At 48.6% G+C, this 57671-nt stretch carries 52 protein-coding genes and 1 tRNA gene; 31 read left to right on the plus strand and 22 right to left on the minus strand.

What is annotated here, in order from left to right; translation table 11 throughout:
* Positions 1–13: 13 nt before the first annotated feature.
* Both PIL01S_RS20045 and PIL01S_RS20050 read left to right on the plus strand, forming a co-directional pair.
* A tRNA-Gly gene (locus PIL01S_RS20045) sits at positions 14–84 on the plus strand.
* 183 nt (positions 85–267) lie between these two features.
* Entirely contained in the window at positions 268–873 is a 606-nt protein-coding gene (locus tag PIL01S_RS20050; RefSeq protein WP_127539058.1) for a short chain dehydrogenase, read from the plus strand.
* Positions 874–1078: 205 nt separating this feature from the next.
* Here PIL01S_RS20050 and PIL01S_RS20055 read toward each other — a convergent pair whose 3' ends face one another.
* Together PIL01S_RS20055 and PIL01S_RS20060 are read right to left on the minus strand one after the other, a co-directional pair.
* Positions 1079–1936, minus strand: a complete 858-nt coding sequence (locus tag PIL01S_RS20055) for a CYTH domain-containing protein (RefSeq protein ID WP_127539059.1) — start codon at positions 1934–1936, stop codon at positions 1079–1081.
* Positions 1937–2064: 128 nt separating this feature from the next.
* A complete protein-coding gene (locus tag PIL01S_RS20060) occupies positions 2065–2982 on the minus strand; it encodes a LysR family transcriptional regulator (RefSeq protein WP_127539060.1) in 918 nt (305 codons plus the stop codon).
* A 404-nt stretch (positions 2983–3386) separates the two neighbouring features.
* Here PIL01S_RS20060 and PIL01S_RS20065 point away from each other — a divergent pair, with 404 nt between their 5' ends.
* The 4 genes from PIL01S_RS20065 to PIL01S_RS20080 all read left to right on the plus strand — a co-directional run bounded on the left by PIL01S_RS20065 (position 3387) and on the right by PIL01S_RS20080 (position 8804).
* Positions 3387–4400 (plus strand): ABC transporter ATP-binding protein, encoded by a 1014-nt coding sequence (locus tag PIL01S_RS20065; protein ID WP_127539061.1) that lies wholly within the window; start codon positions 3387–3389, stop codon positions 4398–4400.
* Between the two features lie 73 nt (positions 4401–4473).
* Positions 4474–5541, plus strand: coding sequence for an ABC transporter substrate-binding protein (locus PIL01S_RS20070; RefSeq protein ID WP_127539062.1), 1068 nt, complete (start codon positions 4474–4476; stop codon positions 5539–5541).
* A gap of 78 nt (positions 5542–5619) precedes the next feature.
* On the plus strand, positions 5620–7305 hold the full coding sequence (locus PIL01S_RS20075; RefSeq protein WP_127539239.1) for an ABC transporter permease: 1686 nt from the start codon (positions 5620–5622) through the stop codon (positions 7303–7305).
* Positions 7302–8804: an MBL fold metallo-hydrolase gene (locus tag PIL01S_RS20080; protein WP_127539063.1), complete on the plus strand. Its 1503-nt coding sequence runs from the start codon at positions 7302–7304 to the stop codon at positions 8802–8804. The genes PIL01S_RS20075 and PIL01S_RS20080 overlap by 4 nt, the downstream gene beginning before the upstream one ends.
* Positions 8805–8899: 95 nt before the next feature.
* Here the strand turns inward: PIL01S_RS20080 and PIL01S_RS20085 are convergent, their stop codons facing one another.
* Both PIL01S_RS20085 and PIL01S_RS20090 read right to left on the minus strand, forming a co-directional pair.
* Positions 8900–9457, minus strand: coding sequence for a GerMN domain-containing protein (locus tag PIL01S_RS20085; RefSeq protein WP_127539064.1), 558 nt, complete (start codon positions 9455–9457; stop codon positions 8900–8902).
* Between the two features lie 35 nt (positions 9458–9492).
* Entirely contained in the window at positions 9493–10905 is a 1413-nt protein-coding gene (locus PIL01S_RS20090) for an N-acetylmuramoyl-L-alanine amidase family protein (protein WP_127539065.1), read from the minus strand.
* Positions 10906–11229: 324 nt separating this feature from the next.
* Between PIL01S_RS20090 and PIL01S_RS20095 the strand changes: the two genes are divergently transcribed.
* Together PIL01S_RS20095 and PIL01S_RS20100 are read left to right on the plus strand one after the other, a co-directional pair.
* The gene (locus tag PIL01S_RS20095) at positions 11230–12456 is read left to right on the plus strand and encodes an anhydro-N-acetylmuramic acid kinase (protein ID WP_127539066.1); all 1227 of its coding nucleotides are present in this window, start codon (positions 11230–11232) and stop codon (positions 12454–12456) included.
* 123 nt (positions 12457–12579) lie between these two features.
* Positions 12580–13419: a MurR/RpiR family transcriptional regulator gene (locus PIL01S_RS20100; protein WP_127539240.1), complete on the plus strand. Its 840-nt coding sequence runs from the start codon at positions 12580–12582 to the stop codon at positions 13417–13419.
* 158 nt (positions 13420–13577) lie between these two features.
* Here PIL01S_RS20100 and murQ read toward each other — a convergent pair whose 3' ends face one another.
* Both murQ and PIL01S_RS20110 read right to left on the minus strand, forming a co-directional pair.
* Entirely contained in the window at positions 13578–14483 is a 906-nt protein-coding gene (gene murQ / locus PIL01S_RS20105; RefSeq protein WP_127539067.1) for an N-acetylmuramic acid 6-phosphate etherase, read from the minus strand.
* Positions 14484–14505: 22 nt separating this feature from the next.
* Positions 14506–15471 carry an N-acetylglucosamine kinase gene (locus tag PIL01S_RS20110; protein ID WP_127539068.1) on the minus strand — a complete coding sequence of 322 codons (966 nt, stop codon included), beginning with the start codon at positions 15469–15471 and terminating at the stop codon, positions 14506–14508.
* A gap of 350 nt (positions 15472–15821) precedes the next feature.
* Here PIL01S_RS20110 and PIL01S_RS20115 point away from each other — a divergent pair, with 350 nt between their 5' ends.
* The 7 genes from PIL01S_RS20115 to nagZ are packed head-to-tail and all read left to right on the plus strand — an operon-like array spanning position 15822 to position 23874.
* Positions 15822–17174, plus strand: coding sequence for an ABC transporter substrate-binding protein (locus tag PIL01S_RS20115; RefSeq protein WP_127539069.1), 1353 nt, complete (start codon positions 15822–15824; stop codon positions 17172–17174).
* A gap of 56 nt (positions 17175–17230) precedes the next feature.
* Positions 17231–18154, plus strand: coding sequence for a carbohydrate ABC transporter permease (locus PIL01S_RS20120; protein WP_127539070.1), 924 nt, complete (start codon positions 17231–17233; stop codon positions 18152–18154).
* 44 nt (positions 18155–18198) lie between these two features.
* The gene (locus PIL01S_RS20125) at positions 18199–19032 is read left to right on the plus strand and encodes a carbohydrate ABC transporter permease (protein ID WP_127539071.1); all 834 of its coding nucleotides are present in this window, start codon (positions 18199–18201) and stop codon (positions 19030–19032) included.
* A 50-nt stretch (positions 19033–19082) separates the two neighbouring features.
* On the plus strand, positions 19083–20192 hold the full coding sequence (locus tag PIL01S_RS20130; RefSeq protein ID WP_127539072.1) for an ABC transporter ATP-binding protein: 1110 nt from the start codon (positions 19083–19085) through the stop codon (positions 20190–20192).
* Between the two features lie 47 nt (positions 20193–20239).
* Complete coding sequence (locus PIL01S_RS20135; protein ID WP_127539073.1) at positions 20240–20953, plus strand: hypothetical protein; 714 nt, start codon at positions 20240–20242, stop codon at positions 20951–20953.
* On the plus strand, positions 20950–22131 hold the full coding sequence (locus PIL01S_RS20140; RefSeq protein WP_127539074.1) for an exo-beta-N-acetylmuramidase NamZ family protein: 1182 nt from the start codon (positions 20950–20952) through the stop codon (positions 22129–22131). The genes PIL01S_RS20135 and PIL01S_RS20140 overlap by 4 nt, the downstream gene beginning before the upstream one ends.
* 57 nt (positions 22132–22188) lie before the next feature.
* On the plus strand, positions 22189–23874 hold the full coding sequence (gene nagZ / locus PIL01S_RS20145; RefSeq protein WP_127539075.1) for a beta-N-acetylhexosaminidase: 1686 nt from the start codon (positions 22189–22191) through the stop codon (positions 23872–23874).
* Positions 23875–24002: 128 nt separating this feature from the next.
* On the opposite strand, the gene PIL01S_RS20150 is transcribed toward nagZ, so the two are convergent.
* Entirely contained in the window at positions 24003–25361 is a 1359-nt protein-coding gene (locus PIL01S_RS20150; RefSeq protein ID WP_127539076.1) for a serine hydrolase, read from the minus strand.
* 309 nt (positions 25362–25670) lie between these two features.
* On the opposite strand from PIL01S_RS20150, the gene PIL01S_RS20155 reads away from it, so the two are divergent.
* From PIL01S_RS20155 to PIL01S_RS20185, 7 genes are all read left to right on the plus strand, one after another.
* Positions 25671–27644 carry a methyl-accepting chemotaxis protein gene (locus PIL01S_RS20155; protein WP_127539077.1) on the plus strand — a complete coding sequence of 658 codons (1974 nt, stop codon included), beginning with the start codon at positions 25671–25673 and terminating at the stop codon, positions 27642–27644.
* A gap of 313 nt (positions 27645–27957) precedes the next feature.
* Complete coding sequence (locus PIL01S_RS20160) at positions 27958–29157, plus strand: DUF2087 domain-containing protein (protein ID WP_127539078.1); 1200 nt, start codon at positions 27958–27960, stop codon at positions 29155–29157.
* 220 nt (positions 29158–29377) lie between these two features.
* A complete protein-coding gene (locus PIL01S_RS20165) occupies positions 29378–30103 on the plus strand; it encodes an AzlC family ABC transporter permease (RefSeq protein WP_246058504.1) in 726 nt (241 codons plus the stop codon).
* On the plus strand, positions 30094–30423 hold the full coding sequence (locus PIL01S_RS20170; RefSeq protein ID WP_127539079.1) for an AzlD domain-containing protein: 330 nt from the start codon (positions 30094–30096) through the stop codon (positions 30421–30423). Before PIL01S_RS20165 ends, PIL01S_RS20170 begins: the two co-directional genes overlap by 10 nt.
* 108 nt (positions 30424–30531) lie before the next feature.
* Positions 30532–31338 (plus strand): NAD-dependent epimerase/dehydratase family protein, encoded by an 807-nt coding sequence (locus tag PIL01S_RS20175; protein WP_127539080.1) that lies wholly within the window; start codon positions 30532–30534, stop codon positions 31336–31338.
* 105 nt (positions 31339–31443) lie between these two features.
* Positions 31444–32100: an SGNH/GDSL hydrolase family protein gene (locus tag PIL01S_RS20180; protein ID WP_127539081.1), complete on the plus strand. Its 657-nt coding sequence runs from the start codon at positions 31444–31446 to the stop codon at positions 32098–32100.
* Between the two features lie 174 nt (positions 32101–32274).
* Complete coding sequence (locus PIL01S_RS20185) at positions 32275–32502, plus strand: KGG domain-containing protein (protein ID WP_127539082.1); 228 nt, start codon at positions 32275–32277, stop codon at positions 32500–32502.
* 124 nt (positions 32503–32626) lie between these two features.
* Here PIL01S_RS20185 and PIL01S_RS20190 read toward each other — a convergent pair whose 3' ends face one another.
* On the minus strand, positions 32627–32959 hold the full coding sequence (locus tag PIL01S_RS20190) for a hypothetical protein (protein ID WP_246058498.1): 333 nt from the start codon (positions 32957–32959) through the stop codon (positions 32627–32629).
* Positions 32960–33277: 318 nt separating this feature from the next.
* Here PIL01S_RS20190 and PIL01S_RS20195 point away from each other — a divergent pair, with 318 nt between their 5' ends.
* Positions 33278–35206, plus strand: a complete 1929-nt coding sequence (locus PIL01S_RS20195; RefSeq protein WP_127539084.1) for a heparinase II/III family protein — start codon at positions 33278–33280, stop codon at positions 35204–35206.
* A gap of 119 nt (positions 35207–35325) precedes the next feature.
* Complete coding sequence (locus PIL01S_RS20200) at positions 35326–36486, plus strand: glycoside hydrolase family 88 protein (RefSeq protein ID WP_127539085.1); 1161 nt, start codon at positions 35326–35328, stop codon at positions 36484–36486.
* Between the two features lie 106 nt (positions 36487–36592).
* On the opposite strand, the gene PIL01S_RS20205 is transcribed toward PIL01S_RS20200, so the two are convergent.
* Positions 36593–37207, minus strand: coding sequence for a class I SAM-dependent methyltransferase (locus PIL01S_RS20205; protein WP_127539086.1), 615 nt, complete (start codon positions 37205–37207; stop codon positions 36593–36595).
* Between the two features lie 222 nt (positions 37208–37429).
* Between PIL01S_RS20205 and PIL01S_RS20210 the strand changes: the two genes are divergently transcribed.
* Positions 37430–39796 (plus strand): Ig-like domain-containing protein, encoded by a 2367-nt coding sequence (locus PIL01S_RS20210; RefSeq protein ID WP_127539087.1) that lies wholly within the window; start codon positions 37430–37432, stop codon positions 39794–39796.
* A 107-nt stretch (positions 39797–39903) separates the two neighbouring features.
* Here PIL01S_RS20210 and PIL01S_RS20215 read toward each other — a convergent pair whose 3' ends face one another.
* From PIL01S_RS20215 to PIL01S_RS20240, 6 genes are all read right to left on the minus strand, one after another.
* Positions 39904–40449, minus strand: coding sequence for a chromate transporter (locus PIL01S_RS20215; protein WP_095291571.1), 546 nt, complete (start codon positions 40447–40449; stop codon positions 39904–39906).
* A gap of 3 nt (positions 40450–40452) precedes the next feature.
* Positions 40453–41040 (minus strand): chromate transporter, encoded by a 588-nt coding sequence (locus PIL01S_RS20220; RefSeq protein ID WP_127539088.1) that lies wholly within the window; start codon positions 41038–41040, stop codon positions 40453–40455.
* A gap of 12 nt (positions 41041–41052) precedes the next feature.
* Positions 41053–41547 (minus strand): Lrp/AsnC family transcriptional regulator, encoded by a 495-nt coding sequence (locus PIL01S_RS20225; protein ID WP_095361639.1) that lies wholly within the window; start codon positions 41545–41547, stop codon positions 41053–41055.
* Between the two features lie 271 nt (positions 41548–41818).
* Complete coding sequence (locus PIL01S_RS20230) at positions 41819–42928, minus strand: PAS domain-containing sensor histidine kinase (RefSeq protein WP_127539089.1); 1110 nt, start codon at positions 42926–42928, stop codon at positions 41819–41821.
* Positions 42921–43571 (minus strand): response regulator, encoded by a 651-nt coding sequence (locus PIL01S_RS20235; protein WP_127539090.1) that lies wholly within the window; start codon positions 43569–43571, stop codon positions 42921–42923. The genes PIL01S_RS20230 and PIL01S_RS20235 overlap by 8 nt, the downstream gene beginning before the upstream one ends.
* Before the next feature lie 65 nt (positions 43572–43636).
* The gene (locus tag PIL01S_RS20240) at positions 43637–44113 is read right to left on the minus strand and encodes a GAF domain-containing protein (RefSeq protein ID WP_127539091.1); all 477 of its coding nucleotides are present in this window, start codon (positions 44111–44113) and stop codon (positions 43637–43639) included.
* A 375-nt stretch (positions 44114–44488) separates the two neighbouring features.
* On the opposite strand from PIL01S_RS20240, the gene PIL01S_RS20245 reads away from it, so the two are divergent.
* A complete protein-coding gene (locus tag PIL01S_RS20245) occupies positions 44489–45262 on the plus strand; it encodes a Crp/Fnr family transcriptional regulator (RefSeq protein ID WP_236146676.1) in 774 nt (257 codons plus the stop codon).
* Between the two features lie 81 nt (positions 45263–45343).
* Here the strand turns inward: PIL01S_RS20245 and PIL01S_RS20250 are convergent, their stop codons facing one another.
* The 3 genes from PIL01S_RS20250 to PIL01S_RS20255 all read right to left on the minus strand — a co-directional run bounded on the left by PIL01S_RS20250 (position 45344) and on the right by PIL01S_RS20255 (position 46614).
* The gene (locus PIL01S_RS20250; RefSeq protein ID WP_127539092.1) at positions 45344–45892 is read right to left on the minus strand and encodes a GNAT family N-acetyltransferase; all 549 of its coding nucleotides are present in this window, start codon (positions 45890–45892) and stop codon (positions 45344–45346) included.
* 122 nt (positions 45893–46014) lie between these two features.
* Positions 46015–46170: a hypothetical protein gene (locus tag PIL01S_RS29560; protein WP_164764295.1), complete on the minus strand. Its 156-nt coding sequence runs from the start codon at positions 46168–46170 to the stop codon at positions 46015–46017.
* Positions 46171–46317: 147 nt separating this feature from the next.
* Positions 46318–46614, minus strand: coding sequence for a hypothetical protein (locus PIL01S_RS20255; RefSeq protein WP_127539093.1), 297 nt, complete (start codon positions 46612–46614; stop codon positions 46318–46320).
* A 168-nt stretch (positions 46615–46782) separates the two neighbouring features.
* Here PIL01S_RS20255 and PIL01S_RS20260 point away from each other — a divergent pair, with 168 nt between their 5' ends.
* From PIL01S_RS20260 to PIL01S_RS20270, 3 genes are all read left to right on the plus strand, one after another.
* Positions 46783–48354 (plus strand): DUF6359 domain-containing protein, encoded by a 1572-nt coding sequence (locus tag PIL01S_RS20260; protein ID WP_127539094.1) that lies wholly within the window; start codon positions 46783–46785, stop codon positions 48352–48354.
* A gap of 179 nt (positions 48355–48533) precedes the next feature.
* The gene (gene cdaS / locus PIL01S_RS20265) at positions 48534–49160 is read left to right on the plus strand and encodes a sporulation-specific diadenylate cyclase CdaS (protein WP_127539095.1); all 627 of its coding nucleotides are present in this window, start codon (positions 48534–48536) and stop codon (positions 49158–49160) included.
* A 153-nt stretch (positions 49161–49313) separates the two neighbouring features.
* On the plus strand, positions 49314–50420 hold the full coding sequence (locus PIL01S_RS20270) for a Glu/Leu/Phe/Val family dehydrogenase (protein WP_127539096.1): 1107 nt from the start codon (positions 49314–49316) through the stop codon (positions 50418–50420).
* Between the two features lie 126 nt (positions 50421–50546).
* On the opposite strand, the gene PIL01S_RS20275 is transcribed toward PIL01S_RS20270, so the two are convergent.
* Together PIL01S_RS20275 and PIL01S_RS20280 are read right to left on the minus strand one after the other, a co-directional pair.
* Positions 50547–51968: an erythromycin esterase family protein gene (locus PIL01S_RS20275; protein ID WP_246058499.1), complete on the minus strand. Its 1422-nt coding sequence runs from the start codon at positions 51966–51968 to the stop codon at positions 50547–50549.
* An 84-nt stretch (positions 51969–52052) separates the two neighbouring features.
* Positions 52053–52916, minus strand: a complete 864-nt coding sequence (locus PIL01S_RS20280) for a LysR family transcriptional regulator (protein ID WP_127539097.1) — start codon at positions 52914–52916, stop codon at positions 52053–52055.
* A gap of 150 nt (positions 52917–53066) precedes the next feature.
* Between PIL01S_RS20280 and PIL01S_RS20285 the strand changes: the two genes are divergently transcribed.
* Positions 53067–54119 carry an oxidoreductase gene (locus PIL01S_RS20285; RefSeq protein ID WP_127539098.1) on the plus strand — a complete coding sequence of 351 codons (1053 nt, stop codon included), beginning with the start codon at positions 53067–53069 and terminating at the stop codon, positions 54117–54119.
* 64 nt (positions 54120–54183) lie between these two features.
* Here PIL01S_RS20285 and PIL01S_RS20290 read toward each other — a convergent pair whose 3' ends face one another.
* Complete coding sequence (locus PIL01S_RS20290; RefSeq protein WP_371859976.1) at positions 54184–55392, minus strand: MFS transporter; 1209 nt, start codon at positions 55390–55392, stop codon at positions 54184–54186.
* A 273-nt stretch (positions 55393–55665) separates the two neighbouring features.
* On the opposite strand from PIL01S_RS20290, the gene PIL01S_RS20295 reads away from it, so the two are divergent.
* Positions 55666–56244, plus strand: a complete 579-nt coding sequence (locus PIL01S_RS20295) for a TetR/AcrR family transcriptional regulator (RefSeq protein WP_127539099.1) — start codon at positions 55666–55668, stop codon at positions 56242–56244.
* A gap of 84 nt (positions 56245–56328) precedes the next feature.
* On the opposite strand, the gene PIL01S_RS20300 is transcribed toward PIL01S_RS20295, so the two are convergent.
* Positions 56329–57453: an LLM class flavin-dependent oxidoreductase gene (locus tag PIL01S_RS20300; RefSeq protein ID WP_127539100.1), complete on the minus strand. Its 1125-nt coding sequence runs from the start codon at positions 57451–57453 to the stop codon at positions 56329–56331.
* Between the last annotated feature and the right edge of the window lie 218 nt (positions 57454–57671).

Raw genomic sequence — 57671 nt, forward strand, 5'->3', positions numbered from 1 at the left:
TTTTTATGATTATGCGGGTGTAGTTCAATGGTAGAACTTTAGCCTTCCAAGCTAATAGCGTGGGTTCGATTCCCATCACCCGCTTACAGTAAGCCTCTTGCCTTGTGCGAGAGGTTTTTTTATTTATTTATAATCTCATGTGCACTTCATCTTATATGAACAGCTCAGACTTTAGTAACTTGCTCTTGCCGAATGATTTTGTTTAAATTAGGTAGAAACAGGATTATCTTGGTTAAAAATGGTTCGGATCTAAAGGGGAGGAATCGTGTGAAAAGAGCTCTTGTTATTGGAGGACATGGAACGTTAGGAAAGGCGATTGTTGCCAAGTTGAATGAGCTGTCTGTAGAAGTGGTTACAGCAGGTAGAAGCTCAGGTGATTATCAGGTCGATATGACTTCAACGGATAGCATTAAGGCTCTTTTTGAAACTGTGCAAAACATTGATTACGTCGTTGTCGCGGCTGGGCAGACACATTATGCCAAACTGGAAGAGCTGACCCCTGAGAACAACATGATCAGTGTACAGAGCAAATTGCTGGGACAGGTCAACATCGTGTTGATTGGACAACACTATGTTAATGACAATGGGAGTTTCACGCTGGTTAGTGGTATTATCAAGGATCATCCTATTGCACAAGGTGCTTCAAGTGCTATGGCCAACGGGGCAATCGATGCGTTTGCTAAAGCGGCAGCCTACGAAATGCCAAGAGGTATTCGTTTGAATTCGGTCAGCCCTAATTTGTTTGAAGAGTCGGCTGAGAAATATAGAGACTTTTTCATTGGTTTTAACCCGGTACCTGTGGAACGAGTGGCTAATACGTTTATTCAAAGTGCGCTGGGCATCGAAACGGCACAAACCTTTAAAGTATACTAAATATTCAGAATAGGATGATCAATTAATCATTGAATCGTCAGAAAGTTACTGCGGGCAGCATGTAGTTGATCTCCATAAAACTAAGCTTGCTAAAATAGGATGATATAACTTAGGATACGCCCAAATTAAAAATCACAAAGGACATTAACAGGATAAACCTGCTAATGTCCTTTTGGTTATATCTATGCTTTGTCATTCCAGACGATTAGTATCTTTCCAAAATCGTTTGAGTCTTTAAGCCATCGGCAGGTATAAGCCAGTTGTTGCTTTCCAACACTTGCAGCAGCTCGGTACGCAGGCCGGATACGGCTGCAGCATCTTCGGTTTTGAAAGAAACCTCTACAAGATTCTCGAAACCTGTACCATCTGCGTTACGAATAGGCCATACTTCAAACGACAGCTCTTGTCCATTCCATGTGCCTTCATAGCGTTGGAACGTTACAGGGCCATGAGCACGGGATTGTGAGAGCGTTTGTTTACCCCAGTTGGAAGAAGACCAGTTTTTCAGTTTGCCTGGCAGCTTGTCCAGCAGCATATCGAGCGCATCCTTCTCGGAAGGGAGCTGCACGCCTGTAGCTTTGGTATCCACCTTTTTGGTGTTGGAGAAGCTCAGCGTTTGTTTGCCATAACCCCAATCGATCTCAGCCTCATAGTTATCATCTGATGCATCAAATCCCTCTTGATTAGCCAAGGTCAGTGCAGCGTTAATGTCACCGTTAATTACGGGATAGCGCTTTTTGTAGGTCAATTCATAGTTGTTTTTGTCATCCTTCTTCCGGAAACGGACATCCCATCCCGCTTGGTTCAGATTCAGCGCATTGGTGTCAAAGTACTCAGCGCTGATGTTTCTCGGTTTTGAATCGAGGGACAACGTCTGAATAACTTCACTGCGAGGCGTTCCATCCGAGTTCAATACCAGCTCCGGTTTAGCCAGAAACTTCACTTCGTAGGCAGGTACGGCATTGGCCGCCGCTGATGTCTGAGGTGCCTGGAACGCCAGACTACTCCCTAATGTGACGATACTCAGCATCAATGAGGTTGTTACCTTTTTCCACTTTTTCAAAACCAATCACTCCCTAGGCTGGATTAATGTACAGACCCACTTTAGCGCCCGAGTATATGAAAGTGATTAACGTTGGACGAGCATTGCGTTAACCCTGCATAGATTTGATGAATGGCGAACGAGAGTTTTTATGGGATCAAGCCCAGAAATGGAGGGGAGTCAGGGACTCCTTCCTGAAGAACCTCCTTGAACCGATTCATCTGGACGGAAGGATGCCGATCCTTATTATGTACCGTATATATATGCCTTGGGGCCTGTTCCCCGGGAATGGGCAGGACTTGAATCAAACCATGCTGCTCCTCCCATTGTACGGCCATGCGCGACATGAATGAAATATGGCCTCCGAGCAGAACCAGCTGCTTGATTGCCTCGAGTGAGTCCATCTCTACCGTACTTCGGAGCCGCACGGCATGTTGTTCCAGCCATTGGTTGGTCAAACGGCGAGTGCTTGATTCGTTCCCATGCAGGGCGAAGGGAATCTGAGAAATGTGGTCAGGCTCCAGCACTTCTCTATTAGCCAGAGCATGCTGAGGAGCACAGATTAATACCAGATCATCTGCGCATAGCGGATCGGCTTGAAGGATCGGACCGACAAATGGCTCGGAAGAGATCACCCCTAGATCAATCTGGTGCCGCATTAACATCTCGCGGATGACAGGGGACGGCTTGACCGATAACACAATGCGAATGCCGGGAAATTCCTTCGAAAAGGTATTCAGCATCGGAGGTAGCAGATAGGTTGCAGGTACATAACTTGCCCCAATGTGAAGCGTGCCCCGGTAGAGGCTGTCGTATTCTTTGACTACCCGGCGGGCCTCCTGGGTCAGGGCATTGATCTTAACGGAATAATGAAGCAGGGCCTGTCCAGCCTCCGTTAGGAACGTCTTTCCGCTGCGCGATTCGAATAATCGCACTCCCATCTCTTCCTCCAGTGATTTCATATGAAACGTAACCGTGGGCTGCTTGATGCCCAGAATCTCTGCGACGCTGGTCATGTGATGATGCTTGTCAATCAGCTCTACAATTTGCAGTTTAATGAGGTTCAACGAACTCACACTCCTCTCCCTTATACAGGGTCTCCATAATAGAAGATGATTTAATGCTTGTTTTCATAAACACGGAGAGTACAGGACCAATCTAAAAAGCGAAGCTAAAAGCTTTCTGAAAGAAAGCTATTCGGAAGCATACGCTTCGCCTTGATCCCCTGATGTCTCCCTTTGAAAAGGGAATCAAGGAAATCCGGAGATAACAGCAAACAGCGATCGGAAGATGGTGCTGTTATCGAAGTAACCAAATGAAAAATGGATTTGAATCACCTTATATAGATTTAATCTATGAACATCAACAGAATTCATCTAAAAAGTTAATTTCATTTTTACATTCCTAACATACAACTCGCGAGAGCGGGAGTTAGACTGAGTACAGTACAAGAAGACAGGCAGGGATGCTTATGAAAATGGAGATTTCAGGAGTTCAAAAATCATTCAATCGCACGCCTGCACTATTGCCCACGGATCTAACGCTTCAGCATGGTCAGTTTACAACGCTGCTTGGTCCATCAGGCTGCGGCAAAACCACATTGCTGCGGATGCTTGCTGGACTGGAACAGCCGGATGCAGGAGAGATTGTTGCGGGTGATCAGTGCATCTTCTCAGCTGCCAAGCGGATTGATGTACCCACCCATAAGCGTAATCTGGGCATGGTGTTTCAGGATTTTGCATTATGGCCGCATATGACGGTATATGAAAATGTGGCATTTGGCTTGAGGGCCGGAAAGCAGAAAGCAAATTTACGGCAAAAAGTAACCGAAGCACTTGGCATGGTTCGCCTGCAAGGCATGGAAGATCGTTATCCTCATCAGCTGTCAGGTGGACAGCAGCAGCGGGTTGCTTTTGCCAGAGCGGTAGCCGTAAGACCTGGCGTAATTCTGTTCGATGAACCGCTTAGTGCACTCGATGCAGTACTGCGGGAAGAAATGCGGATTGAGATGATGTCCCTCGTTCGGGATATGGGGCTAACCGCACTATATGTCACTCACGATCAGGTTGAGGCGATGTCGATGTCGGATGAGATTGTGGTCATGGAGAAGGGGCGGATATTGCAAAAAGGTAGTCCCGAGACGATCTACTCATCGCCAAGCGATCCGTTTGTTGCTTCGTTTATCGGCAAATCCAACTGGTTGACACCGAATCAGTCCATGGTACGACCGGAGCATGTGACCTGGAATAGGACAAGTCATGACGATCTGCGTTACCAGGCCACGGTACTGAGTGTCAGCTATGTAGGGGAGCGTTATGAAATCCGGGTTCAAATGGAAGGGCTAGGCATATGGACCGCTTACCTGGATCGAAGGGTCCGCGTAGGCGAGCAGGTTCAGCTATATATCTCGCCGGAGCGTATCTGCCGTATGAACGGGCAGGATAGCATGGATGCGAAGCGGGAAGTTATAGCTGCAGCGAACTAGATGCTTGAATTAGGAAATGAGAAGAAGTTTAAGTTTACTCGAAAAAACATATAACCAAGGGAGATGGAATGTGATGTTGGGAATGAAAACACGGAAAAAAAGTGCATTGCTGCTGTTAACAGCGGTGATGAGCATTAGCTTATTCGGATGCAGTACGAACTCAACCGCTGGAAACGCAGGACAATCTGCGGGAGAAGGAAGCGCTGCAGCAGCACAACCAACCGAAACAGCAGGCGGCAAACTGGTGCTCTATAGTGCAGGGCCGCAAAAGCTGGCAGATAATATTGTGAGCGGGTTTACAGCCAAAACAGGGATTGAAGTAGAGATGTTCCAGGGAACAACCGGTAAAATCCTCGCCCGTATGGAGGCAGAGAAATCCAATCCTGTAGCCGATGTAGTGATACTTGCCTCTTTGCCTTCAGCACAGGCGCTCAAGGCTGACGGTTTGACGCTCCCATACCCTGAAGCAGCCAATGCCGACAAGCTGAACAAGGACTGGTCAGATGCAGAAGGCAACTATTTCAGTTCAAGTGCTTCAGCACTCGGAATTGTGTACAACACCAAGCTGGTGTCTACGCCACCGACAAGTTGGGCTGAACTCGCAACACCAGCATGGAAAGACGCTGTAAATATCCCCGATCCAACATTGTCTGGCTCTGCACTGGACTTCATTACAGGGTACCTGAGTGTGAACGGTGACCAAGGGTGGGATCTGCTGGACAGCTACAAAGCGAACGGTGTGGCCATGGCGGGTGCGAACCAGGAAGCTCTTGATCCGGTAATTACGGGAGCCAAAAGCATCGTAGCGGCAGGTGTTGATTACATGGCCTATTCCTCCAAGGATAAAGGCGAACCACTGGATATCGTATATCCAGCAGAAGGGACTGTAATCAGCCCACGACCGGCTGCCATCCTGAAATCAAGCCCGAATGTAGAAAACGCCAAGGCGTTTATCGACTATCTGTTGTCCGATGAAGCGCAGAAGCTGGTTGCCGATGCGTACCTGATTCCGGGCCGTGAAGATATTGAAGCGACCAACCGGGCCAATCTGAAAGATATCCCGCAGCTGAAAGTGGACTGGAACTGGATGAGTGAACACGGTGATGAAACAGCGGCTCGTTTCTCCGAGATTTTCAAATAAGACGGCTGAAACAAACTGAAGAACATTCGGCAACACGTGTAACGAGTGTCTTGGTGGAAGTCATGTGAGGTGAAATCAGTGAAACCTGTTGTACTGGACAACAACCGTATTTTTCGGAGAGTGGGCGTGATTCTGGCCCTCTTTCTGCTGACTATAAGTATTGGCGTACCCTTGCTGCTGATTTTCTGGCAGAGCGTGTATCCGGATGGACAATGGGACTGGATGGCTCCGATCCGGACGATTACTGGTCATCATTTGTCGGGTGTGCTGCTCAATTCTGTCTGGCTCGGCATCTGTGTTGTTGCCGTCACCACCTTTCTGGCTCTGCCGCTGGCCTGGATGATGGCCAAGACCCGAATGGGACAGCACCGCTGGGTGGACGTGATCCTGATGATTCCGTTCATGACACCACCGTATATCGGCTCCATGGGCTGGATATTGTTTATGCAAAAAGGGGGATACCTGCAGCAGTGGGTGCCATCAGCTGAGAGATGGAGTGAGCTTTTCTTCAGTTTCTGGGGCATGGTGCTGATTATGAGCCTGCATCTATTCCCGTTTCTGTACTTGCTGCTGCGGGATGCGTTGATTCGCATCGGCGGCAATCTGGAAGAGGCAGGATCGGTGCACGGGGCACCGGCAGGATACCGTTTCAGACGCATTATATTACCCTTACTGCTATCTTCCTATGGGATGGGGATCATGCTTGTTTTTGTCAAAACGATAGCGGAATTCGGAACTCCGGCCACCTTCGGCCGCCGTATCGGATACTATGTCATGACCTCGGAGATCCACAAATATATCTCCAGTTGGCCGATTGACTTCGGTAAGGCCACCTCGCTAGCATCGGTGCTGTTGTCCGTATGTCTCGTGATGTGGTACATGCAGTCTGCCATGAGTCGTAAATTCACGTACCGTCTAGTGGGGGGCAAAGGACAGCGGTCCAAACGCTATTCCCTTCGCGGAGGAGCTGGCTGGCTATGCGGTCTGTATCTTGCGGTACTTCTCATTCTCTCCGTGGGGATTCCGTACTTCTCCATTATTGCGGCGTCGACGATGAAGCTGCGGGGGGTCGGATTGTCTCTGGACAATGTAACACTGGATCACTATCGGGATCTGCTCTCCTGGGGCTCGGTTAGCATGAAAGCCATCGGAAATAGCCTGGGATTATCCCTCGCCGCTTCCACCGTTGCGGTTGTGATTGGTACAGGTTTTGCGCTGGCGATTGGGAAATCATCCTCATTTATGCAGCGTGTCATCGACCTGTTCAGTCTCCTGCCGAATACCGTACCGGGCATTGTTATGGTCGTGGGTCTAATCCTGTTCTGGAATTCGCCATGGATGCCTGTCACCCTGTACAACACGTACGGGATGGTGGTCCTGACGTATGTCGTACTTTTCCTGCCATATACGGTGCAGTATGTGAAATCAAGCTTTACCCAGATCGATGGTACTTTGTTTCAGGCAGGGCAGGTGTTTGGCGGAAAGCCGCTGTATATCCTTCGGCGCATTCTTGTGCCGCTCATCATTCCCGGCATGCTGGCCGGTTGGATGATGACATTCACCATTGCTACACGCGAGCTCGTAGGCTCATTGTTGATTCTCCCGCCTTCCATGCAGACATCGGCAACGTATATTTTTGCGCAGTTTGAACAAGGCCAGGTGTCGCTCGGAATGGCCATGGCGGTTGTAACGGTCGGCATGACCGTACTGATGCTGCTCGGCATTGAACTACTGAATTCAAAGAGAAAGTGGAATGCATCATGATCAAACTGAACGTATGGGGCGGGGCAGGCGAGCATGGCCGCTCTGCCTATCTCTTGAGCGGAGACAGGACTCACATTTTAATGGATTGTGGCGTGAAAAAAGAAGGAGCGGGAGCATACCCGCTTATCCAGCCTGAACTTGTATCAACGCTGGATGCTGTTCTGCTGTCCCACGCGCATGAGGATCATTCCGTTGCTATTCCCTTATTGTATAAAATGGGCTATCAGGGTGAAGTATGGACGACACGTGAGACAAGGGAGCAGCTGAACACCTATTTCAGGGCGTGGCGCAGCAATCTGGAGCGTGCAGGATATGAACTTCCGTATGAGGAAACAGACGTGGAGTCCATACGTTACAGGTATCTGGAGGATCAGGCGAAGCCTGGGATCTGGTTCGAGATGATTCCGGGTCTGCACGTGTTATGGGGACGCAGTGGTCACCTTGCAGGATCAGTATGGTTTGTCCTTGAGATGGAGGGTAAACGGATCTTCTATTCCGGAGATTACACGTCCGAGTCCATGCTTTTACAGGAAGATTGTGCGGCAGAGGCGCTGAGATTGGCAAGCCTGTTCAGGGGCAAGGAGAAAAGCAGCCGTATAAATAATTTGCGATTGTCTCAGGGCATGGCTGTTGGTGATGGCATACCATTTGCTGGAGAACCTCGGGTGGAACTAGCGATAGCAAATGAGAATTCTGGAATTTCCGAGGTATCCTTGACTCCTTCGTTAATAAAGAGCAGCTTGAATCAGCCGATGGATCTGGCGATTGTGGATGCTGCATATGGAACGGACCGGGATACGCAGGCAGACAAGCTGGAACAATTGGACCGTGCCATACGCCAGACGATTGCTCGGGGTGGTAAGGTGCTGCTCCCAATGCCTTCGGTAGGTCGTGGTCAAGAGATCATACTGTGGGCACATGAGCAGTTTCCTGGCGTTCCGATGATCGCCGAGCAGGGGCTACTAGATGGCATGAAGCAGCTGCTGCGTGCCCCATACTGGCTGAGAGAACAAGGAACACATCTCAAGGGTCCGTTAAGGGGTGCAATTGAACGATTTTTAAAGGGACAATCCTGGTATCTGCCCAAAAGTCAGGAGGATCGGGAGCGACTGCTGAATCAATATGGTGCTTCCCTATGGTTTATTCCCGACGGCATGATGCAATCTTCGCTTGCCCGTTGGTACTATAGCCAGCTGGCGGAGAGTGGTGAGAACCTGATCCTGCTCACCGGGCATGCGGCTGTTGGCACTTTTGCACAGAAGCTAGCACAGAATCCGGCGGAGCATGGGGTCTGTGAGGTGCAGAAGATCCGTTATAAAGTGCATCAAGGCTGGCTGGATGTCGAGAGAATGCTGCAGCGGCTGCCTGCTCGGCATACCTTGCTTGTGCATGCAGATAAGGCCGAGACGGACAGATTGAGAGAGGGCTTGCTCAAAAATAGCCCATCACCGGAAGCAGAGTTACATTCATTGTCTCCCGGGGATGAGCTATATGTCTAAACATGAAATTAGAATGAGATCCATGCATTATAATGCCATAAAGCATCAGTTGAGAGCGTCCTTGGGGACGTTCTTTGCATTTTATTATTTAAGGACTAGGGTTCACGTTGAATGGGGTGCTCAAGTTCCGAGTGACCCATCAGGCTATCCAGTGCTTCTCCATCTACAAGCACTTCCAATTGATTTATTTCATCAAACTGAAACATCGTTGTGGTTAAAGCTTCCAAGGCCAGCAATTCTCCACTGGTGCCAAGCTTGGCTTCATCGGGGATATGCACATCCAAAGTCAATGTATCCTCGGCAGATTGGACGGAGAGCAGTTCAACCTTTTCCCATAGAGAGACCAGCTCAGTATCGTCATTGTTTTGCAAGGCTTCAAATGTTTTTTTGTATTTTTCGTCGTCCTCGACAAACTCCAGCTCAACTTCTCTTTTTTCCAGTTCCAGCACCTGTGTATCGGCGAAGTATACTTCAACTGTCTGCTTCTCTTCCTTGTTCGGCTCAATCTGAGTCCCGCCATTGTTGGAAGGCTGTACGCTTCCGGAATGGTTGGGTTCATTCGTTCCGGATTCACTGACTGGCTTCTGGGCACACCCTGCGGCCATGATAAGAATGAACAAGAGTAGTAGTCCGTATCCCATCTTTCGTTTCAACAAATCACATCCTTCGTTTGGTATAACGTTATATTTTATATCCCTAGATATTCCTTGATTCCATCAACTATTGCTTGTGCAGCTTTCGCCTGAACTTCTTCGGATGACATGGCCTTCTCTTCAGCAGCATTGCTCAGGAAACCAATTTCCAGGAGCACAGCAGGCATGGTGGTTTCCCGTATCACCTGCAAGTTGCCATTCTTGACACGCCTATCCTTGAATCCCAGAGCCTTCACCAAGCGTTCATGAATGATATTGGCCAAGTCCTTGCTGCTGCTGCGCTGATAATAAAAGGTTTCTGTACCCGATGCCTGAGGTGAGGATGTTGCACTGTTGCCGTGTATAGAGACAAAGACATCCGCATTTAACTCATTCGCCAGTTGAACGCGCTCGGAACGTGTGGGATAGATATCGCTGTCACGTGTCATGACCAGCTCAATATCCGGCTCATTGAGCAGAAGAGCTTGTACTTTTAGACCCAATGCCAGAACGTATTCCTTCTCCGGTTTATTGGTGATACTTATGGTCCCTGGGTCACTGCCTCCGTGACCTGGATCAATCACGACGACTTTGCGTCCTGTATCGATGCCGGGAGTCACTGGCACGGGAGTTACGCTGTCCCCCGAAACGTTGAGATCGATAAGCAGCTTGTCGGCAATCACGTTTTGATCGAACTGCAAGTCCTTCACATTGTTCAATTCAACCACAATCCGAACTTGTCCGGGATCTCGTTTAAATAGGGAATATCTCACTTCCGATACATTGGGATATCCGGTTACATCCAGCTTTCCATTAAGCCCCTGATCAAGTGGCTGTGCCAGGTCACCAAAGACCGTTCCAGGCAAATCCACAACCAGTCGATCCGGGTTCTTCAAGGTGGATATGACAGGCTGCACTTGTTCCCCATCCATGGACACGACAAGCTGATTATCGGCAAAAACAATATCTGTTACATGGGTTAACGACGTGGTGTCGCTACCTGAATCATCTCCAGATGCTTCGGTGGGCTCATTATTGCTGCCAGTTAAGTATACGATCTTCTCCTGGTTGTTCCACTTTACGCTAAGCCCCATCTGTTCACTGACAAAACGAATGGGTACCACCAGCGTTTTGTTTAAAATTTGTGGAGCCGTATTCAGGGTAACCTGTTTGTCAGCAACCATGGCTTGCTTCTGATCAACGGTGAGAGATATCACTTTTTCATTTTGCTGTATCTTCACCTGACGGGCTTGTTGATTCCAGTCGACATCAAACTTCAAATTTTCCGCAACGACTCGGATCGGGATCATGACATTTTTATTGACGATGGTCACCTGAACGTCATTCGGAAGAGACAATTGCTCTCCATTCAAGAAGATTTTAGACGTGTTTGCAGCGGCATTTCCCTGAATAGGAAACAGAAAAAGGAAGAACAGGCTCAGAAACATAAGTACAATGATTTTCTTCATGATTACACCTCAACATTTTTAGAGCTTGTAACTCACCGACATGGAAATTCAGATTTCCCATCGGTAAAAAACAATTCATCTCCCATAATTTTACTACAATATATAAACAACAAAATTGTAAAAATGTTTCTTTTATTGATTTATTTAATTTATGTATAGAGAAATTGTACTGATTTACACTGTATTTAAAAGGAATTACGTATGTTAAATGGATGAGTGTAATTAAATTTCATGATATAATTGACTTGTGAAATTTTATATCATATACTGGGTGAAATTATGGCAGGATTCGTGGACATGAAGTTTGGCAGGAGGTAGGAGAACATGGATACAGGCAGCTATCCGATGTGGGAACAGTATCGCTTGAAGCAAGATCATTACGTCATAGGGCTGATGTCCGGAACATCCCTTGATGGGACAGATGCAGCTCTGGTACACATTCAGACGGATGCCAGCGGGGCATTAGCCAATATCCGCCTGATGGATTTCATCTGTGTTCCATATTCAAATGAGCTGAGGAACGTATTGATTCGATTGTGTTCTCCAGAAACAGCGAGGGTGGATGACCTGACGACGGCACACTTCGGCGTTTCAGAGTGGTACGCACACAGTGTCATGAAGCTGATTCATTCGGCAGGCCTCTCGCCTGGACAAGTGGATGCGATCAGTATGCACGGACAAACCGTGTGGCACTCGCCAGTCCCGTCAGCGTTTCCCGGACCGGAGGGGAGTCTTCAAGTGGCATCCACATTGCAGATCGGTGAAGGTGCCGTCGTGCGGGAACGGACCGGACTGCCGGTGATCAGTAACCTGCGTGCAAGAGATGTAGCTGCTGGCGGGGAGGGAGCACCGCTCACACCATATGCGGATGCTCTTATGTTTCGCAGCACGACAGAGGGGCGACTGGTACAGAATATCGGCGGTATTGGCAATGTGACCGTGCTTCCAGCTGTTTCATCTCTAGTAGGCATCTCTGCATTTGATACAGGACCGGGAAACATGGTGATAGATGCCATTGTGCGACAGGAAACGAACGGCAGACAGCATTATGACCCCAATGGAAGCATTGCCGCCAAGGGGACACCTGATCAGGACCTGGTGAAGCTGTGTCTGGACGACGATTATTTCAGAAGAATGCCTCCCAAAAGCACCGGGCGGGAGGTTTACGGTGCTGCTTATGCAGAGCGTTTGATGGACCTGTCAGCTGCACGTTCCTTATCCCTGGAAGATACTTTGGCTACGGCCACTTGTTTGACAGCAGAGACCATTGTGCGGGCTGTAGAGGACTTTGTGCTGCCGAATGTACCGATCTCGGCCATGCTGGCTTGCGGCGGGGGGACTTCGAATGCCACATTAATGAAAATGATTCAAGGGAGACTTCCGAAAGGTATTCGATTGGAGCAGACCACAGATTATGGCATACCAGACGATGCCCGCGAAGCTATTGGTTTTGCCCTCCTGGGTCATGAAGCATTAATGGGTAGAACAAATGCGCTTCCTGAGGTTACTGGGGCCAGGCATGCTGTCATCTCAGGTACACTTACACTGTAGATACGTGGTTACGGTCCGGCAGCAGAATGGCTGAAGAGAGTTTACTGATTAGACTCGAGTGAAATTATAGGATAAAATGCTTGTACATGAACACAGTACGGAAAGGTGGAACGAATGGAAGGCATGAAAGGTGGACTCGTACGTTTACGCGCATTAATGGATGACCTGACCCCGTCGGAACGGAAGATCGGGGCCTACATTCTCGATCATCCTCAAGAGACGGTCCAGTCTTCCGTGGCACAGCTGTCCGAACGGAGTGGTGGCAGCCCGGCTGCCATTATTCGTTTGTGCAAATCATTGGGGGTATCCGGATTTCAGGAGCTGAAGCTGAAGATTGCGGGCGATTTGCAAACGGGTGAGCAATATCACTATACGGAGATTCGTCCTCAGGACTCGATGGAGAGCATCATTCAGCATGTATCCGCAAACAATATCCAATCGGTGAAGGACACGGTCCATATATTGGACCCACGACTGGTTGAGCAGGCAGTTGATGCACTGCACCGGGCAAAGCGAATTTTTTTCTATGGCGTTGGGGCCTCGAACCTGATTGCGCTGGATGCACATTACAAGTTCATGCGAATCAATCGCACAAGCTTTTCGTTTGCGGATCCGCACATGCAAATTTCCTCTTCCACTACCCTTCGTGAAGATGATGCCGTTGTATGTATCTCCTACTCGGGGGAAACCTCAAATGTCATTTCGTGTCTGAAGCATGCTCTCGAAGGCGGAGCAGCAACAATCAGCATTACCAAATGGGGTAGTAACACGCTCAGTAGTCTGGCGGATGTACCCTTAAAGATTACGTCCACTGAAAGCGATATCCGAAGTGGAGCAACATCTTCGCGAATTGCGCAGCTGAATGTAATTGATATTCTCTACCTGGCAATTGCCAGCCGGGATTATAACCAGTCTGTTGAGTATCTGGAGAAGAGCCGTCAGGCTATTTTGGAACATAAATGATGAAGTGGAAAAATCCCTTACTGTATATAACAGAAGGGATTTTTTTCTTGGGACTAATGCTGATGCTGATTGGGTTTGAAAAATAAGTGAAAAGGAGCCAAGATCAGTATCAGGCTCCTGTAAAAAAATATGAGCTAACGCATACTCTTTGCATTCGATCAGGACGGCCCTGCAATAGCAGTGCGAACGAAGCCGTCAGCCTGATCCAGTCTGCGCCTTGCTTCGAGCACATTCACGTCTGCCATCAGCATGACGATTGCTGTTTTAACATGTCCGCCTGCGGCAGTGAAGGTCTGTTCAATATCGGATTCACTCGCACCGGTGGCAAGCTGTATCATTCGCTTGGCCCGATGGACAAGCTTCTCGTTGGAGGGGTTCAAATCGACCATGAAGTTCCGGTAAACTTTGCCCAGTCTGATCATTGCTGTAGTCGTCAGCATATTCAGGATCATTTTCTGTGCACTGCCTGCCTTCATCCGAGTCGACCCCATCACAACCTCGGGGCCCATGACCGCTTCAATACTCACATCAGCCAGGAGGGTCATTGGTGTCCCGGCATTATTGCTCAGGCTGATGACACCAGCTCCTTTTTCCCTTGCATACCTCATTGCTCCAATGACATAGGGAGTTCGCCCGCTGGCAGCAATGCCTACCACAACATCATTCTTATTCAAACCATGCTCGCTCAGATCAGAGGCGCCTTGGGATTCACTGTCCTCAGCTCCTTCCACAGGATCCTTCACGGCCCGAAAGCCCCCAGCGATAATGCCCTGTACCATGGAAGGTGGTGTTCCGTAAGTCGGTGGACATTCCGATGCGTCAAGTATCCCCAATCTGCCACTGGTTCCTGCACCGACATAGAACAGTCTTCCTCCCGACTGAAAGGCTTCCACAATTCGATCTGCCGCCCGTGCAATCACAGGGATGAGCGGTTGGATCAATTCGGCAATACGTTGATCTTCCCTATTTATCAATTCCATAATCTCTGCCGAGGGCAGCTCATCTATATGATCCGTCTGCGGATTAGGCTGTTCCGTTAGCAATGAGTTAAGCATATGGTTCATCAGTATGGCCTCCTTATCTCTTTCATAGTGATCCATGAAGGGAACATCGCATTTTGGCCAGCTGTGCCGCACCAACCGCCGGAGGCGGGGCATTATCCTGCTGGACAAAGCCGAGCTCACCGTAGGTTGCCGATAGTTTGTGTATAAATTCGCTTCGGAATAAGGCAGAGTGACGGAACAGAGACCCTGACAGGACGACCTGAGCAGATTTAAATGTGAAATGACGGGCAATCAGAGCCTTGGCTGTATTCGCCAGCTGCCCTGCTTCTTCAGTAATGAATGCCCTGGCAACGTCATCGCCATGTTCCCCAGCTTTAACGGCAAGACGGGCTAGAGATGCTGTATCGGACTTACCCCAATCGGATTGATATACCTTCATCTTCAGTTCAATGGGAGAATGCAGGCTCAGCTCTTGTAAAATGAGTGGGGTTAGTTTGGTTGGGGGGAGAATGCCATCATGGCTCTGCATAACAGCCTGAAGCGCCCGTTGCCCGATGCGATAGCCGCTGCCTTCATCCCCAAGCAGGTGGCCCCAACCCCCAGCACGGTATCGTTCACCTTCCGGTGTAAATCCGTAAACAATAGATCCTGTACCTGATATGCATAAGACTCCCTGAGTATGCCCAAGCACGGCCATAAGGGCGATCTCTCCCTCAGATACAATCCAAACGGGACAAGCCTTCACACGCTGATGAAGACTGTTCTTGGTATAGTCTGTTACGGCTTCAGCAATCATCTGTCTCTCCTGTATGCTGTCTACACCTGACATTCCAAGACATATACCTTCACAATTTGTCGACAAATCAGTTCTTAGATTAAACAGCCCATCCAGTACCCGCCGCAGTTCTGAAATGGCCTGATCGGGCGGTACGCTGTGAGGATTGGTAGGTCCGCCGCTGAACCGGGCAAGAAGTTTACCAGATTCAGAAATGATTGCTGCATCAGTATTGGTACCGCCTCCATCAATGCCTGCATATACTCGCAACATGGCTCACCTCGCTTGCATAGGTTTTCTTTTTACATAGTATAAGAGCATAAAACGAAAAAGTAAAATTAAATTTTATGTTTAAAAATAATATTGAATTTTTATTTCATAGCTCATATAATGAACTCAATCTACAATTTTGGAAGGAATTAATACTGTTTATGTCATGTAAGTTGACGTTAATATTGCATTTAGTTGAACTCTGCATACTAGCAGGTCAATGGACGGGGAGGTGCTGTTCCTTACTGCCACACTTACGGGGTGGTTCATCATTTTTATGTTCGAAGATTTCAAAGGGGCATCGAGTTTGGCAAAGGAATGATTGGGAAACGACTCGCGAAGGAGATGAAGGGATGAAGAAAAAGGGTCTGGTTTTGGCAATGGTACTTATGATGGTCTGGATTACAGCCTGCGGAAATAGCGGTGGGGCTGCTTCGGAAGACCCTAATGCAGACGATACAGTGACCGTATGGACCTATCCGGTGCATGGAACTTATGAAGACGAATTGAAAGAACTGATTGCCGACTTCAATAAAGAACACCCGAACATTACCGTGAAGACGGAGATGCTCTCCTGGGCGGAAGGACCCAAAAAGTTTGATGTGGCGCTAAATGCGGGAAATCCCCCGGATCTGTACTTTCACAGTGTGGATGGAACGTATGTAAATACGGGACTTGCGCTTGAACTGGATAGCTATCTGACTCCCGAGATCAAGGACGACTATCTGCCAGGTACGCTGGAGTTAGGGCAAATTCAAGGTAAACAGTACGGCCTGCCACTATATCAATTCCAGTGGGCTTGGGGCGGCAACAAACGTATTTTGGAGGAGGCCGGCATCGATTGGAAGTCCATTCAGCAAAATGGCTGGACCTGGTCGGAATTCAATGAAGCAGCCTCCAAGCTCACCAAAACGCTGGATAGCGGAGCTAAGCAGTATGCGCTCGTTACCGACGGTACTTCCCTTGATTTCATTGAAATGCTCTCCCGGAATAACGGCATGATCGACGTTCTGGACCAAGAGGGTGCGTTCCAATGGAATGATGGGCGGATTCTGGATACACTCTCTTTCATCCAAAATCTGATGGACCAAGGTTACATGCCGAAGGAGACAGCAGCAATTGCCCCGGCGAAACGGACGGATATGTTCTATGCAGGAGAGACGGCCATGATCTCCAAGGCCATTCCTTATTACGACGTGATGATCCAGAACCGCAACAAGGACATTGATGATGGCAAAGTGCAGGGAGAGAAAATCGATTTTGTCCTGCTGCCTGTGCCGCATAATGACAATCAGCAAGCGGCAACCACGATGGGCGGTGAAGGGTACGTAGCCTTCAAGCAGAAGAAGGACAAAGGTGAACAGCATGCCAAGAATACGTTCCTGGTTATGGAGGCGCTAAGCGGTGCAAAAGCCGGGAACTCTGCCAACGAACTCGCACTCCCTTTTGTGAGACAATCTCAAGTTGATCTGTTTGCAGGGAAAGAATTGGGGGAGCCGGATAATCTGGAGGCTGCCAAAGTGATGGCTGAGAACATTGCCATGCCTGTTGTGCTGGAGCTGGACATTGATAAGGCTTCACAGCAAAAGCAATTCAAGGAGCAGGTTGTAAAACCGAATATTCAGGCCCTTTTCTCGGGAGAGAAAACGCCGGAGCAGATTGCAGAAGACTTCAAGAGCAAAGGCCAGCAGATGTTTGGACAATAAAAAGAAAAACATAGCGCACATGTAAGACCACAATGATTAGGAGAGGAGGATTTGCCATGCAGACCGCCCTTGCGCCAAAGTCGTCCGTACCCCGGACTTCCCGGATTGCCCGGCTTTGGCGAGACTATGGGTGGGCGTATTTATTTATCCTGGCGCCTGTCCTGCTGTTTCTCATCTTCACCCTCTATCCGGTCCTGACCGCTCTTGTGATGAGCTTCCAGAAATATAACATTATGAATTCAACCTGGGTTGGATTGGATAATTACGAGCGTCTGGTGAAGGATGAGACATTCTGGAAGTCGATTAAAAATACAATCATCTTCACCGTGGGTACGGTACCCGTCAATATTCTTATTACCTTTGTGCTGTCCTATTTCATCTTCCAGATGAAAAGCAAGTGGCAGACCTTTTTCAAAGCTACCTTGTATCTGCCTGCGGTGGCATCCGGAGTAACGATTTCCATTGTATGGCTGGCCATCTTTGATCCGACCGACTCCGGGCTTTTGAATCGCTTCCTCGGCCTTTTCGGACTTGATCCGGTGATCTGGCTGGGCCAGTCGGGAACGGCACTCTTTTCACTCATCCTGATGAACTGGCTCGGATCGCATGGTGCAGGCATTATTCTGTATCTCGCAGCCATGGGAGGCATTCCGAAATCGCTGTATGAAGCAGCGGACATCGATCATGCCAGCGGATGGACCCAGTTTAGCAAAATAACCTGGCCGCTCCTTAAGCCAACCACGTTGTATCTGCTGGTTACGGGTGTGATTACATCGTTTCAGGTATTTATCTCCGTATACTTGATGACACAGGGCGGACCCAACTTCGCGACAACAACAATCGCCTATCTGATCTACGAAACGGCGTTTAAGTTCTATGAGTTCGGATTGGCATCGGCGCAGTCCTTCGTACTAGCGATTATTATTATTGTCATCTCCGTTATCCAGTTCAAGTATTTTTCAAGTGATATTGAATATTAGGGATTTTGATATTTTGGATCTAGCATCCGGGGGTGAACAAATCTATGAAATCAACTCAGAAAAGGACGCTGCTTGTCGTAGCCTCCATTCTGTTGGTCGGTTGGGCACTGGTGACCATTATTCCGATGTACTGGATGCTCGTCGGTTCGGTGCAGGACACCACGATGTCTGCCTCTTTCAAACCGCAGATGATTCCAGAGCAGCTGTCGCTGTCACCATATGAACGTTTTTTTGCAAAAACCGATGCGTGGCGCTGGCTGTACAACTCGCTGCTGATCTCGGTCATTCTGACCGTGACAAATGTGTTTTTTGCCTCCCTCGCGGGATACGCGTTTGCCAAACTGAAATTTCCGGGAAGTCAGGCCGTATTCTGGGTTTTGCTTGGCACGATGATGATTCCGGCTCAGGTGACGCTGATTCCTCTGTACATCCTGATGGTCAACGTTTTTGACCTGGGGGATACGTATACGGCAATCATTCTGCCTGCTGCTGTTAGCGTGGGCAACATCTTCTTAATGAAACAGTTCATGTCGACACTGCCGACATCGCTGATTCATGCAGCTCGCATTGACGCATGCAGCGAGTTCGGCATCTTCTGGAAGGTAATTCTGCCCATGGCGAAGCCGGGGATTGCCGTGCTTGCCATTTTCACCTTTGTGGCTTCATGGAATGAATTTTTTTGGCCGTTCCTGATTACCAACTCCAATGAAATGAGAACCATTCAGGTGGGGCTGGCTTCGTTTGTATTTGCCGAATCGACCGATTTTGGTGCCATGATGGCGGGGGCGACGATTGGAGCTCTGCCCATGATTATTCTGTTCTTCTCATTGCAGCGCTACTTCCTGCAGGGGATTACGATCGGTGCGGTTAAAGGCTAAGGTTAACTCGCATGTTGAGGACAAGCGACAACGTAAAGGGGGATCTACCTATGGCACGCGTGGAGTTTCGCCAAGTGCGCAAAGAATTCAAAGACGATCATAAAGGAACGTTCACGGCTGTGGCCGGCTCGGACTTTGTTATAGAAGATAAGGAATTCGTCGTGTTTGTTGGTCCTTCGGGCTGTGGAAAAACAACATCACTGCGAATGATCGCCGGTCTGGAGAAGCAAACGAGCGGGGATATTGTAATTGGTGATCGGGTCGTCAACGACCTGCATCCGAAGGACCGGGATATTGCAATGGTATTTCAGGATTATGCACTCTACCCGCACATGACCATTCGGGAAAATCTGTCCTTTGGCCTGAAAAATCTCAAAAAGCCAAAATCCTATATTGATGAGCAGGTGCAGAATGCTGCTTCCATTCTTGGGCTTGAGGCTATGCTGGAGCGCAAGCCGCGTGAACTGTCTGGTGGTCAACGCCAGCGGGTAGCGGTGGGACGGGCGATTGTCCGTGATCCGCAGGTATTCTTGTTCGATGAACCTCTGTCCAATCTGGATGCGAAGCTGCGTGTGCAAATGCGTGTAGAACTGGGTGAGCTTCACAAGCGGCTTGGTGCTACCATTGTTTATGTCACGCATGATCAGGTGGAAGCCATGACACTCGGAGAACGAATCGTGGTCATGAATCATGGCGACATTCAGCAGGTAGCCTCGCCGAAAGAGCTGTATGCGAGTCCTCGCAACATGTTTGTTGCCGGATTCATTGGTTCTCCTGCCATGAACTTCATTGATGCTCAAATTGAGGGAACGCAGGTTGTGGTGGACGGAGCATCCTTCACCTTACCGGAGGATATGCTTGTCCGACTGCAAAGCCATCAGGGTAGACGAGTGATTCTTGGTCTGCGCCCAGAGCATATCTTTGGAGATGATGTCGCACCTAATATTCCAACAGACCATATGCTGCAGGCTCGTGTTCAGGTTGTGGAGCATCTGGGCTCGGAAAATCTGGTGTACTTTCACCTTGGTGCTCGTACCGTAACGGCCAAAGTACATCCAGAGACGCATGCGTACGTCGGCATGGATAAAAACTTCGTGCTGGACTTGCGAAAAGCGCATTTTTTCGATCCGGAGACAGAGCTGGCCATCGGCCGGGAGTAGCCAAGTAAGAACGATTCGAAGGAACGGTAAGAAAGGGGAGATGCGGGATGCGCAAATTAAGTGAGGTGCTGGTCAGATCCGGGGTGGAGATCTACCGCGACATTATTCCTGTGGCCTTGTTCAGTGTAGCCAGCTCGTTGGTTCTGGTTCCCATTTTGATGCTTGCTCCGCTGCCGATCGCGATCATGCTGCTCGCTGTAATCTATATGCCCATTGTGTTCGGTGTTTGTTACACCGTACATCACAGGCTGGAACGGAAGGAACGTCGTAATGGACCTCGGGATTTGTGGGCAGGCACCTTGAAGGGGATTGTACCTGGTGGTGCAGTAGGTATCCTCATTGCTGTGCTGGGCTTCATCCTGTGGTCAACCTGGTGGTATTACGGCGAACAGGGCGGCATGCTGGGGACGGCTGTGAGTGTATTCCAAACGTTCTTCGTACTCATGGCCCTGATGTCACAGTTCTATACCTGGCAGCTTGTGCTGCAAAAGGACATGGGTATCATCCAGGCAATGGGGGAAAGCGTGAAGCTGTTCTTTCGCCATCCAGGGTATACGATGGGAGCTTGTTTTCAAGCTATATGTCTGACAGCATTACTCGGTCTAACTGTGGTTGGTTTCGGAGCGTTATTCGCAGGCATGTTCGCCATCTATCAGCATAAGGTTGCGCAAAATGTACTTGAGCCTCAAGAGGAACCCAACATGTCTGCTGGCAATGATCATCAACATGCGGGGTGGATGAGTCAGGAGAATGCGGGATGAGCAGAGGGGCTATTGTAAGAACAGGACTTGACCGATTGTTCGAGGGGGAGTCTCACCCGTGGTTGCTGGGGGGTTCCCGCATTGGTCTGATAACGAATCCAACCGGCATTACGTCTGATTTTGTCTCTTCAGTGGAGGTGTGTGCCGGATTGTCAGATGCGGAGCTGGCGGCATTGTATGCCTGTGAACATGGATTGGACGGTGAGCTTCAGGCAGGAGTCCGATTCGGGGATACGGTGCATCCGCGTCTGGGGATCCCTGTGTTCAGTCTCTATGGAGAACACAAGAAAGTGACCCCATCCATGCTCGCCGGAGTGGATACCGTGCTGTTCGACATTCAGGATATAGGCGTTCGCTACTACACATATGCCTCAACCTTATTTCAAATGATGGAAGCCTGTGCTGAAGCAGGCAAACGCATGTTGGTGCTGGATCGTCCCAATCCGCTTGGCGGGGAGGCAGTGGAAGGCGGGGTGCTGAGTGCGGGATACGAATCACTTGTCGGTGCCTGGCGTATTCCGATCCGCACTGGATTAACAGTCGGTGAGCTGGCCCTAATGGTGAACAGCCAGGCCGATGTTCCATGTGAACTTGACGTCATCACGATGGACGGATGGAAGAGAGAATTTCTTTTTACGGATACGGGACTGCCCTGGATGCTCCCCTCGCCAAATGTACCTACCTTAAATACGGTACAGGTATATCCGGGTACTTGCCTGTTTGAAGGTACCAATGTGTCGGAGGGGAGGGGAACGACCATCCCGTTCGAGTGGATTGGAGCACCGTGGATCGATGGGCATCAGCTGGCTGCACGATTTCGGAGTTATGGGTTGAAGGGGGTACATGTGCATCCTGTGTACATGTCTCCGACGTTCTCCAAGCATGCAGGTGAGTTATGCGGCGGCATTCGACTTTTTATTACGGATAGCAGCGAATTCCAGGCTGTGGAAACAGGACTCGTTCTACTGCATGAGCTTGCTTCGCTCTATTCCGAGGAATTCCACTGGTTGGAGCCGCCGCGGCCTGGTTCGAGGTATTTTATTGATTTGTTGACAGGAGGCAAGGAAGTCAGGGAAGGGATACATATCCAAGAGAAATTATTCGATTTGGTTGAAACATGGAATGCGCAGGCGAAGGAATGGGGAGAGCGGCGCAAGCCGTTTTTGTTGTATCCATGAGAGGTGCATTGATGCGATGCCTAATGAGGGATGATATTCGTCGTGAGGAGGCGCGGAATGACGGGGCTACTGGAGCAGTACCAACATAAGCTGGCAAGAATGACTTTGCGTGAAAAAATTGGACAGATGCTGCTGTGCGGTTTTCATGGTACCGAAGCAGCTGGAGATGTAGAATGCCTGCTTCGTACGTATCCGATTGGAGGCGTAATTTATTTTGCGCGTAACATCGAGTCGCCAGAGCAGGTAGAACGGTTATCTGCCGGGTTACAGGGGATTGCAGCTAAAAGCGGTCAACTCCCACTCTGGATATCCATCGATCAAGAGGGGGGCATGGTAGCGCGGATCACGAACGGGATTACTCTGATGCCGGGACAGATGGCCATTGCCGCGGCGGGTTCCAACGAAAAGGCGTATGAAGCAGCATATATTAGTGGGCTGGAGTTGAAATCGATGGGAATTAACATGAATTTTGCTCCGGTCCTCGATATCAACAATAATGCGGCAAATCCGGTTATAGGAGTCCGATCGTTTGGTGAATCACCTCAATCCGTCGCAGACTACGGTGTGAAGACCATCGCGGGGCTTCAGGGGGCAGGTATTGCCGCGACGGCGAAACACTTCCCCGGTCATGGAGATACAGATACGGACTCTCATCTGGATCTTCCCGTAATCATGCACGACAGAGAGCGGGTGGAACGGGTGGAGCTCGTTCCCTTCCAGGCTGCGATAGCAGAAGGAGTGGACGCCATAATGTCCGCCCATATTTATTTTCCGGCCCTGGAACCAGAGAGGCTTCCGGTGACGCTGTCGCATACCGTACTGAGCGGGCTGCTGCGGCAGGAGCTTGGATATGAGGGGATCATTGTAACAGATTGCATGGAGATGAATGCCATCGCTGTTCATTATGGTACGGTTGAAGCTGCGGTGATGGCTGTTGAAGCAGGAGCCGATCTTGTACTTATCAGCCACACAGCTAAGCTTCAGGCGGAAGCCTTCGAAGCATTGGAAGCAGGAGTGAAGAATGGACGGATCAGCGAAAAACGCATTGATGAATCGGTTGCCCGCCTGCTGATGTACAAGGAGAAGCATGGACTGTTGGAGATAAAAATGCACACAGATGATGAAGTGGCTAGTGGCGGGTCTGAACGTTCATTATCCAAGGTAGGGAATGATCAGACATCATCAAATGAGCAGCTGGAGCGCAACAGTCTGCAGCATCAAGAGGTTGCGAGGCACATTAGTGAGAGGAGCATCACGCTGGTGCAAGACCAGCTGGATATGCTTCCGCTGAAGCCGGAACGAACACTGGTGATTACTATTGCTGCATCGGTGACAACCATCGCCGACGAGCAGCTTAGCCAAGCTGATACGCTTGGTTCTGCTTTGGCGAGACATGGACTTGATGTTATCGACTTAACCGTAACCCCGGAGGACGTTGCGCTTTCATCTGCCCGCCTGCTTCAGGCTGCGGAAGAGGAGAGCATCAGGCAGATCGTGGTGGGTACCTATAATGCGAGCAGTCCTTCAGGTGACCCGCAATGCCGGCTAATCGGCTGGCTTCAGCAGTTGGGTAAACCGCTGGCTGTTGTAGCGCTGCGGAGCCCCTATGATCTGCAGGCTCTTCCGGACGTGAAAGTCTATGTAGCGGCTTACGAAAGCCGTCCGCTTGCCATGGATAGTGCCGCCAGAGCAATGATGGGGCATATCCCTTTTGCCGGAAAGCTTCCCGTAAATCTGATATAACATCTAATCAGTTGTTCATCAAATGCACTTCATACAGTAGAGGAGTTAATCTCCCAACGGTAACATGGCATTACCTAAACGAAAGAGACGACCCTAAGGGGCCGTCTCTTTTAATGCGTATAAACCAATTATTGCAATTTCAATGCTTTGGCTGTGCGCACTTCTACTTCATCCATCAAAGAGGTCATATCCATACCCGCATGATTACCAAGCAGAATAATTGTTACGTCGTCAGATAGATTACGAGAGAAGGCTGTGGCAAAACCGCCACCGCTGCCATTGTGGAAGACGGTACGATTATCGCCGTTCTCCTTGAGAATCCAGGCGTAGCCGTAATTTTTGTCCGAATAGGGCTTGTACATCTGTTCAATTGTCTCTTGACTCAGGATCTGATCGGTGTACAGTGCGCGGTCCCATTTGAGCATATCGTCAACCGTCGAATAGATCGTCCCTGATCCCGATTGTGACACGTAATAAGGAGCAGGCACCCACTTGTTATTTTCTGCGACGAAACCACTAATGGTTTTGACCTTACGTGATGCCTCACCCGAGTTTTTCATGCCGAGCGGCTTCAGAATCGTTTGTTGAACATAGTCGGCATAACTCATGCCGGATACCTGTTCAATGACATAGGCTAGCAGCACATAGCCGCTATTGCTGTAGAGATAGGCAGTGCCCGGTTCGAACTTCAGCGTTTTGTGCCGGATCTCCTCTACCGTTTCTTCCAGTGAGGTTCCCTCACCCCGGCCAAATGCAGACGGAAGCCCGGAAGTTTGAGATAACAGCATGTGCAGAGTCATCTCGTCACCTTTCGGAATACCAGAGATGTATTTGGAGATGGGATCTTCTACATTCAGCTTGCCATCTTCCGCGAGGCTGAGAATGGAAGCTGCTGTGAAGGATTTGCTCAGTGAAGCGATTCTTGTCTTCTGGTCCGGGCGGTTCAGCGTTTTCTCATCGGCCAGTCCATATCCTTGACGAAGCAATACTTCACCATTGCGGGCAATTAGGGCCATGCCAGGGAATTGGACCTCACGTAAATAAGCATCCACGCTGGTCACTTCCTTGTCCAGCAAACTGACTTTGTCCGTTTGGATGTTCACGCTCATCTGACCCGATGAGGTGCGGCCGACTTTAATATCGGCTTTCAGGGCATTCGCCATAGGACGGACAGGTACCCTAAGCGTTCCGTTAACCGTACGGGATTTCACGCCTGCATCCAGGCGAACATGGTTGACCTTAATCGAGTTGCTGCCGGCCTGGTGAACCAAAGTATCACTTCCGACGGTGATGGTAGCCGTTTTGGTACGATTATCCCATTTCAAGGAACCCTTCACCGACTGGACGACATCCCTAAGGGGTACGTATGTTGATCCGTTATAGATCTGAGGTGTATTCTTCCAGGATTGTGGTTCGCCATTCACTTCAATAAGAACTGCTTGCGTGTTCTGTGCAGCCGATATGGATGTGCTGAATTGTCCCAGCACCGGCCCTGCAACCAGAATGAACGCGAGCAGAATACGAAACAGGGATAAATAGGCCTTGGAAACCGATTGAGGCTCGTGAGGCGATCTGCGTGTGATTTGAATCCTCTCCTTCCAAACTTTTCATGAATAACCAGCTTAAAATATTGTAAACGATCTCGCGAAGAGGGTCAAAATGGATGGAGAACAAGAGAATAGAAGTGCCTAACAAAAATAATAGAATTTCGATGATATTTAGTATTCATACATAATGTTTTCATGATGTTCGTCCGATAAAAAGAAAGGTGAAGATGATGATGGGGGATAGTTAATATGAAGAAAAGGTTTCAACAATGGTTTGCGCCAACCGTAAAAAAACGTCTGGTCGCGGCGCTGCTTCTATTTTTGATTGTGCCAAGTATCACCGTTGGTTGGTTATCTTACGATAAAGCCGCAGAACGGGTCAGGGAGGAACTCCTGCATTCTGCACAAGCCAAAACAGAGATGCTCAGTTTACAGATTGATCAGATGCTCAACATGGAGAAGGATAACGCTGCACAGCTTGCTGCGGGTTTTACTTCCGAGGATGTTATTAATAAATCGCCTGCACTACAAAAACAAATGGACCATATGTCTGAAAATCATAAAGAACTTGGCGTTCTGACGATCGGTGCCGAGGATGGAAGCTGGATGAAGTCTCCTGATCCTGGACAACAAATCTATGATCCGCGGGAACGAAGCTGGTATACGATGGGTATGGCGGCGAATGAAGCTATTATTTCGGACACATTCCAGTCGGCAACAACGGGAGAGTGGGTTGTGACCGCTTCTGCCAAGCTGGCTGACGGTAAAGGTGTATTTGGAGCCAATGTAAGCCTTAACCATTTGAAAGAAAACGTGGATCAGATCCATATTGGTGAAAAAGGAAAGCTGTACATGCTGGACAATGGTGGGAAATTCCTGTTCCATTACAATATCGAATCGGGTGTGCAGTCAGACCAAGACTATATTAACAAAATGTACACCAGCGACACAGGGACCGTGAAGTATACGTATGAAGGGCAAGAAGTGGAAGCTGTATACTTCACCAACCCGGCGACGGGATGGAAAATTGTCGGTGAGATGCTGCCTTCTGAAGCCGATGAAGCGGTTAGACCGATTATGATTCGAACTTACACGCTTGTGGGAAGTTCACTCATCATCGGAATGATCCTGCTTATATTCATCATCCGGGGAATTATTCGTCCACTGCAGCAGCTCACCCAGGCCGCATCCAAGGTCAGCGCCGGGGACCTTACGGTTCGTGTAGGGCTGAAGCGGCGGGATGAATTTGGACAGCTTGGAGACAGCTTCGACTCCATGACTTCATCGCTGCGCAATGTTCTTGGAGAGGTGCATGATACGTCGAGCCAGCTCGCAGCATCTTCCGAGGAATTAATGGCCAGTTCGGAACAGACGTCCAAAGCCACAGAACAGGTGGCCGAGCTGATGCAGAATGCAGCAGAAGGAACGACCAAACAAAATGACAGTCTTGCGGCAACGGGTCAGCTTGTCGGAGAGATGTCCATTGGGGTCAAAGAAATATCTTCCAGCGCTGAAGAAACGGCCCGCATTGCAGGGGAAGCTTCGAACAAGTCCGAAGCCGGAATGGTAACCGTAGAAGAGGCAGTCGCTCATATTCAGCAGGTCAACGAAGAGAGTGAAGCCATGGCGGCAGTCATTGAGGATCTCCGGGCAAAAAATGAAGAGATTATTCAGATCGTTACCGAAATTACCTCCATTGCGAAACAGACCAATATTCTCGCGTTGAATGCGAGCATTGAGGCTGCCAGAGCTGGAGAGCAAGGACGCGGCTTTGCTGTAGTAGCAAATGAGGTCAAGGCTCTGGCTCACAATTCAGGCAGCTCGGCTGAGCGGATTAATGAGTTGATGCGTGAAATGCAGGAGAAAACATACGCGGTGCAGTCCACCTTTGCACGTACAGGTGAAGGTATGGTGAAAGGTTCTGAGCTGATTACCGAAGCGGGCGATGCGTTCCGTACCATTCGAGATGCGGTGCAGCTCGTTGCTGCTCAAGCCGGAGAAGTATCTGCGGCATCCCGTCAGATTGATGGAGGAATGAATCATGTAACCAAAGCGGTCAATGACACCATTGTCTTGTCTGATCAGATCGCATCCGGTACGGAAGATGGCTCTGCTGCAGCGCAGGAGCAGCTTGCCACGATGGAAGAAGTGGCAGCTTCCTCTGCCGCATTGTCTCGAATGGCTGAAGATCTGCAGAGCATGATTGAACGTTTCAAGCTATAACCGATTAAAATGAATAAAGCGGTGCCTCTGTGTTAGAAAGGGGATAAACCGTAGAGTGCCAGCGTCAGCATGACGATGATAACCAGACTGCAGGGTCAATTCCTGTAGTCTTTTTTTTATTGGAAAAAGTATGCCCTGGTAACTTCACTGAGGGTTTAACTCATTGAGAAGAGAGCATACAGGAGATGATTGTTGACTTTAAACAAACAAAATTATATTATATCTATAAATAAACAAACTTAAATTAAATTATTGAGTAATATCGATTGTCGATTGGGATATCTAAATAAAAGCATAAAAAGGAGTTTGTCCAATGAAATCATCGGAACCATTATTGCAGACGGCCACGCTCGAAGAGATCAAGCGGGGATATCTCGCGGAAGGGCCAACCTTTACATGTATCTGCTGTGGCTATAAAACGGAAGCGGGAATTGTCTATCCCGAGGAAGGTGTTCTCTATGAGGCAGAGAGATATATGCGTGTTCATATTGAGAAGGCCCATGGATCTGTTTTTGAATATTTGCTGGAGCTGGATAAAAGTGTAACAGGCCTGTCCGACGTGCAGCGGGGGTTACTTGGCCAGTTTTATGAAGGGAAGAAGGATACCGAAGTGCAGAAGGCACTTGGGATCGGTAGTGCGTCCACCATTCGGAATCATCGGTTTGTGCTGAAGGAGAAAGAACGGCAGGCCAAAATCTTTTTGGCATTGATGGAACTGCTAAAAAGCAAGGATGACTATGCTCCTGCCGAGCTCGTATTGCCTGTCACAAGACATGTGCATACGATCAACTATAAACAGTTTGATATTTCGGAACAGGACCGCGAAAAAGTACTGACCAAGTATTTTCCAGAAGGAACAGATGGTCCACTGTCGAGTTTTCACATGCAGCAGAAGCATAAATATATCGTTCTCACTGAAATTGCCAAACGGTTCGAGCCAAAACGCGACTATACCGAGAAACAGGTTAACGAAGTCTTAAAACAAATCTATGAGGACTACGTGGAACTGAGGAGATATCTGATCGACTACGGTTTCCTGAGTCGTGAAGAGGACGGCAGTCAGTACTGGCTGAACCTTCCGGCAGAGCATGAAGAGAAGAATAGGAAGCAAACCGAAACGGGACGTGCGAAAGGAGAAAATGAAGAGATGAATCGGCGCAAAGAGCTTCAGGAGCAGGCCAAGGAAGTCAAAACGGAGGCGGGTATATACCAGATCCGCAATGAGCGTAACGGCAAAGTTTTTGTGGACAGCACGTTGAATCTGAAGACGATCAATGGACAGAAATTCATGCTGCAAATGGGCAGCCATCTGAACAAGCAGCTGCAGGCGGAATGGAATGAATACGGTGATGATGCGTTTACGATTGAAGTGCTGGAAGTATTGAAAAAAGAGGATAACCCCTATTTTGACACCAAGGATGCACTCGCCAAATGTTTGAATCGTTGGATGGATCAGCTTGAGCCATACGGCGAACAAGGATATCACGGGGACAAAAAAGGTAGTAGTGAGTAATTCCGCAGCACATTCAATTCTGGCTTACCGAGTCCATGACCTTAACAGGTTATGGGCTTTTTGCATGAGAGATTTATTGCATCTGTTCTGTAAAGGAGAAATCTGTCTCTCCCTCATTAATTCAACTTGTGGTATATTTCTAGATTATTATAAAGGAAACGTATTTATATCTCTGAAGGGATGAGAAGGAGTTGCAGCAGAATTGGATAAATCAATGCCCATGGTCACAAAATCAGAAGACATCTTAGAGACTCGGGATCATGCCACGTTTATGCAGGGGGTAAAGGATTGCATTCCAACTCTGCTTGGCTATCTGAGTATTGGGTTTGCAGCAGGCGTCATCGAAATGACAGCAGGACTCAGTATGGCAGAAATCGCCCTGCTGAGTCTGATCTTATATGCAGGTTCGGCCCAGTTTATTGCCGCAGGCATGCTCGCATCGAACGGATCGGCAGCAGCAATCATATTCACCATTTTCTTTGTGAATCTGCGTCATCTGTTGCTCAGTGCTGCAGTTTCCCCGTATTTCAGACATCTGACCCCACTCAAAAACATGTGGATTGGCTCCCTGCTCACGGATGAATCGTTCGGAGTGGCGATGACTCGCGCAATTGGCCGCAAAACATTAAGTGAACGTTGGATGCATGGATTGAATATTACAGCTTATCTGAATTGGTTCGCAGCCAATATGGCAGGAGCCTATTTCGGGCGCTGGATCACGAATCCGGAGCAGTTTGGACTGGATTTTGCCCTCCCGGCCATGTTTATCGGCCTAATCGTGCTCCAGTTAATCCATCGGAAAAACAGAAAGCTGCACATCAATGTAGCCATTATCGCCGTGGTGTGTGTGGTACTCGCGAGTATGGCTTCCTTAGGCAGTATGAGCATTATAGTGGCTGCAGTCGTTGCAGCAACGATGGGAGTTGTCATGGAACGATGGAAGTAAGATGGGATGTATTTTGGATTATTATCGGGTCCGCCTTGTTGACCTTTATTCCCCGGGTGCTGCCCCTAATGCTGTTTAGCAAAATACAGATTCCGGTATGGCTGCTTCGCTGGCTGGAATATGTGCCTGTGGCCGTGATGGCATCACTAATTGGCCAGGAACTGTTGATGTCTGGCAACCAGCTGGTACCGCTCACCCAAAATGCTGCACTGTGGGCCGCCCTGCCTACCTTTGTGGTAGCGATCTGGACTCGAAGCCTTCTCGGTACGGTTCTTGTGGGCATTGTAGCCATGATGCTTTTGCGTTATGTGCTCGGGTAGAGGACGCAAGAGGTACAGGTAATTCCTTCAGACTAACGGTTAATAATGTTCTATAGACCTATATAGTAGAACTGAGGTATCCGTAAAGAATGAAGGGAGCGAAGGCAAATGGGTAATACGAGGAAAAAGGTACTGATCACAGGTGCTGCTGGCGTAATCGGTCGCAGTCTGCTGGATGGTCTGAGGGAAATGGACAAGTATGATATTGTTGCGGCTGATCTTCAGGAGGATTCTGGAGCAGGTATTGTCCCAATGGATGTTACGGACGCGGAAAGGCTGCAAGAGCTGATGCGAGGAGTGCATACCGTGCTGCACATTGCCTGGGCCAAGGATGGAGAGGACTTCTTGGGCAAAGTTCTCCCGATCAACGTAACGGGTGCTTACCATGTATATGAAGCAGCACGAATGAATGGTGTTCAGCGTGTCATTTTTGCAAGCTCTAACCATGCAACTGGCTTTTACCGTACAGGTGAAGAGATTGAGGTCGACGACCCCTATCGCCCTGACAGCTTCTATGGCCTCAGCAAATGTTATATTGAACTGCTTGGCCGTTATTATGTCGACAAGTATGACCTGTCTTCATTCAATATTCGGATCGGCAACTTCTCCGGGGATGATTATCCGCATTCCGAGCGCTCTGCTCATATCTGGATTTCCCCGAGGGATATGGTGCAGCTTGCTGTGTGCTGTATTGAAGCCGATTCCGGGATGAAGTATCTTAATCTATACGGAACCTCCGCGAATAGCGACAATTATTATGATATCGGTTATTTGGCTGAAAAAATTGGATACCGCCCGGAAGACGATGCTGCCGCGCTGTGGGAAGAAGCGAAGCGCAGAGGTGCGCCGGATAAGCAGGATGAGACGAAATATCAGGGCGGAGGATATGTAGCAAAAGACCAGAAGGGCGTTTAGTTGAACTTTTGAAAACGCTATTTTCTATTGAACCGGAAAGGGATAAAATGGAGACTGTAGAATCAAGGTTTCCATTTTGCATAAGAGGAAGGAACGGTTCAAATCATGAGTACAAGTCCATCCGTAATATTGTTTCAGGGAGACTCCATTACAGACGGAGGAAGATCGCGGAACGATGATCCGAATCACTTTTTGGGACATGGCTACGCTTATCTGATCTCAAGCAGATTGGGGGCGGAGCTGGCAGAGAAGCAGCTCACCTTTTACAACAGGGCGGTCAGTGGGGATCGCGCATCCGATCTGTATGCACGCTGGAATGAAGATACCTTTAGTTTGAAGCCGGATCTGATCAGCATTCTGATCGGTGTGAATGACGCCTGGCGTATAATCAATAATGAGCCCAGCGGGGTAAGGGATCGTCTCGGACGGGCATATCATCATCTGCTGGAAGAGACGCGGGAAGTGCTTCCGAATACAGGGCTCGTGTTGATGGAACCCTTCATTCTGAAAACCGGTGCTACGGTGGAAAAATGGGATGCATGGCAGGAGAAAATAGGCCAATATCAACGCCTTGTCCGGGAGCTCGCGGATGAGTTCGGTGCTGTGTTCGTTCCATTGCAGGATGTGCTCAATCAAGCGACTGAAAAGGCAGAGGCATCCTATTGGTTGTGGGATGGTGTGCATCCAACGGCAGCGGGTCACGAACTGATTGCACGTCAATGGTTGTCTGTTGTACAGGACAGTCAGCTTAAAATTCAATAAAAATCGAGCAGAGGATCTTTGCAGATTCTCTGCTCTTTTTACATAATGAAATATCACTAAAATAAAATAAAGAAAAATTACAAATTTAGAAATAACATGTTTTATTGACATTATAGAGGGTAAATAAAAAGCGTAGCACACTATACTCAATACCCGATAAGGAGTGAATTCAAAATGGCACAGAATAACCAAAACGGAAAAATGAGCCGTGAAGAAGCAGGACGTAAGGGTGGAGAAGCAACCTCGAAGAACCATGACAAGGATTTCTATCAGGAGATTGGACGTGAGGGCGGACAAGCCCGGGGCAACAGTGACGGAAATGATGATCAGGATGGAAAAATGAGCCGTGAAGAAGCAGGGCGCAAGGGCGGACAAGCCCGGTCGCGTAATCGGAAAAATTAATCATTGATATAGAAGCAAGCATGCATGAATAAAATGTATAAATGTAGTCCAAGCAAATAAGGCCAGATCTCACCTGTGGAAAAGGGTGAGTCTGGCCTTGTTTGCTACAGCTGTGCTAGAACATTCAGGCAATATGTGGTTCAATCGCTTGACGATAGCTAAGCAGGGATTCATCAATGATGGTACGCAGAAACACGGGATCCATATCCGATAGCAGGGATTCTGCATAACGCCAGGCATTTTCTTCAATGCGCAGCCGAATCTCCGCCTGCTCAAGAGCTGTAAGAGGACCATCAAGGCGGTTTGATAGTTCCACTAACTCTACATCCTCGGCATGACCCAGTTCATGGGCCAAAATAACATAAATATAGGCTTCTAATGGAGCCAGCGATCCGAACAACATCCGGCATTGCTCCATAATTTCTTTTTGATATAGATACACGGTGTGAGTTCCCATGTGATATTTGCCGCCAACGAGGCGGTTATCCGGAAAATGAGTCTCCACCTGGACAAGTGCATGGCTATCCGAGCGATGCAGCAGTTCAATTACAGCCTGATTAAATAATTCAGTCTTCAGTATCGTTCACCTGTCCTCATAATGGATTAACGTACATATACAATGAGTACCGACAACTTTATTACGAGAAAAACGTCTGAAAAGTTTCAGTTATTTTCATTTTATTTGTTTTTTTACATAAGATTAGCCGAATTCCCTTCATTTTTACTACTTGATAGGCTAAAATGAAATCGGTTACAAAAATGGGGAGGAATTCTGATGACAGTTCACCCTGGATTACGTTGGACGGCAGATCACATCGCTGCGGCTATGCAACATGGAAAGTCCGATGGTTTGGAGCTTATCCATCACTGGAAAGACAGGCTCACGGACACGTGGAATGACCCCATTTACGCCGGCTTTTGGTCGGATTTAGAAGGATATGAACAGAAGGCACTCACGGAGAACCTGCCTGAACTATCTTTTTCCCTATTTCGTCAATTCAGGGATACGGGTGAGCGTCAAGCGTATGAGCAGGCCTATTTTGAAAGGCGCGGAAGGCTTGTATCGCTGGGGTTGCTGATGGCAGTATCGCCGTCTTCCTCTCGTTTGCATCTGGTGGAGGATCTGATCTGGAGTGTTTGTACCGAACAAACCTGGTGTCTGTCTGCCCATATACCGGAAGGGGAAGAAGCTGGCGCAAGAACACATATTGATCTATTCGCTGCAGAGACCGCACAGATGCTGGCAGAGCTAGTCGTTATGCTGGATGACATGCTGGATGAACGTGTGATCCGGATGGTCAAGGCAGAGATAGAAGACAGGATATTTACTCCATTGTACCGAGAGCAGCGGACTTATGGTTGGGAAGAGGCAAATCACAACTGGTCAGCCGTTTGCAGTGGAGGATGCGGAATTGCTGCTCTCCTTTTATTGGAGGATGAGCGTCTTAGAACCATGGCTGTGCAGCACACCATTCGATGCATGAATGCCTTTTTGAGTGGTTACGGGACGGATGGAGGATGTGCTGAAGGTGTGGGCTACTGGGTGTACGGATTCGGATTCTATACCTATTACGCAGAGATGCTGAGATTGTTCAGTGCAGATGAACTGGATATGTTGTCAGAACCCAAGACGGGAGCAATTGCTGCTTTCCCGGGAAATATTCATTTATCGGGCGGGGTGTATATTAACTATTCGGACAGTCGTGAGCGGGAGACGATTCCGTCCGGTTTGCTGTCCCTTTTGTCCGAACGGCAGCAGATTCCAATCAACTCAGGGCTTCACATCCCGCTTCTCTCCCAGGATCCCTGCCGCAGGTGGGCTCATGCTGTCCGCAATGTACTCTGGACTAATCCAGCTAAGTTCGAGACTGAGACTGAATCGGGTGAGCCTGAGGCTCCGATTTACTTGGAGAACTTATCGTGGGTGATAGCACGAGGGATGCTGACAACAGGTGAACAGAAGGAAGTGAAGGTGGCCTTTTCGGTAAAAGGGGGTCATAACGCAGAGCCCCATAATCATAATGATCTGGGACACTTCATCCTTCATGGCGGCGGTGAAAACATTCTCTGTGATCCAGGTTCAGGCGAGTATACTCAAGCCTACTTCGCACCTGGGCGAGAGAGCATTCTGCAAATTGGCTCTCGTGGGCATAGCGTTCCTGTCATTGAAGGAACGAGTCAGCAATCCGGACGACAAGCCGAGGCCAAAATACTACATATCAAGCACTTGCCTTCACAGGGGATAGAGGCTGAATTGGACCTGACGTCAGCTTATTCGGAGGCTCCTACACTGGCAAGATATATCCGGCGGTTACGATGGCATGGTTCAGCTGGAACTTCCGAAGCAGAGCTTCTCCTTGAAGACCACTATCAATGGCGTCAAGCTTCTAGTATTCAAATAGAGGAGCGCCTGAATGGAGAACCGCGAGTCGCCCAGCATTTTATCAGTCGAATCGAACCTGTCTTGCAAGAAACAGGAGTACGATGGGAAGGAAGCAGAGCTGTGGTGTTTATGGAGTATGACGCAGAATGCTGGAATGCACAGATCGAAGTGATCGAGACCGTGGATCATGATCACCTGCCACAGAAGTTTTACCGCACCGCATTAATCATGCGGCAAAACGCAGATGAAAGCGGAGATTCTCGGGATCATTCTGTACAGGAGACAAGGTGCAGATTCAAATTCACCATTTATCCGAGGTAATTCAATTCGAAAAATAATTGAGGACAACCCGGACTGAACTGTTGCAAGGAAACCACTGAAGACAAGCGTGCTGATATAGTCCATCAAAGTTGCTTATGTGTATGAGTAAATAAATTAGAATGCGAAAAGAGGAGGCAAAGCTCGTGAGTACATCGACATCGGTAACATGGGTTGAAGAAGCATGGCGGCAGGGCGCGGACAAAACAATTCGCAACGCACAGCGAATCAAGGATACCTTTCCACACATCTCTCCGCAGGGAACGTATGACCAGAATGATCCGGAATGGTGGACAGCCGGATTCTGGCCAGGATTGTTATGGCTCGTGTATGGTGAGTCCCCGGAAAATGTGGATGCTGCTCCATTGTCCCGTTTTGCAGATAGCTGTGAACGGCAGCTGGAGGGGTGCCTCCGCAATCCGGATTCGGTGGATCACGATCTGGGTTTCATCTGGCTGCTTAGCGGCGTAGCATCTTACCGGCAGACTGGCAGCATGGACAGCCGGCGGCGGGGGATGCTTGCTGCCAATCTATTTGCTGCTCGTTTCAATGTACGTGGTCAGTTCATTCGTGCCTGGAACTTCAACTCGCCTGCAATGGACACGCGCGGCGTAGCCATCATCGACAGCATGATGAACCTGCCACTGCTCTACTGGGCATCCGAGCAGAGCGGCGATCCCCGCTTCCGCTTGCTGGCGGAAGCGCATGCGGACACGGTTGCGCGCGAGTTCGTTCGTGCAGACGGGTCCATCTGCCACGTGGTGGAGTTCGACCCACACACGGGGCAGAAGCTGCGAGAGCATGGCGGACAGGGCCATGCTCCGGGTTCCGCCTGGGCGCGGGGCACCGCCTGGGCGCTGCATGGTTTTGCGCTGTCTTACCGGTATACGGGCGAAGCCCGCTATCTGGAGACAGCGGAACGCGCGGCCGATTTCTTCCTCGCCATGCTTGGTGAAGATATCGTGCCGTTCTGGGATTTTCGCGCACCGGCGGAGCATCAGATGGCGTGGGATTCGTCCGCCGCTGCGATTGCGGCGAGCGGTCTGCTTGAGCTGGCGAAGCTGTCGCCACGCGGAGAAGAGTATGCCGCAGCGGGCGAGCGCATCGTTCGCGGCCTGCATGAGCGCTACAGCTCAGGCGAGTCAGCTGCGGAAGAGGGGCTGATCATGCAGGGAACCGTGCATTACCCGGAAGGAAGGGGATTGAATGTGCCGATCATTTACGGCGATTATTTCTATATGGAAGCGCTGGCGAAGCTGCGCGGACGTCCGGGTCTATTTTAACCTCAACATGTCGGAGAATTAAATCATTGAAATACAAAACCACCTGAGGCAGCCTATCTTCCACTGGGCTGTTTTGGGTGGTTTTTCGTGATATGAGTTAGATGATTTATTTGTTTTTCTTCGATGGCACGCGCCTGAGGATCACAAAGTCTGCTGAAGATTGATCGGGATATCGCTGCGGGATGATCTCTTGAACCTTGAAGTCGGGATAGTCGAATAAATAATGGAACAGGTTGCGATCCTGAATCGTGTCCACGCCTGGGTTGCCGTTTTCCTTCAACCGGGTGTAAAGTACAACCCATTCCTTTGATGAATGCAAAATATCATATAAGGTATTGCGGAAATCGGTCTCATCCGTGATGTGGTACAGCACATCCAGACACACCGTAAGGTCTGCCGTCAGAAAACCCCGGTTGATCCACAGGCCAGGTGTATACAGCATGAAGCTTTTGGAGGAGTCCGTGGCAAATTTCGAAGCACATAGGCGCACCGAAGAGGCAGCGACATCGACACCGAGGTATTCTTTATAATTCATAAATTGCAGCTGGTTGCCATCGCCACATCCAAACTCAATTACGCTGGTAATACCCTCCTGCTGGATCAATCCGTTCACAATCTCGGCCTTGAATTCAGCCAGAACCCCGTATGATCCACGTCCAGAAGTTTCTCCGGAACGGTATGTCTGCTCCCAATATCCAATGTAATCAAAGGGCTGCCGCATGTTTCTCCTCCTATCATGTACAATCAGTTGCTTGGCGCTTGTTAAGTAGCAATATAGATAGGTTATGCGGAATGCTGGCGGGTATGATTCCCCGGAGAAGGATGAGACTTCCGAATTATTTTTCCATCATTTTTCTGAAAAATCGCTGAAAGCCTAAACATCTGGAAAGAACTTGCCGACATTAAAATTAAGGAAAAAAATGATGATAATCGGGGGGAAATGATGTTAAAGCCAAGATTGACCAAGTACATGGTGATGATGCTGGTATTCGTGCTGAGTATTTCCAACGTAGGCTTGGCCGCTGCGGCAGATAAGGAACTGTCCAAAATAGTGGTTTCCAAAAATGAAGTTGCGCTTGAAGTGGGAGAATCCAGTTCTGTAACAGCTACAGGAGTCTACACGGATGCTTCGACAAGTAATATTACAGTGAATGCAAGCTGGAGCAGTGATGACACTGCAGTGGCTACGGTATATAACGGAACAATTACAGCCAAAGGTGAGGGACAGGCAACGGTCATCGTATCCTATGAAAATAAGCCACAATCCATTCAGGTGAACGTGACCAAAAAGGTTAAGGCATTGACGAAGGACAAGCAAACCATTGATATTCGTAAAGGTGAATCCGATCAGATCACACTGACTGCAACTTACAGTGATAACAGTTCTGAATCCGTATCCGATATCGCAGAGTGGTCTTCTGATGACGATCAGATAGCGACTGTAGTGAACGGTAAAGTTACCGGCCAAAGCGCGGGTACGGCACTAATTACAGGTAAGGTAGGAAAACAATCTGTTACCGTTGAGGTAAACGTCGAAGTCGTGAAGCGAATCGATACAGATAAAAAGCAAGTGAACCTGCTGTTGAACAAAAGCGACAAAGTCGTTTTGACAGCAACATATCCGGATGGGACGACCATGGATGTAACTTCTCTTGCAGATTGGAGTTCCAGTGATGAGAAAGTTGCTGATGTGCTGAAGGGCACCATCACAGGTTATGCCGCGGGATCTGCTGTAATCACAGCTAAATACGGTACAAAAACCGTTTCGATTGATGTAGACGTGGACCGGACAAGCAATCTGAAGGTCGACGAGCAAAAGCTATTCTTCAAGTTAAGCAATACCGATCGCTCCAAACAACTGACGTTGACGGCAATCTATCCGGATAGTTCAGATGCAGATGTAACCAATACGGCAGTGTGGACATCAAGTAACGAAAAGGTTGCTACTGTATATAAAGGGCAAATTACGGCTATTGGCCAAGGTACAACTACAGTTAAAGCCAGCTACAGTGGTAAAACCGTTGAAATTACGGTAGATGTAGACACAGCTCGTTATTTGGACGTTGTAGACGTTGAAGATAAACTGGCTATGAGTTTGACCGGAACAAAAGAAAAAGAACTTACAGTCAACGCGGAGTATGTAGATGGAAGCACGGAGAACGTGACATCCAAAGCAACGTGGACTTCAAGCGATGAAGATATCGTCTATGTATCTGCTGGTAAACTTACTGCTTACAAATCGGGACAGGCAACTATTACAGTAGCTTATGGCGGCAAAACGGTCAAAATCACTGTAAGTGTAGATGTCCCAGACAAATACGAAATGCAAAACAAGAAAAAATCAATCGGTGTGGGCGATACCTTTACTGCAGAGGTTCTAGCTGTATATGGTAACACATCCAAAGTCGTTACTGAAGATGTGGAATGGAGCAGCAGCAGTGATAAAGTTGCCGAAGTGTCCAAGGATGGCGAAGTAAAGGGTATCGCTGTCGGCAAAGCAACCATTACCGCTAAAGTGGATGGAAAAACACTGACCATGTCTGTTGAGGTTGGTATGGCCAGCGGTCTCGAAGCGGATGTAAACTTTATCGCACTGGCATCCAAAGAAACACAGCAGATTACCCTGACGGGTACAGATGAAGACGGTAATACGCTGGATGTAACTTCAGAAGCAACTTGGAAAACGAGCAATGCTCGGGTAGCTGATGTTAAAAAAGGTTTGGTAACAGCAAACGGTAGCGGTAAAGTGAACATTACTGCAGAGTATGGCTCCCAAAAGGTTACGATTGCAATTGAAGTTGATGTCATTGCCCGCATTGAAGCATCAGAGCCAGCCGTATCGCTGAAATCTGGCGAGACTGCTGATATTACTGTTGTGGCGTATTTTAATGACGGTAGCGAACGCGATGTAACCGACAAAGCCGAATGGAAAACCAACAGCTACAAAGTAGCTCAGGTAACCAAAGGTAAAGTAAAAGCGGTTGGTTCAGGTAAAGCGAAAGTTACAGCCAAATACGGCAGCAAATCTGTAACCGTGGCTATCGATGTAGATACACTGAAATATCTGCAAACCGATAAAGTTACCCTGACCATGAAACCAGGGGATAAGGTTACCGTGGTAGCAACGGCAACATATGCAGATGGCAGTGAAGAGAATGTCTCCAAACCGGCACTCTGGAAGTCCTCCCGTATTGCAACAGCAACGGTGAAGGATGGTATTATTCAGGCTAACGGTAAAGGTAAAGCGACAATCACGGTGAGTTATGCTGGCGTGAAAACAAAAGTGACCATCGTTGTTGAAGCGAAATAAAACTTGCCTTGAAGGTGAGAGGTAAACGGGAAAACGGTGATGCCAGCTTAGATGCTGACACCACCGTTTTTTTTGGTATAAACAATTATATTTTTTCGATCAACGGATTACATCGTATGAGACAGAACCAAGGCACCATAAGCAAAAGCGATAACAATTAAAATAGCTGGATGCAGTTTGGTCTTGGTCATGACCCATAAGGAGATCCCTGCAATGATCAGTGTCTGCCAGATCCCGATGGAATCGGTGGATACTTGGCCGAATTCCCACGTGAGCAGAATCATAAGTACTGCAATAACTGGCTGCACAAGCAGCGTCATTCCTTTGACTTTGGGCGATGTACGATGCTTGTTAAGTAAACGAAGCAGCAGGATCAGCGCGGCTGCAGAAGGTACAATTGTGGCAAAACTGGCGATAAACGCTCCGAACCAGCCGGCCACCTGATAACCGACAAATGCGGCAATCTTGGTAGCGATTGGACCAGGGAGCGCATTCCCGATGGCGAGCACATCGCCGAATTGTTCTGTGGTCATCCACTGATAATGGTTCACCACTTCTTCCTGCATGAGCGGGATGGAAGCTGGACCGCCCCCGTATCCCAAAATATTTGCTACGAAAAATCCCCAAAACAATTCCCACCATGTCTGAAGCATCGTTTAGGACACCTCCTTGTCGGAGCTGCGTTTGGACTTGTAGCGCTGAACCAGGTCCAGGTGGAATACGCCATAACCCAGGAAGACTGCAATAACAATGCCTGGATGAATATTCAGCAGCTGCAAAAACACAAACGCAATGACACCAAACAGGACGGCAAAGGTTTTACCGAGTCCGGACCATGCTTTTTTGGCAAATTCATAAGCCATCATGCCCAGCATCACAAAAATCACGGGGCGCACAGCCGCTACCATACCTGCGACGATCTTCGACTCACGCAGTGCGTACATGGAGCCAAGCAGGGCGATGATGGCAATGCTCGTGGGCAAAATGTGTGCCAGCACGGAAACGATGGCGCCGAGCACGCCTTTGGTTTTGTAACCGAGGTAAGCAGCCATCTTGGTTGCAATCGGACCAGGCAGGGCATTGGCTATGGCCAAAATTTCGCCGAATTCCTCATCACTAACCCATTGATAACGGGTGACTGCTTCATAACGAATCAACGGAATAACCGAAGGACCACCGCCATAACCCAATATCCCGGTTCGTACCATACCTGTAACGAGACCGGTGTAATCTTTCCAACTCATGCTGTTTTCCTCCTACAGTCTCATGCCCATTCGGCTTTTATATCGTTTCAATAACAACTGTGATTCGACCTTCACAATGCCAGGCATCTTATAGAGCTTCTCCAGCAAAAATTGCTCCATCTCTTCCATGTCCGCAAAAATGCCGTGCATGTGCAGTGTGCTTGGGCCCGTCATATGATAGAGGCTGGTAACCGCCGGTTCCTCGTCCAGTTTCTCGGCCACTTCATCAAGGAAGGGCGGCTCCACATCTACATTAAAAAAGGCAGAGACCTGAAGCCCAACCTTACCCGGGTTAATAACAACCGTGAAACGTTCAATAATGCCTTTTTCGGATAAAGCATTGATGCGAGCCTGAACTGCTACACGTGACAGTCCAATCTGTGCGCCCAGATCCGTATAGGATATACGGCTGTTCTGATGCAGGGCGGCTATGATTTTCCGATCGATCGCGTCCAGGTTGTACATTTGAGGGATTTCTCCTCCTTTGGAGGAGCGTTTATCTGACATGATTGATCATCCTTTTCCTTCTCTATATGGAATATGAAATGTAAAACTTCAAAAATGCATTTTGCATGCAGCATTCATATTTTAATGACGAATCGTAATTGGAGTCAACCTATTTATACATTATATTGAATTTATCCGATTTTAGGCTTTCATTTTGTCATTGGTACCAAAATTGGAACGCAAAGAGGCCGCTCTTGGAATAAAACCGTGAGCAGCTCTCTTTCTTTCTATTGTAGATGTGCTTATAGCCTATCCACACATTCGTTCGGTTCTATATAACTCTTGGAAGGTGAAACGTAATGCTTGTACCCTCACCCGGCTCAGATGATAACGTCAGCGTTCCTCCTGCTCCACGAGCACGTTCTTCCATACTGAACAGTCCCACGCCCTGACCTGCCGTTTGTACATTGAATCCGGCACCTTGGTCTGAAATAGTTACGACTGTGCCCTCCTGGGAATCTTCCACCCTTACCTGTGCTTCGGCTACATCGGCATACTTGGCGACATTGGTAAGTGCCTCCTGGATAATCCGGTACATGGCGATCTCCCGATTCATCTCCAGCCGTCTGCGCAGGTTGCATTCCAGATCGACTTCGATACCGTAGTGGCGGGTATAGTTTTCAATGTAAGTCCGAATGGCCGGAACGACACCCAGATCATCCAGTACAGAAGGTCTGAGTTCCCAGGCCATGCCACGGACTTCTTCCATAATACCCGTGACTTGCTTACGCAGCGCTTCCACACCGGAATGAGGCTTGTCAGCCTGCAGCTGATCTATCTGAATCACGAGCGAGAAGAGACTCTGTCCGATTCCGTCATGCAGCTCACGCGAAATCCGGCGGCGCTCCTCCTCCTGAATGTTCATGACCTGGGTCATCATCGTCTGCAATTCAGCTTCGACCCGTTTCAGCTTCGTCACTTCGCTGCGTACTGCCAGGTATTGATATGGTTCTCCGTCATTGTCGAGAAAAGGTACAATCGTTGTATTCACCCAGTAGTGGCTGCCATCCTTCGCACGGTTACGAATCTCTCCGTTCCATACTCGCCCTGAAGAGATGGTTTCCCAAAGGGTCTTCATGAACGTTTTACCGTGGTATCCCGAATTGATAATCCGGTGGTCCTGACCAATCAATTCTTCGCGGTCATATTGTGAAATTTCGCAGAATTTATCGTTCACATACTGTATCTTCCCTTTACGATCCGTGAGGGCAACGATGGAGGATTCATCCAATGCAAACTTCAGATCGCTTAGCTGATGCAGTGAACCTTTCAGCCTGCTGCGGAATTCATCATCGGTGATATGATTGTCCAGTTCATCCAGCAGCTGCAGTACAGGCTGCTCCGCCAGTCCGCTAAGTCTGTTCTCACGTGCGCTACTCAAAGTTTAGCAACCCCTTTTTCATGGCAAACTTGACGAGTTCAGGTCTGGTCCGCAGGCCCAGCTTATCCATGAGATTGCTTTTATGGGATTCGACCGTTTTGACGCTGATGACCAGGTGCTCGGCAATTTCCTTGTTGGCATAACCCTTGGCAATCCAGGACAATATCTCTTTCTCCCGTTCGGAAAGTGTGTCATACGGCCCGGCGTTTTCCTGTTTGGATTTGTCCAGGTATTCACTCATCAGCCGTTTGGTGGCACTGGGATACAGATACGCACTGCCCTCTGCTACAGAGCGAATGGCTGCCAGCAGTTCCTCATGCGGCGTGCTTTTGAGAATATACCCTGAAGCTCCGGCATGGATTGCACGGAATAGATACTCTTCATCATCATGCATGGTCAAAATTAAAATGGCCACGTCAGGCATCAACTTTTTCAATTCTGCAGTGGCGGTTAGCCCGTCCTTGCCTGGCGGCATGCTGAAATCCATCAATACCACATCCGGTTTCAATTCCTGTGCCTTGGCAATGGCCTCTTCACCATCTGCTGCATCCCCCACGATCCGGATATCATTCTTGCCATCGAGCAGGGCGATCAGCCCGGAACGCACAACAACATGATCATCCACAACCAATAGTTGAATCACTATATATTCCCCCTGTCCGCTTCTTGGTCCTGTCTTCATGATACCAAAAAAAGCCACCCAGAGCTTTAATCTCTGAATAGCTTTTCTTCATGGCTTACGCGGGGCCTGCTTATCTGTGAATGGCTCGCTGCAGCTGCTCTGGCCGCCAGCTCTGCTTCCCTGACCGTGTTCGGTGAGAACGTACATGGCTGCCTGCTGCCAACAAGCAGCACGGCACCGGGGATGCTGCTCTCCAGGAAAACAGGGACGGCGATGGCGCATAACAGCCGCTCTGCGATCATCAACGGACAACGGCCAGGTGTACTGGCATTTGTGGTACTTTCATCCGACAGGGACGTGCGGCCTGTCCGTAGAGCAGTGCCCACAAGATCTTGTCCGGGACGCATCTCCATCCGTGTAACGCGATCATTGGTTGCGCCGGAAGTGTACTTCCAGCGCAGCATGGACCCCGAGAGATAGGCCAGTCCGCAAAAATCGGTGGATGTGTTCAGGCGCAGATTATTGATCATCTCCTGAATGCCGGAAGGGAGTTCATCGTGCATGAGAGACACTTCCTTTTTGGAATTACACCATTAGATTAGACCTGGTGACATAGATATGTTTAACCTTTGACCAAGGTGTCCTGAAATATAAGTTTATACGGTAGTTCTATTGTAGTCCCATTCGTCTGAGTTGTAATTCAGGGAATCCCCCTATTTCGGTTCTGCAAAATACTGATCTTGGTTAACGTAAGGCCTCAATCCGTATATAGCAAGAACTTTACCATATAACAACATGCGTATGACTTCATAGGATGTGACTTTTCTCACAGCAAATTCAGGGAATTTCTCAGCCAGGTTCAGGTAATCCCCCGATAACGTTCACGCCGGTTTCGCGATAAGATAGATTCATAAGGAAACACGAGGGGGACGAAAGTGATGGGTACGATATTTACAGAAAGAACAACCCAAGCGACAGAACGTAAAACGGAGGGAAGCAAAATGACACGAGAGACAGGTGGAATACTTTCGTTCGTAACAGCTGAACAGTGGGCCTGGATTGAGGAAAAAATGCAGCCCAAACGGGTGAAGTCGGGGTATAGTCTCTTTCTGGAAGGCGATGAAGCCGGATATCTGTACTACATTCGTTCGGGACGCGTGAAAATGACCAAATCGACGGAAGATGGCAAGGAAATCATTTTGTCGATTCAGCAAAAAGGGGACCTAATCGGGGAATTTGGTGGCATTGGCGGCCAGAATCACAGCTACAGTGCAGAGATGACGGAGAAAGGCGAACTCGCGATCATCTCGCTCAGTGATCTGGAAAGCGTGCTTAGCAAACATGGGGACCTTGCCTTGAAATTCCTGCAATGGATGGCACTTTCACAGCGGATTACCCAATCGCGTTTCCGGGATCTGCTGCTCTATGGCAAGGCTGGGGCTTTGGCTTCGACACTGATCCGTGCCAGCAACTCGTATGGCAAAATCACTCCTGAGGGGATCGTACTTGAGATGAAGCTGAACCATACGGAGCTTGCGGAGATGATTGGAGCTACTCGGGAGAGTGTTACACGGATGCTGGGGGCCTGGAAAGAACAAGGAACACTGGACACACTGGATGGCAAACTGATGATTCGCGATCTAGCCGCATTGCGCTGCATGTGTGGGTGTCCTACGTTCCCGAGCTGTCCAGCAGAGTTATGTCGCCTTTAGTCTCACCATAGTCATGGATCACAGATCAATCTTCACTGGCGATTGGGGTCGTTACGGAGATGAAAAAAGCTGATATCGGTATTAACCGATATCAGCTTTTTCGAGTTGAGCATATTCCCTGGCGAGGATCGAATAGACCAACGAATCGTGAAATGCTCCCTTGTAAAACCAATGCTCCCGCATCAGGCCTTCGTACTCCATGCCGATCTTCTGCATGACTCGCTCCGAAGCCTTGTTATTCGGCCGGCATTTGGCGTAGATCCGATGTACACCGAGGGTGTTGAAGCCCAAACCCAGCAGCGCCTGGCTTGCCTCAGCGGCATAGCCTCTTCCCTGATACTGTGGATTCATCACATAACCCATCTCCGCATTGGTGCCCTCCGTGTATATGCCAACGCTGCCAACCAGTGTTCCATCTGTTTTCAGGCAGACAGCAAGATCGAATTGGGATCTAGGCTGTTCCTGTTGCGCTTGCAGAACCTGTTCGATGTACGCAGTTGTATCCTGTTCCGTGTTGGGTCCCCATGCTGTGTACTGGGTTACTTCAGGTGAAATGGTGTACGTATGTATACTTTCCCAGTCGTCTACGCCAATCTCTCGTAAAATCAGTCGTTCTGTCTCTGCTAACATGTCGTTCACTCCCTTGGGCGATAATTAAGTTCATTTTACCTGTATCGAGTGGATTATTAAAACAAAAAATAACTCATGAAGCAGATTCAGATCTGAATCCCTCATGAGTTATCGAAAAGGTGTTATTGTGGTTGTTTGCATGGAACCGATGGATAAGTATAAGCCAATTTGCGGACGATTTCCTTCTGCCACTTCGTATCACCCAAGGTGATGGCCAGGTTCAGAAGATCCAGATAATCGTCAAGCTGCAGTGAAGTCTTTTGCAGTGTTGTATTCATTTGATGTTCGTTCCCCTTTAGCTATATGATCGATAATTCATGTAAAGTTCAATTGTGAGTAAGAGACAACCTCAAGAATGATAATCATTATCACGTATACATGTATTATGCTACGAACACAGCGAAAATGCAACGTTGAGAAACAGATTAACCATTATTTTTTTTCGAAAAAAGACTTATCCATAACAGAAACGGAATGTATGCGCCCAAATAAGCCGACGGATAGAGGAACCAGCCATTCAGCAGAAAATGATGAATTTCGGTTGTAAATGTAGTCATATGTGCATTTGTGGCATACACATCTCCGGCGATGACCGTGGCAGCACTATAGAAACATATAAGAGCCAGGGCATGAAATAACTTTATGAACGTTCGGGAACGAAGAGCTAGAAAGACCATCACGAGTGGGACAATGATTAGAAGCAGCAAAAATAGAAATCTCATGGTACATGTTCTCCTTTATCATGCTTTTGGTAAACAGTATGGGCAGTTGCGCAACGGAGCAAACTTTTTTCAAAAATTTTACATAAACAAAGAGGAATTCATCATGTGAAGGACTAAATTAAAGTGGACAACCCATTAAAAGGTAAATCCGAGGAGGAGAAGGAGAACATGAAGAAGGCGTTATGGCAGCACTGGATCGGAGCATTCCTAATTTTCATTCTGACGGCAACAGCACTGCTGGGGCCAGGTTCACAGGGTCCGGCACAGGCTGCGGCAGCACCGCTTACTGTATCGCAGGCTATAGCTGCTCAGAGTGGTGGAGGAACGGCGACAGTAGAGGGTTATATTGTTGGACATGCTACCGGCTCACTTACAGCCAAGTTTACATCTCCTTACGCCAATGATTTTAACTTCCTGATTGCGGATTCTCCGTCAGAGAAGGCCAACGCAAAATTGCTGGACGTACAAGTTTCCTCTTCATTCCGCTCACAGTATGGACTTGCTTCCAATCCGAGCCTTGTAGGCAAAAAGGTCATCGTAACCGGAACACTTGGTGCATACAACAGCTATGCAGGACTCAAAAACCCAACCTCAATTACTCTCTCTAACGGAACAACCAATCCTGACCCAGAACCGGGCCCAGGGACGACACTGCCTGATGGTACAGGCAAGAAGGTTTTGTTCGATAATACCCATGCCCAAACAGCTGGGGCAGCGGACTGGATCATTGATGGGGCATTTTCAGACTTCGCGAACGGGCTTAGAAACGCAGGCTTTGCCGTAGATCAGCTTGAGCGCAGCATCCCGTATACTTTTGGTGAGCAGGCCATCACCTACAATGCATTAAAAGATTATGATGTCTTCGTCATTGGCGAAGCCAACGTGCCGTTTAAAGCAACGGAGCAGGCTGCCCTGCTGCAATACGTACAGAACGGTGGCAGCGTCTTTTTCATCTCCGATCACTATAATGCAGACCGAAACAAAAACCGCTGGGATTCCTCCGAGGTGTTTAATGGATACCGCCGTGGAGCGTTCCTGAACCCGGCCAAAGGCATGTCCTCGGCAGAAGCCGAGTCTCCAGCGATGCAGGGAGTTACGAGCTCTGACTGGCTGGCAAGCAACTTCGGCATCCGTTTCCGCTACAATGCACTGGGTGACGTCAATGCCACCGATATTGTGGCTCCATCACAGTCATTTGGAATTACAAGTGGTGTAAATGCGGTGGCGATGCATGCCGGATCTACCTTGGCCATCATTGATCCGAACAAAGCCAAGGGATTGGTTTATGTGCCAAGCGGTGTATCCAAATGGGGCAGCGCCGTGGATCAGGGCGTGTACAATGGCGGCGGGCGTGCCGAAGGCGCATATGCAGCCATTGCCAAGGTAGGTGCAGGCAAAGCAGCATTTATCGGCGATTCCTCACCGGTGGAAGATGCGACTCCGAAATATTTGCGAGAAGAAACGGGAGCCTCTAAGAAAACCTATGACGGATTCAAGGAAGTGAACGATGGCACGTTTCTGGTCAACACCGTAAAATGGCTTGCGGTAAAAGAAAGCTATACGAGTCTGTCGCAGGTATCTGGCCTGACATTGGACACACCGACGAGCCTGCTTGCCATAGAGACTCCGGCTAACTCCACAGAACCTCAGCTTGAGCCATGGGCTGCTCCGGCTGCAGGATATAAATGGTACGATCCAACGACGTTCAAGAATGGTTCTTATGGCGCCGTTACACCTTAAGGTAGAATCTTAGTAGCTGCTTACCTGTACTGAAGCCTGTTTGTGACGTTAACGTTGCAAACAGGCTTTTCCTGATTGCTGAAACAGGGCAAGGATGCGACTTGTATAAATGAATCGTACCGCGGGAAACGTATAGGTTAACTATGTTGGCATCAATCCAGAAGGAGAGGCGGTAAATAATGACACGGCAAGCAGACTGTGACAGTTCGTCCATGAGACAGAGGCTAAAGGAAGATTTGCATCGTGTAGCGGATCGAATGAATCGGACGTTATCTCGTTTTGACAATGACAGTGTCTGTCTGCTCGCACAATTCGCTGAGATTCGTACCGAGATCAAGCAGATTGAGGTGCTCGCCTCTTCCTTTTATCTGGATTGTTACCTTTCTCCCTTCACCGAAAAATTTGCTGAGCTTACGGCAAGCGTACAGCATCTGTCCGATCGCAGATATGGTGCTCTTATCGTCATTGAACGTGAAATCCCTCTGGAACCTATCATTCATTCGGGTATTGCTGTGGATGCACGAGTGACCCATGCGCTGCTTGAATCCTTGTTTATCCCCGGTGCACCACTGCATGACGGGGCAGTTCTGATCCGCGGCAACCAGATCGTCTCCGCAGGCAATGTGCTCCCACTGTCCCAGGCTGCAGCCGGGGAACGTAAAATGGGAACACGTCACCGTGCTGCACTGGGGCTAAGTGAACTGACAGATGCCGTTGTACTGGTTGTTTCCGAAGAAACGGGACAAGCATCTTTTGCCGTAGACGGGGATTTGCATCCCATTAATGTCGTTGAGACCATTCATTAACGATAGGCGATAGGAGGCTTCCTAGCTTCGTTTTCGTCTTACATAGTGATGTGATTTTGCACATTCTGAGCTTATCTAGGTACAATAGAGGATGGCAAAGATACAGAAGCCTTGTGAATTACTCGCAAAAATGGTTGGAGGAGACGGTTAAACATGAGTTGGTTTAAAGTTATGGAGCAGCATGATTATGAGGAACTGGTCCTGTGTCAGGACAAAGCTTCCGGGTTAAAGGCGATCATCGCCATTCACGATACAACACTCGGCCCTGCACTCGGCGGTACTCGGATGTGGACGTATGCTTCTGAAGAGGCTGCTATTGAGGACGCACTGCGCCTTTCACGGGGGATGACATATAAAAATGCCGTATCCGGCTTGAATCTTGGCGGCGGTAAAGCTGTGATTATCGGCGACCCGCGCCGCGACAAGAACGAAGCGATGTTCCGTGCATTCGGCAGGTACATTCAAGGTCTGAATGGGCGTTATGTAACTGCAGAAGACGTGGGGACTTCGGAGGAAGACATGAACCTGATTTATCAGGAAACGGATTATGTAACAGGCATATCGCCAAGCTACGGGTCGTCCGGGAACCCATCTCCTGCTACGGCCTGGGGAGTGTACCGGGGGATGAAGGCAGCGGCAAAAGAGGCCTTTGGCACGGATCTGCTGGAAGGCAAAACCGTTGCCGTTCAAGGTGTCGGCAACGTAGCCATGAGTCTGTGCAAGTATTTGTACGAAGAAGGTGCCCGCCTGATTGTGACGGATATTCACAAGGATTCCGTGAAGCAAGCAGTGGATCGCTTCGGGGCAACGGCTGTTGATCCGGGGGAAATTACCGGGGTAGAATGTGACATCTATGCACCATGTGCACTGGGCGGAACGATTAATGACGATACACTCAAAACGCTCAAAGCCAAGGTGGTTGCAGGCTGCGCCAACAACCAGCTGCTGGAACCACGTCATGGTGACATTTTGCATGAGAGAGGTATCGTTTATGCTCCGGATTATGTTATTAATGCAGGCGGAGTCATCAACATCGCGGACGAATTGAATGGTTATAACTCGGAGCGTGCGTGGAGCAAAATTGGAGAAATTTACACCAGTTTGGAGAAAATTTTTGAAACCTCCCGTACCGAAGGCATTGCAACGTATATTGCTGCAGACCGTTTGGCTGAACGCCGAATTGAGCTGATGAAGAATACACGCAGCACCTTCCTGCAGCAAGGTCATCACGCACTGAGTGCCCGCCGACTACGTGGGTAAGTCCAGAAGGAACCTATGAGATTCATACAGGCGGAATGAGTTGAAAAGATAGCCAAGGAGGCAGGTATTCCCGAAAGGAATATCTGCCTCTTTTTTTGATATGTTACCCTGTTACAGCGTATAGGTTTACTTTTGCTGCTGCATTTGATCCTTGAAGCCGCCTTTGTAGGTGGTCGTCGGTGCTTTGACTTTGTCGATTAACAGAATGCCATCATATTGTTCAGTCGGAATGAAGTTCATCGACATCGGATGAATGACTTCATCCACCATGCCATCCTCTGCTGCAAAGACCGGGCGGGACAACCAGGCTGCAGCACCTGTAGCATCTTTGGCTTCGGAGAGATCAATGTATGTATTACGGTAGCCGGATTTCATTAAGGTATACTCCAGACTGCCGCGAGGCATCGGAGAGATATCAAACGTTTGGCCTGTGGAAATCTCGCTCGCTTGTCCTTCATTCATATAAAGCCCGATCACATACATGTCATCCTGCAGCTTCTCATGCATCATTTCGCCCATGCTTTTGAAGCTGGATTGCCACAACCCGGAGTTTCCGTTACTTTCTCCGATTGGAGGATTGAGAATGGACGATGTGCTCTTGGCGAGATGGTCATTGTGAGCCCAAAGAATGAATTTTTTACCTGGATACATGACGTCCATCAGCCACTCCAGATTATCGGCCATGGCACGGTCGCGGAATTCGTAACTCTCTCGAGTGTCGTAGGCAGCCATCTCGATAAATTTGCTCCGGTCCTTCAGCACACGGATCATCATGTCAGCCAGTTTCGGGTTGTCCGGGAATGACTTTACGAGCTCCTGCTTATGCTCGGTGATCCATTGAACCAATTCCTCGTACTGCGGGGCATAAGCATCCTTCACTTGATGGATGGCCGCCTTGAATTCGGGATTATTGTCGCTGTCGATACCATATTTGTTGAGGACGGCATACAAATCCGTGATGCCCTGCATCTCAAACGCATAGAACTGCTTGCCTCTGGCGGGATCCAGACTGCCAATCCAGTCACTGATAAATTGGGTTAAGTACCCGGTTGTAAACTGCATATCATATCCTGCCAAAATCAGTGGATGATCCGTCGTGCTCTGCTCCTGAATGTATTCGTAGAGGCCAAGTGTCTCCTGCGAGTGCCAGATCGGAAAAATGGACAGCTCCATCATCTGGGCAGGCGTCAGATTTGCTCCTTGTTCATAGGCAACGGCTGCATCCCCCATGCCGGATTCGAAGGCAATGACATCATAGCCGAGTTCTTCATGCAAAAATTTGATCATACGCGTTTTGATTGCACTGTATTCGGCAACCCGGTGAAAGTTCTCTCCCAGGCTAACTACTTTCTTGTCCTGCAGCAATGGCTTCAGAAAGGCAAGGTCACTGTAGTTGTCCGAGGTCAGGGATGTGATCTCATGGGCATGCTCCTGCACCCATTGCTCCTTAGTTATAGGTGAGGCTCCTGCCGAAGCGGAGCCAGCAATCATGGCAATAGCCATCCCGAGTACGGCTGTTTTTTGAATAAAACGATGTTTCAGGTTCATAATGTGTATCCTCCGTATGAATGATGTGTTGAAATCCATAACCCAAGGATACTGGTTAATTCTAAAGAAAGTATAACGCGGATCTTAGAATGTAATGCATTTCTGATTCAGCAGCTTAATGAATTCATCCAATGCGGTACTGACATACCGTCCCTCCCCACGTACAAAGGTAGTTGTGGTATGGGAAAACTGCTCGGCTAGATCATGTACAGCGTACGCATCCGGTTTCTTATGGATCACGCTGCAAGGCATAATCGTATATGCAATGCCGGATTCTACACAGCTGAGCAAGTTCTCCATCGTACTGACTTCAATCATATTGCGGGCAGATAACCCTTCTTCCTCTAAGAACATTTCCGTAATTTCACGGTAGGGGCAGCCCTGAGGGAACACTACCCATGAGACCTGGCACAGGCTCTCAATGGGTGTCTCCGTTCGTTTAGAAATAATGTGCACAGTGTCTTGCATTTCATATTCCACTCTTAACCCTTCTTTAACACAGGCACCACTGATAAACGCGCCATCAATTTCATTAGTCTGTATTTTGTGGCGAAGCACTTTTGGAGCGGTCGCGTTCACTAGCGAGATGGATACCTTTGGATGTGCAATTTGGTATTCGTTCAGAATTTCCATGAAGCGGCTTGAAGCAGCCGTCTCCACGATTCCTATTTTTAATGTACCGGATGGTTGCCCAATATCCTTCATATCCTCTTCCAGGTCGTGCAGCAGATTGTGAATACGTTCAGCATATTTAATAAACTGTTCTCCTTTGGCTGTGGGCACCACACCCTTGTGGAATCGGTTGAATAGTTGTACCTCATACTCCTGCTCCAGCTTTTTGATGCGTGTAGTGACATTAGACTGGGCATAGTTCAGTTCTTTGGCGGCTTGCGAGATTTTACCTGACCGTCCGACGGCTAGAATAATATCGATATCGGATAATTCCATGGGTTTGCCTCCTGATTGTGGAATCTCTTCAAATATAAATAAATGGACATGAGATATCTCTCGTAGTGATACTTCTATATATTTTAATCATTTTACGATATGTCTGAGCCGGCCTACAATATCCTTAATCACGATGAGAGAAGGGATGGCATGAATAATCTTTTTAATTTACTCAATCCGGTTAAGATCAATCAGTGGGAGCTAAAAAATCGTATTGTGATGGCGCCGTTAACAAGAGGATTTGCGAATGATGCGGATGGTACGGTGACAGAGGAGATGGTGGCCTATTATGAGCAACGTGCACGAGATGGTGCAGGTCTGATTATTACGGAAGGGATTAATCCCAGTCTGGCTGGAAAAGGAACGTATGGCATACCCGGTTTGTATACGGAAGAGCAAGCAATCTCATGGCAAAAGGTAACTGAGGCTGTTCACAGACAGGGCGGGACGATCATTGCCCAACTCTGGCATGTCGGTAGATTGTCCCACTCTGACCTCATTGGAAGAACACCGCAGGCGCCTTCAAGTATTCAGGCTGAGGGGAAGGTGCATAAGTTGCACAAGCCATATCAGATTCCTGAAACGATGCGCACACAGGATATTCAGAGTACAATTCATCATTTTCAGATCGCTGCCCGTCATGCAGTGTTGGCCGGATTCGATGGAATTGAGCTGCATGCAGCTCATGGGTATTTAATTGATCAGTTCATCAATGAGAAAACGAATCAAAGAACCGACGAATATGGAGGCGGGATTCAGGGGAGATTACGTTTTTTGAGAGAAATCATCCTGGCAGTAGAAAAAGAAATCAGCGTGGATCGCATATCAATCCGATTTTCCGAGAAGAAGGATGATGACCCTTCCTATGTGTGGACAGATAAGGCTGGCATGATTAATGCTTATCTTAACCTGTTCCGTGAGACCGGTATTACGATTCTTCATCCTTCAACAGATCAATATACAAGAGTCTGGGCGGGAGAGATGACCTTTCATGAGATGATCAGGGAACAGTGGGAGCACACCATTATTGGAGTGGGAGATCTCGATATTCACATGGCAGAAGAAGGTTTGAATGATGGGGTCATTAATCTTGCTGCCTTCGGTCGGCCTTATATTGCTAATCCCGATCTTGTGCACAGATTGCGCACAGGTGAGCCGTTAGTCGAGTACGATGTGACCAAGCATTTGCCTATTTTGGTCTGAAAAAAAGGGGGCAGCTCTAATCCGGAGATTAGGCTGCCCTCTTTCCTGTTGTCACGGGATGCAGTTATGAGTTGTTGACAATGCCGGGTTTCTTTTCAGTGAAATAGTAACCGAGGGCCAGCAGCGGCATGATCAGGCCGATCAGTGTCGTCAGACTCCAGCCACCTGATGCGTAAGACCAGCTTCCAATAGAGGAACCAATGGCACCTCCAATAAAGAAGATCGACATGAAGATTCCGTTCACCCGTCCTCTCGCTTCACCAGCAAGGGAGTAGATGACGCGCTGTCCCAGAACAAGATTGCCCGAGACTGCCATGTCGAGCGTAATGGCAACAATGACCAGCAGAACCAGCTCAGCAGTCGAATGTCCCTGAAACACGTACGCAAGGCCGAAGGATAGAACAGCAATCACCATGGCGAGACCGGTCAATATCCGGGTCAGGCCTTTGTCTGCCCATCTGCCCGCGATAGGAGCCGCAATGGCCCCGCCCACCCCGGCTAGGGCAAACCAGGCAATGCCTTGCTGGGTCATGCCAAAATCATTCGCCAGCCGCAGGGGTACAGTGGTCCAGAAGAGACTGAAGGCACCAAACAAGCTGGCCTGATAAAGTGCCCGGCGGCGCAGCATGGGCAGAGTTTTAAACAGGGTACCCAGTGAAACAATGAGCTGACCATATTTCATTGCAGGTTGAGGCTTGCGTACAGGAAGTGCGCGTGATAATAGCAGAGCGAGCAGTGTAATAACGATAGCGGAGAAGATAAAGACAGCCTGCCAACCAAAAGCATCCGTAATGAAGCTTGCCACCGGGCGAGCCAGCATGATGCCAAGAAGAAGGCCGCTCATGACATTGCCTACGACCTGCCCGCGCTGTTCTTCCGAAGTAAGGTAAGTCGCGTAGGGTACGAGAATCTGGGCAACCACGGAACCTACACCGATAACCAGAGAGGATGTTAGAAATAATACAGCATGAGTGGAGAGCGCTGCTGCAGCCAAGGCAACGACCAGTAATACCAGAAAGGAAGTTACGAGCCGCCGATTCTCCATAATGTCACTGAGCGGTACGATAAACAGCAGTCCGATGACATATCCAATTTGTGTTAACGTTACGATTAATCCTGCCGCAGCTGACGACAATCCTGTCGAATCACTGATCGGCCCGATTACGGTCTGTGCGTAGTACAGATTAGCCACAATGAGTCCGCATGCCGCAGCCAAAAGGAAAACCAGCCAACGGGGAACCTGTCTTGCTTGCACATCGTTTTTCATGTTCATGATTATCATCCTCCACATGGTATTAAATGACTACTCAGTATGAGTCAATACAGCTGGAATCATCATTTTCTAAACAGTTCGTTCACTAATTACAAACATATAATAAACTAAACGTTTAGTATTGTAAATAGGCGCAAACAAATTATTTGAGATAATCAGCATTGTCGAAGGGTCAAATTGTTTATATGGATGGCAATTTAGTATAATGAACGTATCGTTTTTAAGAAAATAGAAATGAAATGTATGGTCAGAAACAAGGAGGGGTTGGTTTAAATGACAGCCAAAAGAGGGCGTCCCCGCAACATGGAAACACAGAATGCCATTCTGGCAGCTGCCTATGAGTTATTGCTGGAACACGGCTTTGCCGCGATTACGGTTGAAAAGATAGCTGAGCGAGCGCAAGTGAGCAAAGCAACCATATATAAATGGTGGCCCAATAAGGGGGCTGTCATCATGGATGGATACATGTCAGCCATGACAGCAAGATTGCCTGTCCCGGATACAGGATCGGTATTTGAGGATGTACGTATTCATGCGAGTAATATGATTCAATTTTTGACCAGCCAGGACGGAAAGGCCATTACAGAGATTATCGGAGAAGGGCAGTCAGATCCAGGTCTTGCGGTAGAATACCGGACCAGATATATTCAGCCTCGTCGGCGTGAAGCTTGGGGAATTATTGAAAAGGGAGTAACGCGGGGCGAATTAAAGAGTGACCTGGATATCGGTTTGTGTATCGACATGATCTACGGGCCGGTGTTCTATCGCATGTTAGTGACGGGGGAACCAATGGATCCTGAGTTTGTACAGCGACTATTGGATTCACTATTTGCAGGGATGAAGTCCGATTAAGCGGAGAGAAAGAACGAAAGCTAAAGGGGAGAAGGGCGATTCTCATGAATCACCCTGTATGAAGGCGTATCTAGCGAGGCTGCGTCATACCTGAAATAGGGGAGAGATGGCTGAGGGCCAAGAAGCAGAAGTGTCGGAGGCAGAGGAAGGAGATTGCTGGCTTAAAACGGGGGGATCGTTCCATACCACACTCGGCAATTCTCGTCGCAATACAGGTGCTACGTCTTGGGCAAAGCGCTCCACTTGCTCTAGCTGCTCACTATGACTGAGTCCATCCACACTAATGCTCAGCACCTGATGTCCAAACGCGGCATGGTAATTCATAATTTTCTCAATGACCTGTTCCGGACTACCAATAAGTACGGGGCCACGTGCAATGTTATCTTCCAGATCTGTGAAGGGTGACTGGTTATGCTGTGCGGCGGCGGTAGCATGAAAAGCATTATAGTAAGGTGTGTAGCGACGAATCGCTTCCTCACGAGTATCTGCCAGATATAGGCTGCCTGCTCCCGATCCGATCACCGCGCGGCTTGCATCATGACCATAATAATCGAGGCGTTCCCGATAATGGTCAATCAATGCTTTGTATTTTGCCTGGGGATGAAAAGAATTCGAAGTGAAGAGCGGCTCACCATATTTCGCTGCCAGTTCAGTAGAGAGTGTACTCGACGCGCTGCCATGCCAGATTGGTATGGATTGCTGAAGTGGTCTCGGCCAAGTGGTAACCTCATGAAGGGGAGGCCGATACGTTCCCTGCCAGGATACGTTCTCCTCCGTCCACAGGCGCTTCAGCAATTCATAACGTTCAGCAAGGGAAACCCACTGTTCCTCTTCACGAATGCCAAACAGCGGATAGTGCCGGGGGTCATTGCCTTTCCCGATGATCATCTCCAGCCGTCCACCAGATAACTGATCCAGTGTTGCATAATCCTCTGCAACCCGCACCGGATCCAGTACGCTTAGAACAGTGACTGTGGTTAGCAACCGGATACGTGAGGTAGCTGCAGCTATAGCAGTCAATACAACTGGAGGTGAAGAGGACAGAAAAGGTGCCCCGTGCCGCTCACCAATCCCGTACGCATCGAAACCCAAACGCTCGGCCAGTCTGGATTGCTCCAGAATGTTGTGGAATTTCTGCTGTGTCGTGAGTGCTTCGCCAGTGACCGCATTAGGCAGGTTCATCATGAGGCTAAACAAGGCAAATTTCATCTGAACTTCTCCTTGAACTGGATTGGCCAGTCTGTGTTGTTTAATCCTATGGAAATAGTAGGATATTATGAATTGAACTTACTGTAACATGTCCGTTTCGATTCTTCTAATGGATTTTTTCTATAAGACGAAATATATTCAATATAAATGTCTAAATGTGCAGGAAATTGCCACGATTTTTATTGACCGCTGTAAAATTTAGGATTAAAATTGTACTT

Origin of the sequence: Paenibacillus illinoisensis NBRC 15959, from assembly GCF_004000925.1 — a bacterium.
GTDB classification, from domain to species: Bacteria; Bacillota; Bacilli; order Paenibacillales; family Paenibacillaceae; genus Paenibacillus; species Paenibacillus illinoisensis.

Bases quoted from the DNA above. Each gene is read 5' to 3' on its own strand.
- PIL01S_RS20170 (WP_127539079.1), top strand. From the start codon at position 30,094: ATGGAAGTAAGATGGGATGTATTTTGGATTATTATCGGGTCCGCCTTG.
- PIL01S_RS20210 (WP_127539087.1), top strand. From the start codon at position 37,430: ATGTTAAAGCCAAGATTGACCAAGTACATGGTGATGATGCTGGTATTC.
- murQ (WP_127539067.1), bottom strand. From the start codon at position 14,483: ATGAACCATATGCTTAACTCATTGCTAACGGAACAGCCTAATCCGCAG.
- PIL01S_RS20160 (WP_127539078.1), top strand. From the start codon at position 27,958: ATGAAATCATCGGAACCATTATTGCAGACGGCCACGCTCGAAGAGATC.
- PIL01S_RS20125 (WP_127539071.1), top strand. From the start codon at position 18,199: ATGAAATCAACTCAGAAAAGGACGCTGCTTGTCGTAGCCTCCATTCTG.
- PIL01S_RS20080 (WP_127539063.1), top strand. From the start codon at position 7,302: ATGATCAAACTGAACGTATGGGGCGGGGCAGGCGAGCATGGCCGCTCT.
- PIL01S_RS20250 (WP_127539092.1), bottom strand. From the start codon at position 45,892: ATGTTAGCAGAGACAGAACGACTGATTTTACGAGAGATTGGCGTAGAC.
- PIL01S_RS20140 (WP_127539074.1), top strand. From the start codon at position 20,950: ATGAGCAGAGGGGCTATTGTAAGAACAGGACTTGACCGATTGTTCGAG.
- PIL01S_RS20255 (WP_127539093.1), bottom strand. From the start codon at position 46,614: ATGAGATTTCTATTTTTGCTGCTTCTAATCATTGTCCCACTCGTGATG.
- PIL01S_RS20195 (WP_127539084.1), top strand. From the start codon at position 33,278: ATGACAGTTCACCCTGGATTACGTTGGACGGCAGATCACATCGCTGCG.
- PIL01S_RS20260 (WP_127539094.1), top strand. From the start codon at position 46,783: ATGAAGAAGGCGTTATGGCAGCACTGGATCGGAGCATTCCTAATTTTC.
- PIL01S_RS20240 (WP_127539091.1), bottom strand. From the start codon at position 44,113: ATGCACGATGAACTCCCTTCCGGCATTCAGGAGATGATCAATAATCTG.
- PIL01S_RS20070 (WP_127539062.1), top strand. From the start codon at position 4,474: ATGTTGGGAATGAAAACACGGAAAAAAAGTGCATTGCTGCTGTTAACA.
- PIL01S_RS20095 (WP_127539066.1), top strand. From the start codon at position 11,230: ATGGATACAGGCAGCTATCCGATGTGGGAACAGTATCGCTTGAAGCAA.
- PIL01S_RS20100 (WP_127539240.1), top strand. From the start codon at position 12,580: ATGAAAGGTGGACTCGTACGTTTACGCGCATTAATGGATGACCTGACC.
- PIL01S_RS20275 (WP_246058499.1), bottom strand. From the start codon at position 51,968: ATGAACCTGAAACATCGTTTTATTCAAAAAACAGCCGTACTCGGGATG.
- PIL01S_RS20220 (WP_127539088.1), bottom strand. From the start codon at position 41,040: ATGAGTTGGAAAGATTACACCGGTCTCGTTACAGGTATGGTACGAACC.
- PIL01S_RS20110 (WP_127539068.1), bottom strand. From the start codon at position 15,471: ATGTTGCGAGTATATGCAGGCATTGATGGAGGCGGTACCAATACTGAT.
- PIL01S_RS20280 (WP_127539097.1), bottom strand. From the start codon at position 52,916: ATGGAATTATCCGATATCGATATTATTCTAGCCGTCGGACGGTCAGGT.
- PIL01S_RS20065 (WP_127539061.1), top strand. From the start codon at position 3,387: ATGAAAATGGAGATTTCAGGAGTTCAAAAATCATTCAATCGCACGCCT.
- PIL01S_RS20245 (WP_236146676.1), top strand. From the start codon at position 44,489: ATGGGTACGATATTTACAGAAAGAACAACCCAAGCGACAGAACGTAAA.
- PIL01S_RS20135 (WP_127539073.1), top strand. From the start codon at position 20,240: ATGCGCAAATTAAGTGAGGTGCTGGTCAGATCCGGGGTGGAGATCTAC.
- PIL01S_RS20165 (WP_246058504.1), top strand. From the start codon at position 29,378: ATGGTCACAAAATCAGAAGACATCTTAGAGACTCGGGATCATGCCACG.
- PIL01S_RS20175 (WP_127539080.1), top strand. From the start codon at position 30,532: ATGGGTAATACGAGGAAAAAGGTACTGATCACAGGTGCTGCTGGCGTA.
- PIL01S_RS20200 (WP_127539085.1), top strand. From the start codon at position 35,326: ATGCGAAAAGAGGAGGCAAAGCTCGTGAGTACATCGACATCGGTAACA.
- PIL01S_RS20300 (WP_127539100.1), bottom strand. From the start codon at position 57,453: ATGAAATTTGCCTTGTTTAGCCTCATGATGAACCTGCCTAATGCGGTC.
- PIL01S_RS20290 (WP_371859976.1), bottom strand. From the start codon at position 55,392: ATGAACATGAAAAACGATGTGCAAGCAAGACAGGTTCCCCGTTGGCTG.
- PIL01S_RS20225 (WP_095361639.1), bottom strand. From the start codon at position 41,547: ATGTCAGATAAACGCTCCTCCAAAGGAGGAGAAATCCCTCAAATGTAC.
- PIL01S_RS20215 (WP_095291571.1), bottom strand. From the start codon at position 40,449: ATGCTTCAGACATGGTGGGAATTGTTTTGGGGATTTTTCGTAGCAAAT.
- nagZ (WP_127539075.1), top strand. From the start codon at position 22,189: ATGACGGGGCTACTGGAGCAGTACCAACATAAGCTGGCAAGAATGACT.
- PIL01S_RS20120 (WP_127539070.1), top strand. From the start codon at position 17,231: ATGCAGACCGCCCTTGCGCCAAAGTCGTCCGTACCCCGGACTTCCCGG.
- PIL01S_RS20155 (WP_127539077.1), top strand. From the start codon at position 25,671: ATGAAGAAAAGGTTTCAACAATGGTTTGCGCCAACCGTAAAAAAACGT.
- PIL01S_RS20205 (WP_127539086.1), bottom strand. From the start codon at position 37,207: ATGCGGCAGCCCTTTGATTACATTGGATATTGGGAGCAGACATACCGT.
- PIL01S_RS29560 (WP_164764295.1), bottom strand. From the start codon at position 46,170: ATGAATACAACACTGCAAAAGACTTCACTGCAGCTTGACGATTATCTG.
- PIL01S_RS20270 (WP_127539096.1), top strand. From the start codon at position 49,314: ATGAGTTGGTTTAAAGTTATGGAGCAGCATGATTATGAGGAACTGGTC.
- PIL01S_RS20190 (WP_246058498.1), bottom strand. From the start codon at position 32,959: ATGGGAACTCACACCGTGTATCTATATCAAAAAGAAATTATGGAGCAA.
- cdaS (WP_127539095.1), top strand. From the start codon at position 48,534: ATGACACGGCAAGCAGACTGTGACAGTTCGTCCATGAGACAGAGGCTA.
- PIL01S_RS20185 (WP_127539082.1), top strand. From the start codon at position 32,275: ATGGCACAGAATAACCAAAACGGAAAAATGAGCCGTGAAGAAGCAGGA.
- PIL01S_RS20295 (WP_127539099.1), top strand. From the start codon at position 55,666: ATGACAGCCAAAAGAGGGCGTCCCCGCAACATGGAAACACAGAATGCC.
- PIL01S_RS20090 (WP_127539065.1), bottom strand. From the start codon at position 10,905: ATGAAGAAAATCATTGTACTTATGTTTCTGAGCCTGTTCTTCCTTTTT.
- PIL01S_RS20115 (WP_127539069.1), top strand. From the start codon at position 15,822: ATGAAGAAAAAGGGTCTGGTTTTGGCAATGGTACTTATGATGGTCTGG.
- PIL01S_RS20285 (WP_127539098.1), top strand. From the start codon at position 53,067: ATGAATAATCTTTTTAATTTACTCAATCCGGTTAAGATCAATCAGTGG.
- PIL01S_RS20180 (WP_127539081.1), top strand. From the start codon at position 31,444: ATGAGTACAAGTCCATCCGTAATATTGTTTCAGGGAGACTCCATTACA.
- PIL01S_RS20130 (WP_127539072.1), top strand. From the start codon at position 19,083: ATGGCACGCGTGGAGTTTCGCCAAGTGCGCAAAGAATTCAAAGACGAT.